A 56,952-nucleotide genomic window follows, 5' to 3' on the forward strand; every position below is an offset into this window, starting at 1 on the left:
AGCCGAGAAGCGCCCCGCGCGTGGACAGCCAGGGCGGCAGGGTCGGCATCACGGGCGGGCTCCGCGGCGCACGCGCGCGCCTCTACCCGCGGGCAACGCCGGCGGCCCCGGAAGGTGCCGGCCACGGCGCGGTTTCCGTCATGGATCGGTTTCTGTCACCGATAGGGGCGGGGGAGCGGCTTGTAAGAACCCGCCCGTCGCCCAGATCATGCGGCATCGGGCTCGAGGGAGAATCGGCGATGCGCGGACGGATCGGCACAGGACGTCACGTCACCCTGGCCGCAGCGGCACTCGCGTTGTTGCCGGCCGGGCGCGCATGGGCCGATGCGCCGCCGCTCCCCACCGGGCTGTGGAAGCTCGTCTCCTACGAGGTCGAGGTCCAGTCGAGCGGCGAGACGGACCCGGTGATGGGCGCGCACCCCACCGGCTACGCCTATTTCACCCCGGAGGGCCGGGTGTTCTTCCTGCTCACCGGCGAGGGCCGCAAGGCCGCCAAGGATGCCGAGGGCAAGGCCGCGCTCCTCGACACGCTGGTCTCCTACACCGGCACGGTCACCGTCGCGGGCGATCAATGGACCGCCAAGCTCGACACCGCCTGGAACCCCGAATGGGTCGGCACCGAGCAGACCCGCACGTTCAAGATCGAGGGCACGCGGCTGCGGGTGCTGACGCCGTGGCGGATCATGCCCAACTGGGCCAAGCAGGGCATGACCCGCAGCATCGTCACCTTCGAACGCGCCAGCGACCGGTAGGGGCGGACCGTTCAGTCCGGCAGCCCGAACACGGTGAGCTGGCCGCCGAGCGCGGTATAGCGCGACAGGGCCGCATAGCCGCCCACCGCGCCGGCCCCGTCATTGGGGTCGGTGAGGCCGGCGGCGAGGCCGATGCCGGCCCAGCCGCCGATGCCGGAGAGCACGGCGACGTATTGCCGGCCCTTGTGGGCATAGGTCATCACGTTGCCGACGATGCCCGACGGGGTCTTGAAGCGGTAGAGTTCGCGGCCGGTGCGGGCATCCACCGCCTTGAGGTAGCCTTCCAGGGTTCCGTAGAACACCACGTTGCCGGCGGTGGCGAGCACCCCGGACCACACCGAGAACGGCTCGGGGATGGTCCAGACCGGCGCGCCCTTCACCCCGTCCCAGGCGACGAGATTGCCGGTGTGGTCGCTGCCCGGCGGCGGCTCCAGGCTCAGGGTGGCGCCGACATAGGGCAGGCCCGCGGTGAAGGTCACCCGGAACGGCTCGTAGCTCATGCAGATGTGGTTGGTCGGCACGTAGAACAGCCGCGTGCGCGGCGAGTAGGCCGCCGGCTGTTGGTTCTTGGCGCCGATGGCGCCGGGGCAGATGCCGGTGGTGGTCTCGTCCTCGCCCTTGGTCTCCGGCGAGAAGGCCGGATCGACCAGCGGGCGACCGTAGGTTTTCGAGCCCGTGTCCAGGTCGATTCCGGAGGCCCAGTTCACCACCGGATCGAACTTGTTCGCGACCAAAAGCTCGCCCGTGGCGCGGTCGAGGGTGTAGGCGAAGCCGTTGCGGTCGAAATGCGTGAGGAGCGGGCGCTCCTTGCCGTCGACAGTCTGATCCGTGAGGATCATCTCGTTGACGCCGTCATAGTCCCACGCGTCGTGCGGGGTCATCTGGTAGACCCAGCGGGCGAGGCCGGTATCGGGGTTGCGGGCGAAGATCGTCATCGCCCATTTGTTGTCGCCGGGGCGCTGGCCGGGATTCCAGGTCGAGGGATTGCCGGTGCCGTAATAGATCAGGTCGCGTTCGGCATCGTAGGAGTACCAGCCCCAGGTGCAGCCGCCCCCGGTCTTCCACTGGTCGCCCTCCCAGCTCGCGAGCGACGAATCCGGGCCGATCGGCTTGCCGAGCGCCGTGGTCTTCTCCGGGTCGACCAGCATCTGCGCGTCGGTGCCCATCGAATAGCCGCGCCAGAGCCGGGCGCCGGTCTTGGAATCGTAGGCGGTGACGTGGCACTGCACCCCGAACTCGCCGCCCGAGATGCCGACGATGATCTTGTCCTTCACCGGCATCACCGTGGCGGTGTTGGTCTCGCCCCGCGCCGGGTCGCCGTTCTTCACCGACCAGTTGACCCGGCCGGTCCGGGCATCGAGGGAGACCAGGGTGGTGTCGGCCTGGTGCAGCAGGATCGCGCCGTCGGCATAGGCCAGACCGCGATTGACCGTGTCGCAGCACAGGAGCGGGATCACCGACGCGTCCTGCTGGGGCACGTAGCGCCACAGGATGCGGCCGTCGGCATTGAGGTCGAGGGCCGTGACGGTGTTGGGGAACGGGGTGTGGACGTACATCACGTCGCCCACCACGAGCGGCGCGCCCTCGTGGCCGCGCAGCACGCCGGTGGAGAAGGTCCAGGCCACCTGCAGCCGGGCGACGTTGCCGGTGTCGATCCGGTCGAGGCGCGAATAGCGGGTGTTGGCGTAATCCAGCGTCTGCAGCACCTGCTCGGCCGGGTTGGCGAGATGCGCGTCGATGTCTCCCGCCGCCGCAGGGACGGCCAGCAGGGCGAGGCAGAGGACGATCGGTGAACGCATGGGGCCCCGCGGCGTGGATCGGGACTGCCTTACCCCCGCCGGACCGGGCGACAACGCCCGCACAATGACGCGGGCGGCGTGAAGCCGCCCGCCATTCGGCGTGATCCGTCTAGAAGAACGGCAGGATCGGCGGCCGCGGCCGGTAATAGCCGTAACGCGGGCCGTAGAAGGGGCGCGGGCCGTAGAAGCGCGGCCGGCCGTAGCCGTAGCCGTAGGGCCGGTACATCGGCCGGCACTGGCCCCAGCGGTTGGGCACCCAGCCCGGACCGCAGCCATAGGCCACCGTCTCGATAGCACCCTGCGACACCAATCCGGCGGGGGCGACGGAGAGCGGCGCGGCCTGGGCGGTCGAAGCGGCGCCCGACGCGAGGGCGACGCCACAGGCGAGGGCAAGCGCCGTCGCAAGCGATGTCATGGACATGGAAAACGAGCCTCCTGCTGGTGTCCGATATCCGGCAAATCGGGGGCCGGACAGGAATCAGGATGGTCCCGGTTCGCTGAACGGTGGCTGAGCTTGGCGGTTACAGTGGGGATACGTTTTGGGCGACGCGCGGTGCGCGACTACGTCCCTACCGCATCAGCGGAAAATACCCCCGCACCGCCCGGTCGCTGCCCGCCGCGGACAGGTGTCCGTAATCGATGAACAGGTCGACGTTATCGGCGCGGTAGCGGCAGAGCGGGCCGTCGCAGGCGGTGGCGCGCGGGTCGACGAACCGTGCGCCGGCCGACAGGTGCGCCAGCGTCGCCGTGCCGGGGTGGCCGGCCTTGGCGTACCAGGCCGCGCTGCCATCCGGCCGCAGGCCGGCGTTGCGGGCGGCCAGCACCGCCACGTCGAAGGCGAAGACCGGAGAAGCGCCGATCACCACCACGGCGACGCCCTCGGCCTTCAGCCGCGCGATGGTGTCCGGCAGGGTGTCGAGGAGGCGCGCCGGCACGAGGTCCCAGCGGGCGGCCAGCACCACGGTGTCGATGCGATACGCGCGCACCACCGCGACGACGCGGGCGTTGAAATCCCGGCATCCGGGCTTGGCGTTGGAGGCATAGGCCAGCACCGGCGGGCAGCCGGCGAAGGTGTATTGCAGCACGTCGTGGCTGAGGTCCTTCGCGTTGGCGACCAGCCCCGGCACGTAATGCGCGGCGAAGGAATCGCCCCAGAGCAGGGCGCGCCCGCCCGCCCCGGTCGTGCGCCAGCAGGCGTCGCCGGCCCAGGCGGCGGCGGGCTGGTTCTCGAGGAAGCAGCGGCCGCCCATCCAGGCGTCGCGTTCGAGGGCGCCGAGACGCGCCTGGGTTCCGCCGGATTCGCGCCCGTTCCATCGGGCCGAGGCGAGGCCGAAGGCCATAAAGGCGGCCAGGATCGCCAGGGTGCGGGCGAACAGCCGGGCCTGCGGCAGCCGGTTCGCCGGATGGCGCAGCGGCGTCTCGATCCAGCGCCACGACGCGGTGGCGAGGGCGCCGCTCACCGCGACCACGCCGAGGATCTCGAGGCCGGCCGGGTCGCGCAACAACGCGTAGCGGGTGAACACGATCACCGGCCAATGCACCATGTAGAGCGAATACGAGATCAGCCCGATGGCGACGCAGGGCTTCATTCCGAGCAGCCGGCCGATGGCGGTCGGGCCCGCCTCGGGAGTGCGGCCCGACTGGATCAGCAGCGCCGCGCCGAGGCAGGGCGGCAGGGCGCCGAGGCCGGGAAACGGCGTCGCCTCGTCGTAGGCCAGCACTGCCCAGACGATGAGTCCGAGGCCCAGCACCGCCATCCCTTCGCGCAGCGGCCGCGCGGGGGTGGGCTTCAGGAACACCAGGACGGTGCCGGCGAGCAATTCCCAGGCGCGGGTCGGCAGCAGGTAGAAGCTGGTGGTCGGCGCGGTGGCGGTGAGCCCGATGCTGAGCGCCAGCGAGGCCGCGAGCCCGGCCAGTACCGCCCAGCCGGCGAAGCGGCGCGAGACGCGCAGGGCCAGCGGCAGCGTCAGGGGGATGAACAGGTAGAACTGCTCCTCCACCGCCAGCGACCAGGTGTGGAGCAGTGGCCGGGTCTGGGCCGCCACGTCGAAATAGCCCGAGCTCTTCCAGAAATAGAGGTTGGAGACGAAGCCGGCGCTGGCCGCCACCGACCGGGCGAAATCCACCCGCGCCTCCGGTTCGAGGAGGAGGCGGGCGAGGAGCGCGCAGGCGAGCAGGGTCGCCACCAGTACCGGCAGGATGCGGCGGATGCGCCGCTCGTAGAACCCCGCCACCGTGAACCGCCCGGCGGCGACATCCGCGACGATCCCGTTGCCGATGACGTAGCCGGAGATCACGAAGAACACGTCGACGCCGACGAAGCCGCCGCCGAGCGTCGCGACGCCCGCATGGAACAGCAGCACCACGAGGACGGCGAGCGCGCGCAGGCCGTCGATGTCGGGGCGGTAGGTCATGGCTGAGGTCAAGCCGAGGGCAGGGGGGCGCCCGCCCGCTCACCCGAGACGCGGGCGAGGATGCGCCGGCGCGCCGGCTCCTCCACCAGGAGATGCATCGCCGCCGCCGCGGCGAGCGCCAGCGCCGTAGCGCAGGACGCCGCGAGCCAGGGGGCAGCCCCGAGCCGTCCGCCGAGCGCGACCTTGTCGAGGGTGACGAGCAGTGCGTGGGCGGGCGTGTGCAGCAGGTAGAGCGCGAAGGAGATCTTTCCGAGGAAGAGCGCGGCGGGGGCCACCAGGGGGCCGGAGCGGATGGCCGCGCCGGCCAGAATCAGCGGCGCCCAAACCAGCACGGTGAGCCCGTTGTGCATCGGCGCGACCGGCAGGTGGGGGGCGGCCGACACTAGGGCGAGGGCGGCGAGGGCCGCGGTCCCCAATAGCCCGGCCACCGGAAGCCGGACCCGGGTCCAGACCACGTAGAGCAGGAGGCCGGCGACGAATTCCGGCAGGCGCAGCAGCGGGTTGTACTTGATGCCCTGTGCCAGGAGCTGCGCGCCGAGGCCCGCCCCCTCCGGGGCGATCAGCGAGACGCCGGGCGCCCAGCGGTTCCAGGCGAGGATGGCGAGCGCGGTCGCGGCGAGCCACAGGACGAGGGTCGCCGCGGCCGCGCGGCCGGGCGCGCGCAGCACCACGGGGAGCAGCGCCGGAAAGGCGAGATAGAAGAACGCCTCCGTCGAGATCGACCAGGACGGGCAATCGAGGGCGCAGGCCGCCCCCGGCACCCAGGCATGGAGGCCGAGCGGCGCCAGCACCGCGCTCGCGGCCATCAACCCCTGCAGCGGCGGGGGGGTCTTCACCACCCAGGCGGCGAGCCACGGCAGGGCGATGAGGAGCGACAGCAGGTAGACCGGATAGACCCGCGCCACCCGCGCCCAACGAAAGCGTGCGACGGTCTCGCGGGTCGAGAGGTCCGCCTGCCGATACGTGTAGGCCAGGATGAAGCCCGACAGGACGAAGAAGAACGTCACTCCCGAATAGCCGAGCCCGATGGCCTGCGGGATGCTGGCTGGGTCGAAGTAGAAGGCGGCGTAGTGGAAGACCAGCACGTAGGCCGCCGCCACGAAGCGCAGGCTGGTGAGGGCCGGCAGCGTCGGCACGCGCGGATGCGGGCCGCCGGTCACGCCCGCCCCGCGATCACCGGAGCGACGGCGCGGTAGCGCAGGCCCAGGGCCGAGACGGCGAGCAGGAAGAACAGCCCGTTGGTGGCCTGGTAGAACACCGATTCGAACACCGCGACCATCAGGCCGAACAGCCAGACCCGCAGGAACAGCATCGTGACCGGGTCGACGGCGGGGCTTCGCGCCTGGATCTGCAGGTCCGAGACCGGCCGCAGCACCAGCCACCACAGCGTGAGCGCGAGGCCGGGCAGGCCCGATTCCAGCGCGGTGTTGAGGTAGCCGTCATGGGCATCGGTGGCGCGGTTGACCCAGGTCGTGGCGTCGGCGCCGCCGCCGTAGAACACGCTCTCCCAGAACGCGCCGTAGCCGAAGCCGGTGAGCGGTTTCTTGGCGATGTTGTCGAGGGCGAACTCCCAGATCTCGGTGCGGCCGGTATAGGTCGGGTCCGCGGCGACCTGCGCGATGACGGCGCCGATCGTCGGCGACAGCACCGAGCCGAGTGTGGCGGCGAGCAGCAGGGCCAGGGGACCGAGCAGCACGAGCCGGCGCCACCACGCGGCGCCCGACAGGGTGCAGGCCCAGGTCAGGCCGAGCACGGCGGGGGCCATCACCGCCGAGGTCTTGGCGTTGGTGAAGACGAGGAACACGCTCGCCAGCACCACCACGGTGATGCCGAGGGCGCGCTGGCCCATCCGCGCCCAGAACAGGCCGACGATGATGAACAGGCCCATGGCCGCGCCGGCGCCGTTCTTGTGCGGGTAGACCCCGCGCCAGCTGCCCGCATGCTCGGGCTCGATCAGGTCGAGGGCGGTGTGCATGGCGCGCTCGGGTACGATCACCAGGCCGAGATAGGAGACGACGAGGACGGTGAGCACGGCGCCGCCCAGCGCGGTGGCGAACTGGCGGACGTCGCGGGCGAGCACCAGCACGCTCACGGCGCCGGAAAACATGATGACCAGCGACACCAGCCGCCGGGCCGAGACCGCCGGTTCGATGGACAGGGTGGTGGAGACGCAGAGCCACACCGCCATCGCGACGATCGGCACCGTCGCCAGCGGCCGCAGGGCCTCGCGCCCGCGCCACGCCAGCACGGCGGCGGAGGCCGCGCCCATGAACAGGAACAGGATCTGGTTGACCACATTGCCGCCGGCGCGCGAGGCGGCGTTCTCGGCCGCCGTCCCGTCGAGGAACGGGTCCGCACCCACCAGCATGATGAGCCAGAACGCCACCATGATCCCGATGCGGAGCGCATCGGGGAGGTCCGCCCGCGCCGTCGGCGCGCGGGCCGCCTCGGAGACGATGCCCGTCGTCATGGTCTGTCTCCCTGGCCCGGCGCGCCCACCGATCGTCGCGGGACATCGGCAGCCTAACGCCGTGCGCGCCCACCGCTATGCCGGCAGAATACTTTAAGAACCGGCAAAGGCCCGCGGGCCTGAAATCCCGACGTTGCTTCCGGACTTCGCCGTACGGCTACGGGAGGACGGGGAAAGCCCCCGACGTCCCCGACGCGGACACCCCGATCACTTCACCGTGTCTCCGTTCAGCCGGACCAAGGCAGAGACGGTTTCGGAGAGCACATGGCCGCGAACGCTGAGCAAGCCAAGGTTCAGAACGTAGGTGTCGGGGCGGCGGCGTCCGAGCCAGCCGTCACCACCCCGCACGAACAGGGCACGCGGCGGCGGAACGGCGGTTTTCAGATCCAGATGGGCCCGTGGGCCGTGCTTGTCGTGGACGATCCTGGCCGCGGCCACTGCGCTCCAGGGAAGGGTCAGGCCCGCCCGCCGGTCGGTGAAGCCCTGCGCTTCGAGGACCAAGGCCGGCCCGCGGCGAAGGAGGTCGGCGATCCCGAACAGGGTCTGCGGAAGCAGCGTAATGAGGGAGAACGACAGCATCGTCAGAAAGACGAGGGAGCCGACCGGGCGTTCTAGGATCCCCCGGCCGAGGGTCGCAACGCTCACGAGCCAGAGCGCGAGGAAAGGCACTGTGAAGCACACGCCGATCGCAGTTATTGCGCCGAGCCAGACCGTGCGGGCATGAGCCTGAAGAGGCAGTCGAACCTGCACCGGCGGGATGGCATAGGTTCGCGTGAACGTGATCTCGCCGGGGATTTCGATGATCATCGGAGTGCTTCTGCCGGTGGCCCGGTTCAGCCGTAGTTTGCAGGTCTTTCGATTGCGTGCCCGTGCGCCCGATCAACCGGGCGTTCCCCACGGACCGATCTGCGCCCCCGTGATGGTCCGCACGATCCGCTCGCGCTCGGTGCGCGAGGCCTGCAGGCGGGTGCGGGCGGCGGCCAGCACCGGCGGGCTCGCCCCGTCCGGGGTTCCGCTGCCGAAGGGCGGGGCGGGGGCGTATTCGAGGCCGAGCTGGATCGCCTCGGCCTCGGCCGGGTCCGTCAGTTCCGCGGCCAACGTCAGCGCGAAGTCGATCCCCGCCGTGACCCCGCCGCCGGTGATGAGGGCGCCATCGCGCACCACCCGTTCGGCCACCGGGACCGCCCCGAAGGCGGCGAGCAGGTCGAGGGCTGCCCAGTGGGTGGTGGCGCGCTTGCCGGCGAGCAGCCCGGCCGCGCCGAGCACCAGGGCGCCGGTGCATACGGAGGTGACGAAGCGGGCCGTGGCCGCCTGCCGGCGCACGAAGGCCAGCACGGTCTCGTCCTGCATCAGCGCGTTCACCCCGACTCCGCCGGGGATGCACAGCACGTCGAGGCGCGGACAATCGGCCATCCGCACCGTCGGCGTCAGCACGAGGCCGGTGGCGCTCGTCACCGGGGTGAGCCCCGCCGCCACGAGATGGACGCGGGCTTCGGGGATCATCGAAAACACCTCGTAGGGTGCGGTGAGGTCGAGCTGCTGCACGCCCGGGAAGGTGAGGAGGCCGATCTGGAGAGGCATGGCGTGTGAGCTCCTTGGGGGGCGGGACTTGACCTTAGAGGCGCATGCCGATGCTGGGTACCCGCGATGCCATCGGGCCGGCCGTCCACGGGGCGCGCATACGACGTCGCGAATTTGACATTCCGGGCCGCATCATCGACACCGCCGGCCGTCGGGGGATCGACCGAAGCACGAGGCCGGCTGCCGGTCCGGAGCCGCGCATGACCGCCTTCTCGTCCTCTTCGTCCCATTCCATCTTGTGGCAAGTCGCCTTCGCATGACCGCGCGCCAGGTCGCGCCGCGTCCGGCCCGTGGCGATGCGGGCGGATTCCTCGAATCCGTGTTGGCGGTGGCCTCCGCGAGCCATGCCCGCGCCTGCGCGCTGCTGCTCGCGCTCTGCCTCGTCTGTTTCCTGCCCGGGCTGGCCTCGCTCCAGCCGATGGACCGCGACGAGCCGCGCTTCGCCCAGGCCTCGAAGCAGATGCGGGAGACCGGCGACTACGTCGACATCCGCTTCCAGGGCGAGGCCCGCCACAAGAAGCCGGTGGGGATCTACTGGGCGCAGGCGGCCACGGTCGCCGCCGGCGAGGCGTTGGGTGTTCCCCACGCCCGCACCACCATCGGGCTCTACCGCATCCCGTCGCTGATCGGCGCGGTGGCCGCCGGCCTGCTGGCCTATTGGGCGGCCCTGGCCTTCCTGCCCCGGCGCGGCGCGCTCCTGGCCGCCGCCCTGTTCTCCTCCTGCCTGATGCTGGTGGCCGAGGCACATCTGGCCAAGACCGACGCGCTGCTCTGTGCCTGCACGGTGGCGAGCTTCGGCGGACTCGCCCGCGCCTGGCTCGGGCGCGGGCGGGCGCCCCTCGACACCGCGACGCTCATCGCGTTCTGGCTCGGCATGGCGATCGGCATCCTGGTCAAGGGGCCGATGGTGCCGCTGTTCTGCGGATTGGCCGCCCTCGTGCTCTCGGTCCGCGCCCGCTCCGGCGGCTGGCTCCTGGCGCTGCGCCCCGGCCTCGGCGCCGCCTTCACTCTTCTCATCGTGGCGCCGTGGTTCGCGGCCATCGCCTGGAAGAGCGGCGGCGCCTTCTACGGCGAGGCGGTGGGCCACGACATGCTGGGCAAGGTCGGCGGCGGCGCCGAGAAGCACTGGGCCCCGCCCGGCACCTACCTGCTGGTGTTCTTCGCCACGTTCTGGCCCGGCGCCGCCTTCGCGGCCTTGAGCGTTCCGTTCGCCTGGAGGCAGCGCGGCACCGATGCGGTGGCGTTCCTGCTCGCCTGGATCGTCCCCGCCTGGGCTTTGTTCGAGGCGGTGCCGACCAAGCTGCCGCATTACGTGCTGCCGCTGATGCCGGCGGTGGCGATCCTCACCATCCTGGCGCTGCAGCACGGATTTTTCGCAGGCCAGGAGGGGAAGCCGGGCCGTCCTCCGGTACCGCCGCTGCGCGCCCGCATCACCGTCGCTCTGGTGCCGCTGGTTCCGATGGCGTTGACGCTGGGCCTCGTCGGATTCGCCTGGAGCTTCGACCGGGTGGTGCCGTGGGCCGGCCTGCCGCTGCTCCTCGCCGCCTGCGCGCTGGCGGTCCTGGCCTTCGTCGCCTTCGGCCGTGGCGCCGTCGAGCGGGCGATGCTGCTCGGCATCGTCGCCGCTTCTCTGCTCGCGCCGGCGGTGCTCGGACTGACCCAACCGGCGCTCGCCGCCCTCAAGGTCTCGCCGCGTCTGGCCGCGATCCGCGACGGCCTGCCCTGCGCCGCCCCGATGGTGGCGAGCCTCGGCTATCGTGAGCCGAGCCTGGTTTTCCTGATCGGCACCGATCTCGCCACCCCCGGCACCGGGGCCGAAACCGTGGCGTTCCTCGGCGCCGGCGGCTGCCGCCTCGCCTTCGTGGAATCGCGCGCCGCCCCCGATTTCGCCGCGGCTTTGGCGCAATCCGGGTTGAATGCCCGGCCGGTCGGGCAGGTGTCCGGCTTCAACATCAACGGCGGCCGGCGGGTCGACCTCTCGGCCTATGCGGTGATCCCTTGAACGAGCAGACCCCAATTCCGCGCCTCTCCGTGGTGGTGCCGGTGAAGAACGAGGCCGGCAACATCGCGAGCCTCGTCGCCGAGATCGGCGCCGCCTGCGCCCCCCTCGGCCCGTTCGAGGTGATCTATGTCGACGACGGCTCCACCGACGGCACCGCCGCCGCCCTGGCGGCGGCCCGCACCGGCCGGCCCTGGCTGCGGATCCTGCGCCACGCCCGCAGCGGCGGCCAATCGGCGGCGGTGCGCAGCGGCGTCGGGATCGCGCGCGGCCCCGTGGTGGCGACCCTCGACGGCGACGGCCAGAACGACCCGGCCTTCCTGCCCGCCTTGTTCGCGGCCCTGGAGGCGGGCGGCCCCCGCACCGGCCTCGCGCAAGGCCAGCGGGTTGGGCGCAAGGACGGCCGGCTGAAGACCTGGCAGTCGCGCATCGCCAATCGCGTGCGCGGCGCCATCCTCAAGGATTCCACCCGCGACACCGGCTGCGGCCTCAAGGTGTTTCGCCGCGAGATGTACCTGGCGCTGCCGTATTTCGACGCGCTGCACCGGTTCATGCCGGCCCTGGTCGCCCGCGAGGGCTACGGCGTGGTCCATCGCGACGTGGTCGACCGGCCGCGTTTCACCGGGCACTCGAATTACGGGCTGTTCGACCGGCTCTGGGTCGGGCTCCTCGATCTCGCCGGCGTGTGGTGGCTGATCCGCCGCAAGCGGCCCGCGCCGGAGGCGACCGAGGTGGGCGCATGATCATCCAGCTCGCCGCGGACCTGCGCGGCTACGTCTACGACGTGTTCGTCACCCGCTTCGACGGGTGGCTGGTGTTCGGCATCCTGGCGCAGGCGGTGTTCGGCGCCCGCTTCATCCTGCAATGGCTGGCCTCCGAGCGGGCTGGCAAGAGCGTGATGCCGCTGTCGTTCTGGTTCCTGTCCATCGGCGGCGGGCTGATGACCCTGGTCTACGGCCTGGTGCGGCGCGAACCGGTCATCATCTTCGGGCAGGCGCTCTCCACCGGCATCTACCTGCGCAACGTCGCCCTGATCCTGCGCGAGCGCCGCGCGCCGCGCTCATGACCGTGTGCCCATGACTCCGCTGCCGGCCTTCTACGACGATCTCGACGCCAGTCTCGCCGAACTCTGGCGCCTGCTGGCGGAGGCGCCGGTCCTGCGCCGCAACGCCTTCCACATGCCGGCCCTCGCCACCGTCGATGCGTCCGGGCAGCCGCAGGTGCGCACGGTGGTCCTGCGCGAAGCCGACCCCGTCACCGGCACCCTGCGCTTCCACTGCGACCGCCGCTCGGAGAAGGCCGCCGCCATCGCCGCCTCGGGCCGGGCGGCCCTGCACGGCTACGATTCCGCCCTGAAGATCCAGATCCGGGTGACGGGGTCCGCCCGGCTCCACACCGACGATGCCCTGGCGGAGGCGGCCTGGACCGGATCGCGCCCGATGAGCCGGATCTGCTACGGGGTGACGCCCGCCCCCGGGACGGCGCTGCCGACGGGGGATGCCTACGCGCTGCCGGACGAGGCGGAGGTGGCGCTCGGCCGCCCGCATTTCTGCGCGACGGTGGTGACGGCGACGGCCCTCGACTTCCTGTTCCTCGACCGGCGCGGGCACCGCAGGGCCGGGTGGAGCCTGGTCGACGGGCAATGGGCGGGGCGCTGGCTGGCGCCCTAGGAAACCCGCTCCCGCAGACGGGAGCGGACGCGTCGGCTCACCCCACCGCGCGCAATCGCGAAAACCCGGCGTCGAGATCCGCCTGCAGGTCCGCCAGATCCTCCAGCCCGATATGGAAGCGCAGGCCCGGCCCCTCCGGATTCCAGCGCGTGGCGGTGCGGTAGGGCGCGCAGTCGAACGGGATGACGAGGCTCTCGAAGCCGCCCCAGGAAAAGCCCATCCCGAAGAGTTCGAGGCCGTCGAGCATCGCCGCCAGCGCTTTTTCGGAAGCGGGCTTCAGGATCACCCCGAACAGGCCCGAGGCGCCCGAAAAGTCGCGCTTCCAGAGGGCGTGGCCGGGGTCGTCGGGGAGCGCCGGGTAGAGCACGCGGGCCACCTCCGGCCGGGCCTGGAGCCATTGCGCCATGGCGAGTGCCTGGGTGCCGTGCTCGCGCAGGCGCAGGGCCATGGTCCGCAATCCCCGGAGGCCCAGAAAGACGTCCTCCGGGCCGGGACACATGGCGAAGTGTTCGAAGGTTCGGTGCAGGGCCGGCCAGTATTGGGCGTTGGCCGAGGTGAGCCCGAGGAGCAGGTCCGAGCCGCCGCTGAGGTATTTGGTGCCGGCCTCCACCGCGATGTCGACGCCGCGTGCATGGGGCGGGAACAGCAGCGGCGTCGCCCAGGTGTTGTCCATGATCACCGCCGCGCCCCGGGCGTGGACGATCTCGGCGATGGCCGGCACGTCCTGCATCTCGAAGCTCTGCGAGCCGGGTGCTTCCACCAGCACCGCCTTGGTGGTGTCGCGCATCAGCGCGGCGATGCCGGCGCCCACCAGGGGATCGTAGTACTCGACCGTCACGCCGAACCGCTTCAGCACCCCATCGCAAAAGATGCGGGTGGGGCGGTAGGCGGAATCGGTGACCAGCAGGTGGTCGCCCGCCGAGACCGTCGCCATCAGCGCCACGGTGAGCGCCGCGAGTCCCGAGGGGGTGAGCACGGTGCCGGCGGCCCCCGAGAGTTCGCTCCAGGCCTGGGTCAGCGAATCCGTCGTCGGGGTGCCGCTGGTGCCGTAATCGTAGCGGCCGCGCCGGTGCTTGAGGTCGTCGTAGGTCGGGAACAGCACCGTCGAGCCGCGATAGATCGGCGTGTTGACGAAGCCGTGCTGCGCCGAGGGATCGCGCCCGGCATGGACGAGGCGGGTGCTGGCGCCGAAGCGGGCGGGATCGCGGGGAGGTGTGTTCGACATCGGTCCCGGGGGGAGGGTGGGTGAGCGTGGCGAGACCACAGCCCGGTGGGTGGGCGCGCGTCAACTCACCCGGTCAGTCCGGGCTCGCCTGCGGCGCCCCGGAATGACGGGGTGATGGAGTCGACCCGTTCTCGCGCAACCGTCTCCAGCTTGACCGGCGCGTCCGATCCCCTGCAATGCGCACATGCGCATACCCTTCGCCCCGCTTCTCGGCGCTGCCGTCCTGACGGTCCTCACCCTCGCCGCGCCTCAGGCGCGCGCCGAGGGCACGCTGGCCCAGGTCAAGGCGCGCGGGCATCTCGTCTGCGGGGTCAGTGGCGGGGTCGCCGGCTTCAGCATGCCGGACGGGCAGGGGCGCTGGCGCGGGCTCGACGTGGATTTCTGCCGAGCGCTGGCCGCGGCGATCTTCGACGATCCCGAGCGGGTGCGGTTCATCCCGCAATCCTCGGCCGCGCGCTTCACCGCCCTGCAATCGGGCGAGATCGACGTGCTGGCCCGCAACACCACCTGGACCCTGTCGCGCGACACCGCCGCGATGAACTTCCCGGTGATCACCTTCTACGACGGGCAGGGCTTTCTGGTCCGGAAGGCCTTGGGCATCACCTCCGTGAAGCAGCTCGACCGGGCGACGGTCTGTCTGCAACAGGGCACCACCACGGAGCTCAACCTCGCCGACTGGTTCCGCACCCGCGGGCTGAGCTACCGGGTCGTCACCTTCGCCAACAGCGAGCAGGCGCTCGGCGCCTATGAATCCGGCCGCTGCGACGCGTATTCCACGGACAAATCCTCCCTCTACGGCGAGCGCCTGAAGACGGCGCGGCCCGACGACCACGTCATCCTCGACGAAGCGATCTCCAAGGAGCCGTTCGCCCCCGGCGTGCGCCAGGGCGACGACCAGTGGCGCGACCTCGTCGCCTGGACCCATTACGCGATGATCGATGCCGAAGAGGCCGGGATCACGCAGGCCAACGTCGTGGCGCTGCGCAAGGAGGGCCTGAGCCCGGACGTGCGCCGCATCCTCGGCCTCGAGGGCCGCTACGGCGAGGGCCTGGGACTGACCGTCGACTGGGCCGACCGGATCGTCCGCCACGTCGGCAATTACGGCGACGCCTTCGCACGCAACCTTGGGGAGGGGACGCCGCTCAAGATCCCGCGCGGGCTCAACGCGCTCTGGACCCAGGGCGGCTTGCAATACGGGCCGCCGATCCGGTGAGGCGGCCTGTCCGCAGGAGCCTCGTCCGGAGGCACCCCCGCGCCGTCGTGTCGGCTGGCGCCTTCGCTTGTCACGGGGACGACGGGCGATCCGTGGTTTCGGGGGCCGCCCATGGTTGAATCCCGGACGCCGCTGCGCTGGCGCGCCTGGGCGCTTCAGGCCCTCCTCGTCCTCGTCGTTGCGGCCCTCGTCTACGCGGCCGCCGCCAACGCCGCGCAGAAGCTCGCCAAACAGGGGATCGTGGCCGGGTTCGGCTTCCTCGGGCGCGGGGCCGGGTTCGATATCGGCCAGCACCTGATCCCCTATGCGGCGGCTACCGCGACCTATCTCGACGCGTTCTGGGTCGGGCTCCTCAACACCCTGCTGGTCTCCGCGCTGGCGATCGGGCTGGCGACCCTGATCGGGTTCACCCTCGGCATCGCCCGGCGCGCGCCGAACGTTCTCGCCCGCACCCTGGCGGCAACCTATGTCGAGACCATCCGCAATGTGCCGCTGCTGCTGCAATTGCTGGTCTGGTACGTGGCCGTGCGCAAGGCCCTGCCGGGACCCGCCGACCCGGCCCATCTTGGCTCGGGCGCCTTTCTCAGCCAGCGCGGGCTGTTCCTGCCGCGCCCGGACCTGTCGGGGTGGGGCTGGCTCGTGCCGGGGGCGGTGGGTGTCGGCATCCTCGCGACGCTCGTCCTCGTGCGCCTGCGCCGCCGGGCGGTGGAGGCCGGGCGGCGGCCGCTGCCGGTCCTGGTGCCGGGGATCGTGCTGGTGGTCGGCTCGGGGCCCCTCGTCGGGATCGGGCTGGCGCTGGCCGGTCATCCGGTGGCGATCGCGTGGCCGGCCCGCGGCCCCTACGATATCGAGGGCGGGCTCGCCATCCTGCCGGAATTCGCCGCCCTGCTGATCGGTCTCTCGGTCTATTCCGCCGCCTTCATCGCCGAGATCGTGCGCGCCGGCCTCGACAGCGTCGCGCGCGGGCAGGGGGAGGCGGCGGCCGCCCTGGCGCTCAGCCGGGGCCAGGCCCTGCGCCTCGTGATCCTGCCCCAGGCCCTGCGGGTGATCGTGCCGCCGCTCACCAGCCAGTATCTCAACATCACCAAGAACTCGTCGCTGGCGGTGCTGATCGGCTATCCCGACCTCGTCCATGTCTTCATGGGCACGGTGCTCAACCAGACCAACCAGGCGGTGGAGGTGGTGGCCCTGACCATGGCGGTCTACCTGACGATCAGCCTGGTCACCGCGTTCGCGATGAACCGCTACAATGCCCGCGTCGTGGGGCCGGCGCGATGAGGTTCGTGCGATGAGGTTCGTGCGCGACCACATCATCCCGCCGGCCCCGCCCCCGCGCCGCGCCGGCGGCCCCCTCGCCTGGATGCGAAACAACCTGTTTGCGGGGCCCGGCAACGTCGTGACGACGCTGCTGATCCTCGGTGCGCTGGCCTGGATCGGTCCGGCGCTCGCCCGCTTCCTCGTCCTCGACGCGGTCTGGACCGGGACCTCCGGCGATGCCTGCCGGCCGGAGGTGATCGGCCGGCCGGTGGGGGCCTGCTGGGCCTTCATCGGCGAAAAGATCAACTACCTCGCCTATGGCTCCTATCCGGCCGCCGAGCGTTGGCGCCCGAACCTGTTCTTCGGGCTCCTCGCCCTCGGGGCGGCCTGGATGCTGTGGCTCGGCGCGCCCCGGCGCGATCTCGGGGCGTGGTTCGTGTTCGCGATCCTGCCCGTCGCGTCCTGGCTGTTGCTGTCGGGGGCGCCCGCCCTCGGTCTGGCCTCCGTCGCCACCGCCCTGTGGGGCGGCATCCTCGTCACCCTGGTGGTGTCGGCGGTGGGGATCGTCGCGTCCCTGCCCCTCGGGATTCTGCTGGCGCTCGGGCGGCGCTCGGATCTGCCGGTGCTGCGCTTCGCCTGTATCGGCTTCATCGAGTTCTGGCGCGGCGTCCCGCTGATCACCGTTCTGTTCATGGCCAACGTGATGCTGCCGCTGTTCCTGCCGGGCGACGTCACCGTCGACCGTCTGCTGCGCCCGCTCATCGGCATCGCCCTGTTCGCTTCGGCCTACATGGCCGAAGTGGTGCGCGGCGGCCTGCAGGCGATTCCGGCCGGGCAGGGGCAGGCGGCTCTGGCGCTCGGCATGACCCGCGCCCAGGCGATGCGCTGCGTGGTGCTGCCCCAGGCGCTGAAGGTGGTGGTGCCGGGCATCGTCAACACGCTGATCGGCCTGTTCAAGGACACCACCCTGGTGGCCATCGTCGGCATCGCCGATTTCGTGCGCGTCCTGGAGGCGGCCCGGGCCGACCCGCGCTGGTCGGCCCCCGCCATCCCCGCCACGGCCTATGCCTTCGCGGCCCTGTTCTATCTGGCGGTGTGCTTCTCCATGGCGCGCTATGCCGGCTTCATCGCGCGTCGCCTCGCGGCCGGGGACCGGCGATGACCGAACCCGCCCTCGCCCTGACCGGCGTCAACAAGTGGTTCGGCACCACCCACGTCCTGCGCGGGATCGATCTCGTGGTCGCCCAATCCGAGACCGTGGTGATCTGCGGTCCGTCGGGCTCGGGCAAGTCGACGCTGATCCGCTGCATCAACGGACTCGAGCCGCACCAGGGCGGCCGCATCCGGGTGAACGGGCACGCCCTCACCGACGATCCGGCCACCCTCCGTGCGGTGCGGCGCGGCGTCGGCATGGTGTTCCAGAGCTTCAACCTGTTCTCTCACCTCACGGTTCTGGAGAACTGCACCCTGGCGCCGATGCACGCGAACGGGCTGTCCCGGCGCGCCGCCGAGGCGCGGGCGATGGCGGAACTCGACCGGGTCCGGATCGCCGAGCACGCCCGGGCCCGGCCCGAGACGCTCTCCGGCGGGCAGCAGCAGCGGGCGGCCATCGCCCGTGCGTTGTGCATGGACCCCGCCGTCCTGCTGTTCGACGAGCCGACCTCGGCCCTCGACCCCGAGATGGTGCAGGAGGTGCTCGACGCCATGACGGCCCTGGCCGAGACCGGCACCACCCTGGTCTGCGTCACCCACGAGATGGGGTTCGCCCGCCGGGTCGCCGACCGGGTGGTGTTCATGGACGAGGGCCAGATCGTCGAGATCGCCCCGCCGGACGCGTTCTTCGACAGTCCCCGCCACCCGCGGACGCAGGCGTTTTTGGCGCGGGTACTGGGTTGACCCCCTCGATCGGCGGGACCGGGCCGGTCACCTATTCCGCCGCGAACAGCCCCGGCATCTCCGGGGCCTCGGCGGGGGAGGCGCCCGGGAGCGGAGCCTTCGGGTCGCCGGGGGCGGTCTCGCACTGGAGCACCGGCAGGGCGATGACGCGGTTGCCGCGATAATCCGTGCGGCAGACGATGGTGCCGCGGGTCTCCACATAGGCGAGCAGGCGCCGGGCGCGGCCGGGGGAGCGGCTGCCGATGGCGCGGGCCAGGGCCTCGTCGCCGGGGCAGGGCTCGCCGGCGAGCGCGGCCTTGGCCAGCATCAGGAACAGGCCCTGGACCTCGTCCGGGAGTGCGGCGGCGGCGCTCTGGGCCGCGTCCCAGCGCCCGTCGGCCTCGGCCGGAATCGGATCGGCCCCGTCGAGACCCGCGCGGGCGACACCGAGGCGGCGCCGGAAGCTGGCGAGCGTGAGGGTCTCGCCGTCGAGGCCGCGCATGCGGCACCGGACCAGAAAGTCCTGATAGACCACCGCCACCGGCTGTCCGGCGGCATCCGGATCGGCGGCGATGCCGCGCAGGACCGTATCGAGCCCGGCGCGGATCTCGGCCTCGCTCATCGGTTCGGGGGCCTCCACCGGCTCGGGGCGGTAGGCGCTCAATTCGCGCATGAGGTCGGCCGGGGTGGCGCGCGGCACCGGCGGCGTGCGGGGGGCGGCGGCCCAGGACGCCCCGCCCTCCTCCGCCGACCGTGTGAGGATGAGGGCGCGCAGATCCGCATCCGCCGGGGCGGGCAGCGGCACCAGCTTGGGCGAGCCCGAGCGCGCCGAGGTCGAGACCGGGCCGATGCGCAGGGCGAGCGGCCGGCGGCTCAAAGCCGGGCCGAGAGCCACGAACTCGCCCCGCGACAGGTCGCGAAACCGCTCGGCGCCGCGCCGGTCGAGGCCGAGCAGATCGGCGGCACGGGCCATGTCGATGTCGAGGAAGGTGCGGCCCATCAGGAAGTTGGTGGCCTCGGCCGCGACGTTCTTGGCGAGCTTGGCGAGGCGCTGCGTGGCGATGATGCCGGCGAGCCCGCGCTTGCGCCCGCGGCACATCAGGTTGGTCATCGCTCCGAGCGAGGCTTTGCGCGCTTCGTCGGAGACGTCGCCGGCCGCCGCCGGCGCGAAGATCTGCGCCTCGTCGACGACGATCAGCGCCGGGTGCCAATGGGTCCGCTCGGCCTCGAACAGCCCGCCGAGGAAGGCGGCGGCGGCGCGCATCTGCGCCTCCATGTCGAGGCTCTCCAGGGTGAGCACCACCGAGACCCGGTGCGCCCGCACCCGCGCGGCGATGGCCTGGAGGTCGGCCTCCCCGTGCGCGCCGTCCACCACCACGTGGCCGAAGGCCTCCGCCAGGGTGACGAAATCGCCCTCGGGGTCGATCACCACCTGCTGCACCGACCCGGCGCTCTGTTCGAGCAGGCGCCGCAGGAGGTGCGACTTGCCCGAGCCGGAATTGCCCTGGACCAGGAGACGGGTGGCCAGCAGTTCCTCGAGGTCGAGCCGGGCCGGCTCTTCCCCCGGCCCCATGCTCAGGCCCATCTCGATGGCGACGCTCATGCCCGCTCCGCTTCCCGCGCCCGGGACCGTCCCGGCGCCCCTGGCTCTCGCACGACACCCTTAACACGCCGGAAGCGCCACCGGGCCGCGTCGCGCCGGGAGCATCCACAAGCTTGTCCCAGTCTGTTCTCCTTCTGTTTCGATGCCGCAGCAACGCCAGCATGAATATAGATATAAAATCCTAGGATTAAAAAAGCAGGATTATGAGCCTACCACTGAACCGTACTCCGAACCTCCCTCGCGATGCGGACAAAATAGAAACAGAAAGGGATCATTCGGGATTTCGGGCCTTTCGCCGCTCGGGTGAGGCGTGAAATGGCACTATCGTGCTGAATCGGCTTCTCGCGGTGTGACACACTTGCAGGATCAGTCGGTCCGACCCTTGCCGTGTCCGCGGCGCGGTCTAGGTGGATGGCGATGAACCCAGTCCTCGTCGTCGCCCTCATCTGCGCCTCCACGGTCCAGGCCCCGGACTGCTCGCGGGAAACGGCCCTCGACGTGATCACCGGGCCGGCCCATACCCTGCAGGAATGCCTGATGCAGGGGCCGGTGCTGGCGGCCAATGCCGGCCACGGCAACGACAAGGACACCTACCTGAAGACGCGCTGCGAGCCGCGGCGCTGATCCTCCAGCCGATAGATTGCCGAGCCCGCCGATGGACGACGTCGATCCCGAACGCGCCGTGATGATCCGCCTGCGCGCCCGCCTCGCGGTGGTGGAGCGCGCGGCCTGGTTCGGCTTCGCCCACGCCATGCGGACGCAGCCGGCCGAGACCGAGGCCTACATCGCCGCCGAGCGGGCCAAATGCGCCGAGGGGTTCGGCAGCCGCGGCTGGGCCGCCGACCTGACCACGGCCGAGCGGGCGATGCTCGGGGCCGAGGTCGATGCCGGGCTGGCGCAGCTCATCGAGGACGGACAGGCCGAGGCCGGCTGAGGGATCGCCGACGCGTCGGTTCGCTGCGAAAGGCGAGGCCGCTTTTCGCCAGGACGGCTCAGCACCACTCTCCGAAGCACTCCCCCCAGGTCGGTGGCATCCGGTCGAGGCCCGGCAAGGATGTCGCGGCATGGACCCCGATCGCCACGGCGCGCGCCAGGGTCCGGGCGGCGGCATCGCCGAGGCGGGCGAGGTCGAAGACCGGATCGGCGAGGGGCACCCGGCCGGTGGCGATCGCAAAGACCACGTCGCCGTCGAGCGGGGTGTGGACCGGGTGGATCGCCCGCGCCAGGCCGTCCTGGGCCATCACCGCGAGGCGGCGCGCCTGCGCCTTGGTGAGACGCGCATCGGTGGCGACCACCGCCAGGGTGGTGTTGGCGCCAGCCAGTCCTTTGCGCGGCCAGTCGAACGCATCCTCGGGGATCCGGCCCGGGAAGCCGAGCCCGCCGAATTCCGCATCGATCTCGTAGGGGCCGGCCCAGAAACAGGGCCCGTCGCCCACGGTGACCCGGCCGAAGGCGTTGACGGCGGCCAGTGCGCCGATGCTGGCCATGATCCCTTCGACCCGGGCCGAGGCCGAGCCGAGGCCGCCCTTGAGGTTGGCGGTGGTGGCCCCCGTCGCCGCGCCCACCGATCCGAGGGCGAAATCGGCCGCCGCCGCGCAGGCCGCCGCATAACCGAGATCGCGATAGGGCGAAAACCGGCCCCACGCCTTGTTGCCGCCGTTGAGGAGATCGAACAGCACGGCGCCGGGGACGATCGGTACGCGGGCCGGTCCCACCGCGTAGCCGCGCCCGGCCTCGGCGAGGGCCGCCATCACGCCCGCCCCCGCATCGAGGCCGAAGGCCGATCCGCCGGACAGGAAAAGGGCATCGATGCGCTCCACGGTGCGCTCGGGATCGAGGAGGTCGGTCTCGCGGGTGCCGGGCCCGCCGCCGCGGACGTCGACGGCGGCCACCACGGGGTCGTCGAAGATCAGCGCGGTGACGCCGCTGCCCAGCCGCAGGTCCTGGGCATGGCCGACACGGATGCCGGGAATGTCGGTGATGCGGTTGGCGCTCATGCGGTGGCCTCCTGGCGGAAAGGGTCGCATGGGCGGGTGCCGGGGGCCAGTCGTCCCAGGTTTCCCGAGTTTCTCAGGCGGAGGCGCGTGCCCGCCGTGCGGCCCGGAACGCATCCGCCGCGTAGACCGCCAGGGCCACCCAGATCAGGCCGAAGAGCAGCGCCCGGTGCGGCTCCAGCCGCTCGCCGTAGACGAGCACGCTCAGGGCCAGCAGGCAGGTCGGTGCGAGGTATTGCATCAGCCCGAGGGTCGCCAGGGTCAGGCGCTGGGCGGCGGCCGCGTACCAGATCAGCGGCAGGGCGGTGGTGATGCCGGTGAGCAGGAGCAGGCCGGCGCGGGCGGCATCGCCCTGCACCACCGGGGGCGCCACGAGCAGGAGGTAGCCGAGGGCCACGGGGAGCAGCACCAGGGTCTCGGCGGCGAATCCGATCATGGCGTCGACCCCCACCATCTTGCGCACCAGCCCGTAGAGCGAGAACGAGGCGGCGAGACTCAGCGACACCCATGGCAGCGCGCCGGCGAATACGACGGCGAGCAGCACCGCGAGCGCCGCGATGCCCACCGCCGCCACCTGGACGGCCCGCATCCGCTCGCCGAGGACTACGGCGCCGAGGCAGACGCTCATCAGCGGATTGATGAAGTAGCCGAGACTGGCGTCGAGCATGTGGCCGGTTTGAATTGCGCGCAGGTAGAGCAGCCAGTTGACGCCGATGAGCCCGGCCGAGAGCACCAGGAGCCCGTGGCGGGGCCGCAGCGGGAACGGATTGCGCAGACGCCTCCGCAGGAGCGCCAGCAACCCGGCCACGAGCACGGCCGACCAGACGATGCGATGGGCGAGGATGCTGGAGGCCGGCACGCCGTCGAGCAGCCGGAAATGCACCGGGACCACGAGGCCCCAGCTCAGATAGGCGCCGAGCGCGTAGATCAGACCCACTGCGTCGCTCCGCGCCGCTTCTCTCGCAGGCGCTTTACCGCACCGGGGGGCTCCGCCAAGCGTGCAACCGCACTTTTGAGGTGTTTTCCGGCGCAGGGGGGGGCGCCGGCTCGCATGACGACAAAGCACTCGCGCTAGGAGAAAGAGCCGTCTGCGTGGCTCCAGGGATCGCGGAAGCGGCTCTGATAGTCGAAATCCGTCGGAGGATACCCGAGCTTGGACGTTTGAGATGGGTAAATTTTTTTGGTCAAAATTTGAGGACGGGGCTGAGAATGCGAACGCTCCACGTTTAGCGAGATCTGGCCAAAAATCTAACGCGTTGCTCTCAGGTCGTACGCTTTGAGATCATGTCGTTTAGCGACATTGGTCTCGAAACCGACTGCGTAATAGGCAGTGGGATTTTGCATCCACGTCGCATGTGCTTCCTCGTAAATTCGGTCGCAACCGCCTCGTACAAGCGCAAAAAAGCGGCGCGATTAAGCAGCCAGCGCCTGCGCATTATCATTGGTTTGTCAGAACGCCGATCGGACACCTCCGAAAGCGGGAAAACAAATTAAAGTTGCATGTGCCGCAAACGCCAAGCTACCTTCCCCGCTAATAAGCCGGCGGATCAAGGAGCGGAAAGCTGTGAAGCTCGAACGAGTTTATATCTCAAATTTTAAAGGTCTAAAGGCGGTAGAAGTAAGATTCGATAGCTTTGATTGCCTCGTTGGGGAAAATAACTCGGGCAAATCATCTGTACTACAAGGTGTAGTTTGGGCGCTTGGTCGGTCTGGAACATTACCACTAGCTTTATATTATGATCAGGCTGAAAACGTCCAATTTAAGCTTACATTTACAGAAATTGAAAACCATGATTTACTTAGGCTATCCCCTGAACAAAGAGAAAAAATTCAAGATATCGTATTTAGTGGCCAGCTTCAACTAATTGTAAAATTCCCTCCTAACGAAAAATGCGAGACGCTAGCTCTTCGTAGAACAGCACGAGAAGAACGGTTGCGCGAGCCGTCAATTGCAGAAGCATTGCAAGGAAAACGAGGGCCTGCTATTACATTGTCAGTGCGAGAAAACTATCCAGAGTTTGCGGATAGGCTACCTGAGAATGCCACAATCACCGTTGCAAAGGAATTTCTCAAAGCGAGCATCTTGGCCTTGCCTGATGATCAGCATGTTTTGATAGAAAGTCCACTTCCGACAGGAATTGGACCTTCGATAACTAATCTTCTGCCCGAAGCTATATATATTCCGGCAGTAAAGAATCTTATTGACGACTTAAAGACAACGCAATCTACGCCCTTCGGGCGGTTGATGGGCCTTTTGCTAGAAGGGCTTGGCTCCGAACTTGCGAACATCCAAGAGTCACTTGCTTCGCTTAATCGCCTTTTGAATCGTGTAGATGTTGGAGGCGAGACTGTCGATGGACGTCATGACAACGTAAAAAAGCTCGAAGAGACCATTGAAGGATTTTTACAGGATAATTTTCCTTCCATCAAATTAGAACTCAATGTGCCACCACCAGAGCTTAAAACTATATTGAGCGCCGCACAAATATACGTTGACGATGGATCGAGAGACCTTATCGATAATAAGGGAGACGGTATCAAGCGATCTCTAACTTTTGCGCTGCTGCAGACTTATGTTCAGAACCGAGATCAACAGGCAACGACGCAGTTAGAAATTCATGAAATCGTTGCATCCCGTCGCCCGTTAATATTTCTTTTCGAGGAGCCAGAACTTTATCTGCACCCTCGTTCTCAACGAGTTCTATTTAATACTCTTGCGAAAATAAGCGCTAGCAATCAGGTCGTAGTTACAACTCACTCTCCTCTTTTCTTTGAACCTGGCGTAACTGCTAGCTTCATAAGGGTATCGAAAGAAGCAACTTTACCGAAACCGGTAGGCCGACTGTATCCTATTAGCTTAAATCTTGATCAAGATAATACTGAAGTGTTTCGTCTTACGAAATTTGAAAATACAGATGCTGCTTTCTTTAGCCGTGGTATCGTTCTATTTGAAGGTGAGTCAGACGATTTTTACTGCAAACACACTGCACAGTGTTGAATGAAGATTGGTGTTTTGATAGCAAGTCTATTTCATTAGTAAGAGTGTCCGGCAAAGGAAATTTCGCGAAATTTCGTCGATTTTTCGAAGCGTTTGGTTTGCCAGTTAAGATTGTTGCCGATCTCGACGCATTGTTTGAAGGCTACCAACATCTTGGCGCACCTAAAGAACTCAACGATGTTAGAGCGAAGGCAATCGCGAGCATTGATGCCCGCGTAAAGGAACTTGGTGTTATTGCCGAGCCTAGCGCACGTAAGATAAAAGATAAAATTCATAGTGCGAGTTTTAAAGAAAAATATAATAAAGCAAAAAATATACTTCGCGATTTCCAGCAGAAAGGTAAAATAGATGCTGAGGGCATCAAGATTTTTGACGGACTTTTTACATGGGAGGATGACATAGCGCGGATAAAAGTATGTCACGAAGATGAAACAGCAAGAAAATATCTTGTGCCACTCTTGGACGGTCTCCGGTCCGTAGGCATCTGTGTATTGTCCCGTGGTGCAATCGAAGACTACTATCCCGTGGGCGCGGAGCATGGGCAGAAGCCACAGCGAGCGTTATTAGCTATCAGCCTGATCAAGACCAGAGAAGACATTGTTGCAATTAGTAAGCCCTTGGATGAGGGGCGCAATTGTGAGCTAACTGAAATCTTCGACGAGTTGTTTCGACATCGTGAAGCTATTTACTGAGGTAATGCTTTGTTCAAGACGAGCTCATTGCTGTCAGAATGACGGCAGGATGAATGAGATTTTCTGTGTTCAAACATCAGCGTTTACGAACTGTGAAATCGTGTAAAAATCGGACGCGACCAAAGGCTGCCAAGCGTCCGATTTCCTCCCCCCGTTACCGCGCGCGGGCGAGGGTGACGGTGGGGTCGCCGCGCATGAGGGCGTTGAGGCGCTCGGTGTCGAAGCCGTCGGTGGCCTTGGGCTTGGCCGCCTCGGGCTTCAGCGGGGCGGGCTTGGCGGAGGCGACCGCGGCGCGGGCCGGATCGACCAGCGGCGCGAGGGTGCCGGTGGCGGTGGGATCGTAGGGAGCGGCCCGCGCCATGGCGGGGATCGGCGCCGGCACCGGATGGGTCAGGCGATCGACGCAGACGAAGCCGATTGCCAGGAGGCTCGAGCCGAAGACGCTGCCGATGGCGAGGGAACGCAGGATACGCACGCGACGGATACTCACGAAAACGCTGTGGACGCCATCACCGTACCCCGAGCCCGTTAACGAACCGGCGCGACGGCCGCCTCACCCGATCCGGCGGGGCGAGGCGCGCTCACCCCGTCACGATGCGTCCGTCGAGCCCGATGACCCGGGCGAGCCCCCGGAGCCGGTTGAGGATACGGTCGCCGGGCAGCGATTCCGCTTCCGGCGGCAGGGTCAGCGTCACCCGGCCGTCCTGCACCACCACCGGCAGGCTGCCGAGCGCGCCCGCCATGCCGGCCGAGAGCGGGAAGGCGAGGCGCAGTAGGCCGCCGAGCAGGCGGGCGCGGTCGAACAGGCGGGGGCCGGCGAGGCCGCGCAGCATCGGGCTCGCCTTCTCGGGGGCGACGCCGGCATGGCGAAACGCGATCGCCAGGGCGAGATAGGCCCGGCCCGGATGGTCGATCCCGACGAAGGCCGCATGGGTGATGACGTTGACGCTCTGCTCGCCGCGATAATCGGGATGCGCCCGCCAGCCGATGTCGGAGAGCAGACAGCCCGCATGGCGCAGGCGCCGCTCGTCCGCGGTCTCGGGGGCGTCCAGGCTCGCGATGAAGTGGTCGGTCCAGGCGATGAGGTCCTGCGCGTGGCCCGGCGAGCGGGCGCGCAGGGTGTTGAGTTCGCCCGCCGCCGCCAGAAGCGGGTCGGCGAGCCGGGCGTCGCGGTCGAGCTGCTCGTAGAGCAGGCCCTCGCGCACGCCGCTGGCCGAGATCGCGAGCTCGCGCGGGCGCCCGACCCGGATGATCTCTTCCAGCACCACCGCGCCGTAGGCGAGGAGTGGCCGGCGCGCCTCCGAGACGCTCTCCACGTCCTGCAGCAGGGCGGCGTCGGTGCGCTCCACCACTTCGAGGAAGCTCAGCTCGTCCGAGGGCTCGACGCTGTAGCCGTGCATCACGTGGAGCGGGTAGCCGCGGGCGGCCTGATGCAGGCGCGCCAGCGCCCGCCAGGTGCCCCCCACCGCGTAGAAGCTGCGCCCGCGCAGGGTATCGAGCTGGGGTGCGGCCTTCTTCAGGTTTTCGCGGGCGATCTTGAGCGCCTTCTTGAGCGAACCGCCCGACAGGTCCTGCAGGGCGAGGCCGCCGAGCGGCATGGTCACGCCGGTGCCGACGGTGGCGCCGCGGACATCGACGAGTTCGAGGGAGCCGCCGCCGAGGTCGCCGACCACGCCGTCCGGCGCGTGGAACCCCGAAATGACGCCGAGCGCCGACAATTCGGCCTCGCGCCGGCCCGACAGGAGCTCGATCCGGTGGCCGCAGGCGGTCTCGGCCGCGGCGAGGAATTCGGGGCCGTTCTCCGCGTCGCGCGCGGCGGCGGTGGCCAGCACGAACACGCGTGCGATCTGCATGGTCTCGCACAGCACCCGGAAGCGGGCGAGGGCGGTCAGCGCCCGGCGCACCGCCTCGTCGTTGAGACGACCCGTGGTGAGGACGTTGCGGCCGAGGCCGCACAGCACCTTCTCGTTGTAGAGCGACGTCGGCGCCCGGCTCAGCGCGTCGTAGGCGACGAGGCGCACCGAGTTCGAGCCGATATCGATGATCGCCACGGGCGCGCCGAGCCCGGCCGATCTGCGGTCTGGCGCCGCGTCCGGATGGTCGGACGCGAAGGCGGCGCGGGGGAGGCCCATGCAGGCTCCTTGACTCGGTCTATCAGGGGCGCTGGGCCCGACGGCTCAGCGCGCGCGGACTCGACTTCTTCGACGACTTGCCGCGCCCGGACAGGCTCGGATTCGTCATGAAGTACTTATGGGCATTGAACGGTTCCTCGCCCTCGGCCGGCTGGACCCGCTCGCTCGCGCCAGACGCCAGTACACGCCAGCTCTGGCGGTTGTCGAGGAGGTTGGCGAGCATGATCTGGTCGAGCACCTGCTGGTGCACCGTCGCGGTGGTGATCGGCAGCATGGCTTCCACCCGGCGGTCGAGATTGCGGCTCATCAGGTCGGCCGAGGCGATGTAGACGGTGGCCTTGGGGTGGGGCAGCCCGACGCCGTTGCCGAAGGCGTAGATGCGGCCGTGCTCGAGGAAGCGCCCGACGATGGACTTGACCCGGATCGTCTCCGACAGGCCGGGAATGCCGGGCCTGAGGCAGCAGATGCCGCGCACCACGCAGTCGATCTGCACGCCGGCCGTGCTCGCGTCGTAGAGCGCGTCGATGATCTGCTGGTCGACCAGCGAGTTGCATTTGATCCAGATCGCCGCCGGGCGCCCGGCCTTGGCGTGGGCGATCTCCTGCTCGATGTTCTCGAGCAGGCGCGGCTTCAGGGTCAGCGGCGAGACCGCCATGCGCTCCAGCCCGGCGGGCTCGGCGTAGCCGGTGATGTAGTTGAAGATCCGGCTGACGTCGCGGGCCACCACCGGGTCGGCGGTGAAGAACGACAGGTCGGTGTAGATGCGCGCGGTGATCGGATGATAATTGCCGGTGCCGACGTGGCAGTAGGTCACGAGCTTGTCGCCCTCGCGCCGCACCACCATCGACAGCTTGGCGTGGGTCTTCAGCTCGATGAAGCCGAACACCACCTGGGCGCCGGCCTTCTCCAGGTCGCGCGCCCAGCGGATGTTGGCCTCCTCGTCGAAGCGGGCCTTGAGTTCGACCAGCGCGGTCACCGACTTGCCGAGTTCGGCCGCCTCGGCGAGGGCCGCCACGATCGGCGAGTTCGACGAGGTGCGGTAGAGCGTCTGCTTGATCGCCACCACGTTGGGGTCGCGGGCGGCCTGGGCCAGGAACTGCACCACCGAATCGAAGGATTCGTAAGGGTGATGGACGATGAAGTCCTTCTGCCGGATCGCCGCGAACACGTCGCCGCCGCTCTCGCGGATGCGCTCGGGGAAGCGCGGGTTGTACGACTTGAACTTGAGCTCGGGGCGGTCGATCCCGACGATCTGCGAAAGCTCGTTGAGGGCCAGCATCCCCTCCACCAGGAACACCGCGTCGAGGCCGATCTCGAGCTCGTCGGCGACGAAGGCGCGCAGATCCTCCGACATGCCCGACTCGACTTCGAGGCGGATGACGATGCCGCGCCGGCGTTGCTTGAGCGCCGTCTCGAAATGCAGGACGAGGTCCTCGGCCTCCTCCTCGATTTCGAGATCGGAATCCCGGATCACCCGGAACGCCCCATGTCCGCGCAGGGAGTAGCCCGGGAACAGCCGCCCGGTGAACATCACGATCACCTGCTCGATGGCGATGAAGCGGGCGGTGGACTCGGTGTCGGCATCGGGAAGGCGCACGAAGCGATCGACCACCGACGGCAGGCGGATCAGGGCGCGCAGCACTCGGCCGTCGCGCGGGCGCATCAGCATCAGGGCGATGGTGGAGCCGAGATTCGGGATGAACGGGAACGGATGCGCCGGATCGATGGCGAGCGGCGTCAGCACCGGGAAGACGTGGCTGAGGAAGTACTCCTCGAGCCAGGCCTTGTGCTCGGGGCTCAGGGAGGCCGGCTCGGTGAGTTCGATGCCGACGCCGTGCAACTCGGCCCGCAATTCGCGCCAGCGCTGCTGCTGGTCCAGCGCCAGGCGCGAGACGCTGGTGCCGATGCGGGCGAGCTGCTCGGACGGGGTCAGGCCGTCCTGCGAGGGCAGGACCAAGCCGGCGCGGACCTGATCGTGCAGGCCGGCGACCCGCACCATGAAGAACTCGTCGAGGTTGTTGGCCGAGATCGAGAGAAAGCGCAGCTGCTCCAGCAGCGGGTGGTTCGGGTTGGAGGCCTCCTCCAGCACCCGGCGGTTGAACTGCAGCCACGACAATTCGCGGTTGACGAAGCGCTCGGGCGAGTGGCGCAGGGCCTGGCCGGCCTCCAGCACCAAATCGCGGGCATCCGCCTCGGCGGTCGGAAGCTCCGACGCGGCGGCGTCCGCTACGGGCTTGGGCGGCGTCGGCAGCTCCATCAGTGGCCCGTCCGCGAGCGGCAGGTCGACGTCAGGCAAGCGTACATCCGGCAGGTCGACGTCCGGTCCTGCTTTTACGGCGAGGGGGCCCGGCGCCACGGCGGGCGCGGCCGCTCTGGCCGCAGCGGCGGGGGCGCGTCTCGGCGCGGAGCGCGCGGCCCGGGGCCGGGCAGTTTTTGGAGGGACAGTCTTTGGAGGGGCAGTTTTGGAAAGCGCAGCCTTCACGCTGGCCGCCTTGACGTCGGTCGCTTTCACGCCGGTCGCCTCGGGCCCGGTCTCCGATGCGGCTGTACCCCCATCCGCCGAGTCCCTGTTCGGCCCGTGATCCGACGCGTGATCCGCCAAGTGTCGCTCTCCTCAATCTGGGGGGCGGCTTCCTAGCACGGGGAAGGCCGCGGTTTTTGACAGTTTGATGACAATCGCCGGACGGCGACTGTCACGGCGCTACGTCGTCGGGGTCCATCTCGTCGTCCGGGTCGGTCTCGTCGTCGCTCTCCCCGCTGCCGAGTCCGAGCCGCGCCAGCACCGCCAGCGCCAGCGGCTTGGTGATGCGCCGGCCCCGGCCGAGGGCGTCGCGGTCGAGTTCCGCCACCACCTGCCGGGCGCGGCCGAGCGAGCGGTCGATGCGCAAGGCCAAAGCCTCGACCACGGCGAGGTCGACCACGAGCTGGCGGTCCACGAACAGCTTGACGATGACCGCGCGCAGGAGCGCGTCGTCGGGGGGGAGGATCTGGGCGCCCGGCGCCAGCCGCAGGCGCGAGCGCAGATCCGCCGTCACCAGCCCGAGTGTGTCCACCGCCACCGAGGAGGTGAGCAGCACCGGGCAGGCCCGCTCGCGGGCGAGGTTGAGCAGATGGAACAGGGCGGCCTCGTCGCGGTCCTGTCCTCGGTCGATGTCCTCGATCACCACGGCGCCGTTGGAGACGAGATGGGGCACCTGCGCCGCCCCGATCTCGGCCGCCGGGGCGGTCCAGGCATGGGCCCGCGTCGCCCAGATCGAGGCGAGGTGGCTCTTGCCGCTGCCGGGCGGGCCGGTGAGAAGGCACACGGTGTCCGGCCAGTTCGGCCACGCTTCGACCATGCCGTAGGCCGCCGCGTTGGCCGGCCCCACCAGGAAGTCCTCGCGGCCGTAGCGCGGGTCCGCCGGCAGGTCGAAGGTGAGCTGGCGTGGGGGGGCGTTGTCGCGGGTCGCCATCAGGTCTCCCGGTGCGGCAGCAGCACCGGCCCATCGGCATGATAGAGCGGGCTCTGCAGGTAGCGGCCGAGCGCGAAACGCACCAGCACGCCGAGGGAGGCGGCCACCGGCACCGCGAGAAGCAAGCCGAGGAAGCCGAACAGGGAGCCGAAGGCGAGGAGCGCGAACATCAGCCAGACCGGATGCAGGCCCACCGATTCGCCCACGAGCTTGGGCGAGATGATGTTGCCCTCGAGGAACTGGCCGACCACGAACACCCCGATGGTGAGCCCGATATGCAGCCAGTCGGAATCCGGCCAGAACTGCGCCAGGGCCACGCCGGCCGAGAGCAGGAATCCGGTGAGCGTGCCGACATAGGGAATGAAGGTGAGGAAGCCCGCGATGAGGCCGATCAGCACCCCGAAATTCAGCCCGACGCAGAACAGCCCCACCGCATAGAACGTGCCGAGGATGAGGCAGACCAGCGTCTGGCCGCGCACGAAGCCGGTGACCGCCTGGTTGATCTCGCGCCCGAGGCGCCGCACCACCGGACGGTGCCGCGGGGGCACCCAGCCGTCGAGTGCGGCGATCATCCGGTCCCAGTCCACCAGCAGGTAGAACGCCACCACCGGCGTCACCACCAGCAGCGAGGCGATGGAGACCAGGGCCTGGCTCCCCGACCACAGCGATTTGAGGAACGACAGGAACCAGGTGCCGCCCTGGCCCACCAGGGTGCCGACGGAGGATTGCAGCTCGCCGAGCACATCCGCCCCGCCGACGCGCTGGAGCAGAGGGCCGGCCTTCTCGGCCAGAATCCCCTGCAGCCGCGAGACCATGCCGGGGAGGGTGCCCACCAGCGCCGAGACCTGATTGGCGGCCAGCGGCACGACGATGAGCAGGGCCAGCACGAGGGCGACCACGAACGTCGCCAGGATCAGCAGGGAGGCGGAAAGCCGCCCGAGCCCGAGCCGCTCCAGTCGGTCGGCGAGCGGATCGAGCAGGTAGGCCAGCCCGAGGCCGGCCACGAACGGCAGCATCACGTCGGAGAGGAGATAGAGCAGCAGGACGACGCCCCCCAGCGCCAGACATCCGATCACCGCCCTGCCGCGCATCGGCCGTCTCCTCGCACCCGTCGCTCGTTCGCGCACGAGAGTGGGAACGCCGCGGGTCACGGTCAAGCCGGCGCGGCACCGGCGGGAGCCATCCGGGCAGAAGACGCGCGGCAGAAGAGCAGAAGACTCGCGAAGGCGCGCCGGAATGGTTAGAGGTGGCCCAACGGCGGATCGAAGAAAGCGGCGCGGAATGACGGCTGAGCCCAAACCCGGAATGACCTACGCGGAAGCGGGCGTCGACATCGATGCCGGCAATGCCATGGTCGAGACCATCAAGCCGCTGGTGCGGGCCACGCGCCGGCCGGGGGCGGATGCCGAGATCGGCGGCTTCGGCGGCCTGTTCGACCTCAAGGCCGCCGGTTTCCGGGATCCGATCCTGGTGGCGGCCAATGACGGCGTCGGCACCAAGGTAAAGATCGCCATCGAGACCGGGCGTCACGACACCATCGGCATCGACCTCGTGGCGATGTGCGTGAACGACATCATCGTCCAGGGCGCCGAGCCCCTGTTCTTCCTCGATTACTTCGCCACGGCCAAGCTGGTGCCGGGGGTGGGCGCCGACATCGTGCGCGGCATCGCGGCGGGCTGCCGGATCGCCGGCTGCGCGCTCATCGGCGGCGAGACCGCCGAGATGCCGGGCCTGTACAACGGCGCGGATTACGATCTGGCCGGCTTCAGCGTCGGGGCGGCCGAGCGCGGCACCCTGCTGCCGCGCGGCAACATCGTGCCCGGCGACGTGGTTTTGGGCCTGCCCTCCTCGGGCGTGCATTCCAACGGCTTCTCGCTGGTGCGCCGCATCGTCGAGAAGAGCGGCCTGTCCTATGACGATCCGGCTCCGTTCGAGCCCACCCGGACCCTGGGCGAGGCACTGCTGGAGCCGACCCAGATCTACGTGAAGCCGCTGCTGGCGGCGCTCCGGAGCACCGACGGGATCAAGGCGCTCGCCCACATCACCGGTGGCGGCTTTCCCGACAACCTCCCGCGCGTGCTGCCCGATGGGGTCGGCATCCGCATCGACCTCGACGCGATCATCCCGCCGCCGGTCTTCGGCTGGCTCTCGGAGGTGGGCGGCGTCGCCGAATCCGAGATGCTGCGCACCTTCAACTGCGGCATCGGCATGGTGGTGGTGGTCTCGCCGGAGCGCGTCAGTGCGGTGTCGAAGGCCCTCGACCTCGGCGGGGCTTCGCCGGTGCGCCTCGGTCGCATCACCGCGCGCGGCGCCGAGCCGGTGACCTTCGAAGGCCGGCTCGCCTTCCGATGACGTCACCCCGGAAGTGTCGGGTCGCGATCCTGATCTCGGGGCGCGGCTCGAACATGGCCTCGCTGATCGCGGCGGCGCGGGCGCCGGACTATCCGGCCGAGATCGTGCTCGTGGCCTCCAACCGGCCGGAGGCCGGGGGGCTCGCCGCGGCGGCGCAGGCCGGCATCGCCACCCGGGCGCTCGACCACAAGGCCCATGCGAGCCGGGCCGCCTTCGACGCGGCCCTGCAGCTCGAGCTCGTCGCCGCCGGGATCGACCTCGTGGTGCTCGCCGGCTTCATGCGGATCTTTTCCGACGGCTTCGTCGAGGCCTGGGCGGGCCGCATGATCAACATCCACCCCTCGCTGCTGCCGCTGTTCAAGGGCGTCCACACCCACGACCAGGCGCTTGCTGCCGGGGTCCGCCTGCACGGCTGCACCGTGCATTACGTGGTGCCCGAACTCGATGCCGGCCCGATCATCGCCCAGGCCGCCGTGCCGGTTCATCCCGGCGACGATGCCGATGCGCTCGCCGCCCGCATCCTGGTGCAGGAGCACCGCCTCTATCCGGCAGCCCTCGCGCTGGTGGCCGGCGGCCAAGTGCGGCTGGAGGAGGGGCGGGTGACGTTCTCGGCGGATGTGGCCGGTGGCGCGGGCGCGCTGCTGAGCCTGTGAAGCCTGGCCAGCGACCCGATCGACAGGGGCAGGCCCAGGACGCGCCGATAGAGGTCGAGGCGGCGCAAGGTCCGGCGTTTCGCATCGGGCGAGAGCGTCGCGGATGCGTGCCCGGCCGCGGTGAGCACGATATCGGCGTCGCGTGGCGCCAACGCCGCCAGGGCGCGAAGCGGCGGGAGGGGGAAAGAAGCATCGTCCATGGCCGCTGCTACGGTGCCGGCGGCGGCTTCGGGTTCACGCGCCGCGACCAAATCCGCCGGCATGATTGACGCGCGGTTAGCGGGGTGTCCGACCGGGCGGGGTTCGACGGGCAACGGGCACCCCGATCACGCGTTCGGCAGGTGGGACGCGGCCGGGCGAATCGCCCCCACTGTCGGTCTTCAATCTATTGAAATAGACTTTTGTTGACCTGGAATTTTCGATTGACTAGATCATTATAGGATAAATAATTTGATGATTGGAGTAATAAATTGGAAAAAATTACTCTTGCAAACATATTTGAACCGAGACGAAGTCGTGTAGTCGAAGATTTCCGTATCTCGCTCGCCGGATCGAGAGTTTGTTTAGTAAATTTCGCGACTGGAACTATATTTGAAGAAGGGCAGCGACTTCAAAATAGCTCGGCGGCCTTGTCGGGTGAATTCGATTTCATCCGCGCGTGGTCGAAGCCGCGCTTGATGGAAACGGAATTTTATCAAGAAAACAAAGATATTCTTGAATTGCCTCGCGGTGCCGGATGCTGGCTTTGGAAGCCGTATATCATCGGCGATGCGATCTCTTTCCTTAAGGATGGAGATTTTGTCATTTACTGCGATACGGGCCTAGATGCCACGCGATCGATCGATCATTCTATATTCCCGCTCTGTGCGTGGCTCGCCGAGAAACCCAACCGGATCGGTGTCACGCATCTTTCAGGCTACAAAAACTTAGCGTGGACGAAACGTGACTGCTTTTTCTATATGGACTGCAACGAACCTGGGTATTGGGAGGTTGACCAGATACAGGCGTCGTATGTCGCTTTGCAGATCAATCCCTACACGCGTTCTCTGGTAAAGTATTGGGTCGAGGCCAGCCGAGATAGGCGGATCATCACTGACGATACCAACGTGTGCGGCCTAGACGACCATCCCGAATTTATTGAGCATCGGCATGATCAAAGTATTCTCACAAATCTTATTTTGAAATATGGATTTGAGTTTCCGCGCAACGATTCCGCGCTCGCCCTGAAAAAGAATATCAACGATTTGCTCCACAAGAAGCTAAATAGGGCTGCGGCCGTTGCAAAAGGCTTCAGAGTTACTGAATGTCGAGCAGAGAAAAGCTCACTTTCGTTTTGGTCTCCTCATCGGAATGGAGCATCTCTCGCTTTAGACGTACAGCATCCTCACGCCTATGCCTTTCACACTGATCGAGAGCATGCTCCCTGGTGGATGGCACGATTCAAAGAATGCAAGCTCTCCGAAATTCAGATCCGCAACCGGGTCGATGCCGAACACGCTCGTGCTGCCTCACTGTGTGTGGAGGTGGAGACCGCGCCGGATCAATGGGTTGAGGTCTTCGATGCAAAATTTATGCAGTGGAATTTGAAGTCACCAATTATATTGGAACTATCCGGTATCAAGGCACAAGGTGTTCGCGTATCATTGCGCGCTGAAGAATTTCTGCATTTACATTCAGTCGGTATCTTCAGTTCAGAGCCGCACATCCCTAGGGTGGAAAGTGTGGACCTAATGCAGGAAGTACAAACCGTATCGAATGATCTCACTGATTGAAGATGCATTCGATCGAGGTGCATCCTGTGTCTTTTCACAAGGCGCCAGGACCTAATTTTAAGAATCACGCGTTCGGCAGATGCGTCGCCAGCGCTTCCAGCACCGCCATGCGCACGGCGACGCCCATCTCCACCTGTTCGCGGATGAGCGATTGCGCGCCATCGGCCACTTCCGAGGAAATCTCGACGCCGCGGTTCATCGGGCCCGGATGCATCACCAGGGCGTCGGGGGCGGCCAGGCGCAGTTTGTCGGCGTCGAGGCCGAAATAGCGGAAATACTCCTTCACCGAGGGCACGAACGAGCCGTTCATGCGCTCGCGCTGGAGGCGCAGCATCATGACGATGTCGCAGCCAGCCAACCCTTTGCGCATATCGGTGAAGACCGTGACGCCGAAGCGCTCGATGCCGGTGGGGAGCAGCGTCGAGGGGCCGATGACCCGGACCTGGGCGCCGAGCGCCTGCAACAGGATGATGTTGGAACGGGCGACCCGGCTGTGGAGCACGTCGCCGCAGATCGCCACAGTCAGGCCCTCGATCCGGCCCTTGTTGCGGCGGATGGTCAGCGCGTCGAGGAGGGCCTGCGTCGGGTGCTCGTGGGCGCCGTCGCCGGCATTGACCACGGCGCAATCGACCTTGCGGGCGAGGAGATGCACGGCGCCCGCCGCATGGTGGCGCACCACGATGATGTCGGGGCGCATGGCGTTGAGGGTCGCCGCGGTGTCGATGAGGGTCTCGCCCTTCTTCACCGAGGACGAGGCCACCGACATGTTCATCACGTCGGCGCCGAGGCGCTTGCCGGCGAGTTCGAACGAGGATTGCGTCCGGGTCGAGGGCTCGAAGAACAGGTTGATCTGGGTGCGTCCGCGCAAGGTGGTGCGCTTCTTCTCCACCTGCCGCGACAGGGCCACGGCGTCGTCGGCGCGCGCCAGCAGGGCCTCGATGTCGGGGCGCGACAGCCCCTCGATGCCGAGGAGATGGCGGTGCGGGAAGCCGGGTGCGGACGGAGCGTTTGTCATCACCGGGCCAGCGCTACAGCGGGCGCGCGAAGGCCGCAAGACAGAGACTCGCGACAACGGGGCGCCGGCCCGGACCATCGCGCACGTCCCGCGCCCGGACGGCGCGGCCCGACGGAGCCCGATCCCGCCTCCATTTGACATCGCCCCGACGTTAACCCACTTCATGCCCCGCGAAAGGCCCCCTCCGAGGGCGCCACGCCTCCCGCACCGTCCCGAGCGTGCGCCCTTTGCGCATCCGGCCGCTGTCGCGGGCAGGCCCTGACGAGAGGCTAGAATCCGTCCATGAAAGTCGTCGTCGTCGAGTCGCCGGCCAAGGCCAAGACGATCAACAAGTACCTCGGCCGCGACTACGAGGTGCTCGCCTCGTTCGGCCATATTCGCGACCTGCCCGCCAAGGACGGCTCCGTCGACCCGGAGGCCGATTTCCACATGCTGTGGGAGCTGGACGAACGCGGCTCAAAGCGCGTCTCCGACATCGTCAAGGCGCTCAAGGGCGCCGACGGCCTGATCCTGGCGACCGATCCGGATCGCGAGGGCGAGGCGATCTCGTGGCACGTGGTCGAGGCGTTGACCGCCCGGCGCGCCCTCAAGGGCATGCCGGTGGAGCGGGTGACCTTCAACGCCATCACCAAGTCGGCGGTGGACACCGCCATGCGCAATCCGCGCCAGATCGACCAGGCCCTGGTCGACGCTTATCTGGCCCGGCGCGCCCTCGACTACCTCGTCGGCTTCAACCTCTCTCCGGTCCTGTGGCGCAAGCTTCCTGGGGCCCGCTCGGCCGGCCGCGTGCAATCGGTGGCCTTGCGCCTCGTCTGCGAGCGCGAGCGCGAGATCGAGGTCTTCAAGCCGCGCGAGTACTGGTCGCTGGTGGCGACCCTGGTGACCGAAACCGGCGCGGTGTTCGAGGCCCGGCTCACCGGTGCCGACGGCAAGAAGATCCAGCGCCTCGACATCGGCAACGGCGCGGATGCGGCTGCGTTCAAGCGCGACCTCGAACTCGCCACCTTCTCGGTCGCCAGCGTCGAGGCCAAGCCCGCCAAGCGCCACCCGGCGCCGCCCTTCACCACCTCGACGCTGCAGCAGGAAGCCTCGCGTAAGCTCGGGATGGCCCCGGCCCAGACCATGCGGGCCGCGCAGAAACTGTACGAAGGCGTCGAGATCGGCGGCGAGACCGTGGGCCTCATCACCTACATGCGGACCGACGGCGTCGACATGGCGCCGGAGGCCATCGCCGATGCGCGCCGCGTCATCGCCAAGGAATACGGCGAGCGCTACCTGCCGGCGGCCCCGCGCAAGTACAGCACCAAGGCCAAGAACGCGCAGGAGGCCCACGAAGCCGTGCGCCCCACCGACATGGGCCGGCTGCCGAAGACGGTGGCCCGCACGGTGGATGCCGAGCAGGCCAAGCTCTACGAGTTGATCTGGACCCGCACGGTGGCGAGCCAGATGGAATCGGCCGAGCTGGAGCGCACCACCGTCGACGTGACCGCGGCGGTGGGGCCGCGCAAGCTGGAGCTGCGCGCCACCGGCCAGGTGGTGAAGTTCGATGGCTTCCTCACCCTCTACCAGGAGGGCAAGGACGACGAGGAGGACGAGGACGGCAAGCGCCTGCCGCCGATGAAGGCCGGCGACGCCCTGAAGCGCGAGCGCATCGCCTCGACCCAGCACTTCACCGAGCCGCCGCCGCGCTACTCCGAGGCCAGCCTCGTCAAGCGCATGGAAGAGCTCGGCATCGGGCGGCCCTCGACCTACGCGGCGATCCTGCAGACGCTGCGCGACAGAGAATATGTGAAGATCGAGAAGAAGCGGCTCGTGGCCGAGGACAAGGGCCGCCTCGTCACCGGCTTCCTCGAGAGCTTCTTCAAGCGCTACGTCGAGTACGACTTCACGGCCGAACTGGAGGGCCAGCTCGACCGCGTCTCCAATGCCGAGATCGACTGGCGCGAGGTGCTGCGTGAGTTCTGGAAGGATTTCTCCGCCGCCATCGCCGGCACCAAGGAGCTGCGCGTCACGGAAGTACTCGATGCGCTCAACGATCTTCTGGGCGCGCACATCTTTCCCGAAAAGGCCGACGGCTCGAATCCGCGCACCTGCCCGACCTGCGGCTCGGGCCAGCTCTCGCTGAAGCTCGGCAAGTTCGGCGCCTTCGTCGGCTGCTCGAACTACCCGGAGTGCAAGTACACCCGCCAACTCGCCGCCACCGGCGTCGAGGGGGATGGCGACGGCAGCTCGGAGAATGGCGGACAGCCCGGCACCCGCGTGCTCGGCACCGACCCGGTCTCGGGCCTGGCGGTCACCGTGCGCGACGGCCGCTTCGGCCCGTTCGTGCAGCTCGGTGAGGCTTCCACCGACAAGGAGGCGGCCAAGCCCAAGCGCTCCTCGATCCCCAAGGGCCTCAGCCCCTCGGCGGTGGATCTGGAGAAGGCCCTGAAGTTGCTGTCGCTGCCGCGCGAGGTCGCCAAGCATCCGGAGACCGGCGAGCCGATCCTGGCCAATCTCGGCCGCTTCGGACCCTACGTCCAGCACGGCAAGATGTACGCGAATCTCGGCCGCGACGACGACGTTCTGGAGATCGGCGCGAACCGCGCCATCGACATCATCGTCGCCAAGGAGCAGGGCGGCGGCCGGCGCGGTCCCGCCGCCGATCCCGGCCGACCGCTCGGCGCGCACCCGGAGAGCGGCAAGCCGATCGTGGTCAAATCGGGCAAGTACGGCCCCTACGTCACCGACGGCACCACCAACGCGACGCTGCCCAAGACCCTGGCGTCCGAGGACATCGCGCTGCCCCAGGCCCTGGAACTGATCGCCGCCCGCGAGGCGGCGGGGGGCTCCAAGAAGAAGGCTCCGGCCCGGAAGGCGGCAGGTGCCAAGACTGCCGGGACCAAGGCGCCGGCCAAGAAGGCCGCTGCGAAGAAGGCCGCGCCCCCTGAGGGTGACGCGACGCCCAAGGCCGCCGCCAAGAAGGCGCCGGCCAAAGCCGCTGCCAAGACGAGTGCTTCCAAGACGAGTGCTGCCAAACCCGCGGCGAAGACCGCCGTTCGCAAGAAGGCCTGACCCGGAAAAAGACCCTCCCCCTCTGCGGGGGAGGGTACCGGCAGAGCAGGAAGGAACACCGGCCGCCGAGCGTCATCGCCCTGCCATCGACGCCGGCTATGGGCGACGCTCGCCAAGATGCAGAGCCCGGAGCCGATGATGACGCAGCCGACGCGAACCCGCTCGCAGGCGGCGGAAGCCGCCGAGGATGCCGGCTCGAATCCGAGCCCCAACGCCACCTTCGGCGACGTGGTCGCCGCGCGCTTCGACCGGCGCGATCTCCTGCGCGGACTGCTCGGAGTCGGCGCCATCGCCGCCGTGGTGACGCCGCGCGCGCTCGCCGCCGGGAGCGCGCAGGCCGCCGAAACGCCGACGCGCTTTCCCTTCGCGGAAATCGAGGCGGGCTCGGACACGCACCACCATGTCGCGGCTGGCCACGATGCCGAGATCCTGATCCGCTGGGGCGACCCGGTCCTGCCCGGCGCTCCGGCCTTCGATCCGTACAACCAGTCGGCGGCGGCGCAGGCCCAGCAATTCGGCTACAACAACGACTTCGTCGGCTACTTCCCGATGCCGGGGGCGGCCGATCCGGCGGGCCACGGCCTGCTGGTGATCAACCACGAATACACCAACGAGGAACTGATGTTCCCGGGCCTGGGGCGCCAGGACATCAAGTCGGTCGCCTTCGCGGGCATGACGCAGGCCCTCGTCGACATCGAGATGGCGGCCCATGGCGGTTCGGTGATCGAGATCAAGCGGACCGCCGGACGCTGGGCGGTGGTGCCGGATTCGCGCTACGCCCGCCGCATCACCGTGGAGACGCCGATGGTGCTGTCGGGTCCGGCCGCCGGCGCCGAACGGCTCAGGACCGCCGCCGACCCCACCGGCCGCGCGGTCCACGGCATGATCAACAACTGCGCCGGCGGCACGACCCCGTGGGGCACGTGGCTCACCTGCGAGGAGAACATCAACTACTACTTTTCGGGAGCGCTCCCGCCGGATTCGCCGGAAGCCGCCAACCACAAGCGCTTCAATCTCCCCAACAGCGCCTATGCCTGGGGCCGCTTCCACGAACGCTTCGACATCTCGAAAACCCCGCACGAGCCCAACCGCTTCGGCTGGGTGGTGGAGATCGATCCGTTCGATCCGACCGCGACCCCGAAGAAGCGCACCGCCATGGGCCGGTTCAAGCACGAGGGCGCCGCCGGGATCATCGCGAAAACCGGTCAGTACGTCGTCTACCAGGGCGACGACGAGCGCTTCGACTACATCTACAAGTTCGTCACCACCGGCCGGGCGGAGAGCGGCGACCGCGACCTCCTCGATTCCGGCACGTTGCACGTCGCCCGCTTCGACACGGACGGGCGCGGTGCGTGGATGCCGCTGGTGTTCGGCCAGGGTCCGCTGACCCCGCAGAACGGCTTCCACTCCCAGGCCGACGTGCTGATCGGGACGCGACTCGCCGCCGATCTCCTCGGCGCCACCAAGATGGACCGTCCCGAGGACGTCGAGGCGAACCCGAAGACCGGCAAGGTCTACGTGATGCTCACCAACAACGGAAAGCGCACACCCGACCAGGTCGACGCCGTGAACCCGCGCGCCGACAACCGCTTCGGCCACATCGTCGAACTCACCCCCGATGCCGACGACCACGCCGCCTTGGGGTTCGGCTGGGAGATCCTGGTGCGTTGCGGCGACCCGGCGATCGCGGCGGTGGGCGCCACCTTCTCGTCGGCCACCACCCGGAACGGCTGGTTCGGCATGCCGGACAATTGCGCGGTGGACGGCCAGGGCCGGCTCTGGGTCGCCACCGACGGCAACTCGCCCGCGCGCACCGGCCGCGCCGACGGGATCTGGGCCCTGGAGACGGACGGGCAGGGCCGCGGCACCGGCAAGCACTTCTTCCGGGTGCCGTGCGGCGCCGAGATGTGCGGGCCATATTTCACCCCCGACGACACCACCTTCTTCGTCGCCGTCCAGCATCCGGGCGAGGCCGACGAGGACGACCCCAAGGCTGTGCCCGCCACCTTCGAGGCGCCCTCCACCCGCTGGCCGGATTTCGACCCCGCCCTGCCGCCGCGCCCGGCGGTGCTGACGATCACCCGGCGCGGCGGCGGGCGCGTCGGCACCTGAGCGCTTCTGGGACAGCGTTAACGGAATCGGTGCACAGTCCAGGCAGAACGCCGGACTGGCGCGGGCCTTGCGGTACCGCAGCCATTCCCGTTTCCGTTTCGTTCTGGTAGGGTCGCGATCATGAAGCACCGCGAGACCCCCCGCGAGGCCGCCCCGGCGACGAGCCGTGGGCGGTCCACCGACCTGTTCGCCGGCGGCCCCGCCGCTCGACCGCTGCCGCCCGCCCATGACCGCAAGGCCGTGGCCCCCCCGGTGGACGCCGCCGAGGAGAGCTATGACGCCTCGTCGATCGGGGTGCTGGAGGGGCTGGAGCCGGTGCGCAAGCGCCCCGGCATGTATATCGGCGGCACCGACGAGCGGGCCCTGCACCACCTCTTCGCCGAGGTGGTGGACAATTCGATGGACGAGGCGGTGGCGGGCCATGCCAGCTTCATCGAGGTGGAGCTGGAGGAGAGCGGCTACCTCGTCGTGACCGATAACGGCCGTGGCATTCCGGTGGACCCGCACCCGAAATTTCCGGGAAAATCCGCCCTCGAAGTCATCATGACCGTCCTGCATGCGGGCGGTAAGTTCGATTCGAAGGTCTACCAGACCTCCGGCGGCCTGCACGGCGTCGGCATCTCCGTGGTCAATGCCCTTTCGGACGACCTCGAAGTCGAGGTCGCGCGCGCGCAGACTCTCTACCGCCAACGGTTTTCGCGCGGCCACGCCCAGGGCCCGCTCGAGGTCGTGGGCCGGGTGCAGAACCGACGCGGCACGCGGGTGCGCTTCCACCCCGATGCCGAGATCTTCGGCGCGCACAAGTTCGACCCGCGCCGCCTGTTCCGCATGGCGCGCTCCAAGGCCTACCTGTTCGGCGGCGTCGAGATCCGCTGGCGTTGCGCCCCCGCCCTGCTGGAGGGCATCGACGACATCCCGGCCGAGACCGTGCACCGCTTCCCCGGCGGGCTTCGCGATTATCTCACCCGCGATCTCGAGGGCAAGGAACTCGTCACCGACGCGATCTTCTCGGGCAAGATCACCAAGCCGGGCGGGCACGGCTCGCTCGAATGGGCGGTGGCCTGGATGGTGATCGAGGACGGGGTCTCGGCCTCCTACTGCAACACGATTCCCACCGCCGAGGGCGGCACCCACGAGAGCGGCCTGCGCGTGGCGCTTTTGCGGGCCCTGCGCGAGCATGCCGAGCGCGTCGGCCAGGCCAAGCGGATGACGTCGGTGACCACCGACGACGTGATGGCGACCTGCGCCTCGATGCTGTCGGTGTTCATCCGCGAGCCCGAATTCCAGGGCCAGACCAAGGATAAGCTCGCCACGGTGGAGGCCTCGCGCATCGTCGAGACCGCGATCCGCGATGCGTTCGACCATTGGCTCGCCGCCTCGCCGGCCCAGGCCAACAAGCTCCTCGACTGGGTGATCGACCGGGCCGAGGAACGCCTGCGCCGGCGCCAGGAGAAGGAGGTCGCGCGCAAATCCGCCACCCGCAAGCTGCGGCTGCCCGGCAAGCTCGCCGATTGCTCGAAGGCCGGCATGGCCGGCTCCGAGATCTTCATCGTCGAGGGCGATTCTGCCGGCGGCTCGGCCAAGCAGGCGCGCGACCGCGCCAGCCAGGCGATCCTGCCGTTGCGCGGAAAGATCCTCAACGTCGCCTCGGCGAGCCGGGACAAGATGGTCGCCAACCAGCTCATCTCCGACCTAACCCAGGCCCTCGGCTGCGGCACCGGCTCGGGCTATCGCGGCGAGGACCTGCGTTACGAGAAGGTCATCATCATGACCGACGCCGACGTCGACGGCGCCCACATCGCCTCGCTGCTGATCACCTTCTTTTACCGGCAGATGCCCAAGCTCATCGACAAGGGCCACCTCTACCTGGCGATTCCGCCACTCTACCGGCTGACCCACGGCGCCAAGACCGTCTATGCCCGCGACGACGCCGACAAGGAGCGGGTGATCAAGTCCGTGTTCAAGGGCGCCAAGGTCGAAATCGGCCGCTTCAAGGGCCTCGGCGAGATGATGCCGGCGCAGCTGAAGGAGACCACCATGGACCCCAAGAAGCGCACGCTCCTGCGCGTCGCGGTGCTGGAGGAGGCCCGCGCCTCCACCGGCGACGCGGTGGAACGCCTGATGGGCAACAAGCCCGAAGCACGCTTCGCCTTCATCTCCGAGCGGGCGGCGTTCGCGGACGGGGCCGAGCTGGATATCTGAGACCGGGCCGAGCCGCGTTACTTCGGCGGCGCGGTCTGGCCGGCCGTCCAGTCGATGGCCGCGTCGAACAGGGCCGCCCCGGCCGGCGTCAGGTTGCCGAAGGTCTCGTTGTCGAGGAACACCATCGTGCGGCGCGCCGGCGCGATGGCGTCGTAATCCATCGTCGCCCCCCTCTCGTAGCCGAAGATCACGGCATGGTCGGGCTCGCCCTGCACCGTGGCGATGATGGACGCCCCGAGGCCGGGCTTGCCCCAGTTCATCGGGGCGTCCTTCCCATAGACGGTGTTGACCCCGGCGGGCAGGCCCGCCGCCAGCGGATGGGGGGCGTTCACGAGCCAGACGAAATGCTCGGCCGGATCCTTGCCGAAATCCCGTCCGAGCTTGCGCCCGGTCATGGCCATGTCGTCGAGGAGGTCGCTCTCCCAGGTGAGCACCGGCACCGGAACGGTACGGTAGGCACCGAGCAGGTCGCGGCTCCGGATGTTCGAGGACAGGACCACTAGGTCGTAGCCGTCCGCCTGGGCGACGGGGTCGTACTGACTGCCCAGCGTGACGCTGTAGCCCCGCGTCTCGAGATGCGCCTTGATCGCCCGATCGGCCTGGACCCGCGGATTGTCCGGCTTGACGATGATCAGCACCTTTCGCGGCCCCGCGGCCCCGCGGCGGCGCAAGCGGCCGTGGTGAGCGCCGCGAGGAGGAGGGCGCCGAGTGCGGTGCGGAGGGGGTGGGGCATGGCGGATATTTCCGGTATTATGCAGCAACCTAACCTAAAAGCGTTGAGGTGATCGAATGCAATCATTTACTGAATGAATTACGCCCAGCCCCGATGAGCCTTCTACGTAATTTCCAGCGCGGGAATGGCAGAACACCCGAAAGGCCGATGCAACATCACCGAAAAACGCTGAGGTGATCGCGTATAGAATTCGGATTTCGTTCTAAGATTCCGCCCATGGCTCAGTGCTTTGGCTCTTGAACGAGAGACATCAAATCGCCAGTTTGTGACTTCAAAGACGCAGCATTCGGTGCCGCCAGAGAAACTTTTCGGGGCGGGTTCCGTTTAAGAGTGACTTGACATACTGTCATCGCTTGCGCCACACGCGCATCACGAAATCAAAATAAGAATGCAGCCGCTAGGTGGCGACCTAAGCGGCTTTGCCATATCCAGGAGAGTATGATGTCTGAGCAAGCGAGAGGGCCAGTGTCGGTCAATCGTCCGGCTCTGTTTATCGAGGGGTATCTTGATAGCCGCTTCAAGGCTGGCGACCGGCCGACTTATGGCTATCCTAAGAACCACCTTCCGGATGCTGGCAATCAGGAGATGCGGGTCGTTACGAGCTTTGCTGGCGCCCGCAAGGCCAAGTAGCTACAACTAACGCCGCCGCTTGTAAGATCATCTTATATATAACGCAGAACAAAAACGGTCGTTAAGATGCTTATCAATGCGGGCCGGCTTCAAGCCATTGAAGCCGACGAGAATGATTTCGTCGGCTTCTATAGTGAGTACTCCGAAAATATCCTTCATCTAGCTCGGCTTTTCCCTCGCCTTTCCCGCCCTCGCATCATTGAGGCTCACGGGGCTTGGACGAAAGACCTTGAGCGCGTGGGTTCTCACGAAAACAAGCTCTACGAGGGTTTGGACCACTTCAAGCGCGCCGGGCATTTAGCTTTTTGGCTCCGCCGCATGAGTCCAATAGTTGAGTTCGTTGATGAAACTATGAATATCGCAGATGGTGGCGAGTACACTCTTGACGAATCTGAATTGAAGTTTCGAGACCTGATCGCAGGCCATGCAAATGAGTACATGGCTTTCGACATTGGTTTTCAATATTGCAAGTTCTACGAGCTTTCCGTTGGATCAAAGATCGCCGGAACTCTCGATCTTTCTGAGGATTACATCAGAACTACTTGTCATTTTATGAAGTACAAGCAGTGCTCACCGCATTCACTTTTCATGGTTTATAAGTCTTTGTTCTATTCTGTTGCCTAAATAGGTAGATACCAAAGGCGGACGCTTTTCGTCTTTCCTGCGTCCCCGATCCTGCATTGCACACACGCCCGCGTTAGAGACTGAATAAGTCGGTAGGCTACAGCCTTCCGCAGCATTCTGTCGCTCTCATTCCACCTCTTCGCTCGAATAACGGCAAGCGCGATCTCACGTGTCGACCGCGGCTTCCCTGCCTCCCCTATGGCCCGCTTGCACAGCTCAAACATCTCTCCGTAGACAAACAGCCGATTGAGATGGGCGTAAGCCGGGAAATGCGACTGCGTCGTCGGCGACGGCTCGTAAAGCGCGAGAACCGCTGTCACGCTGGATAGGTCGCTTTGGCCTGCTGCCGGTGGCGGCATCCGGCGCACTTGAGAGCTTGCGGGTGGCGATGAAGGAGTGCTTGAGGCAGCCACAGCGGGGGCAGAACGGGGCGCCTTCGGTGGCCTCTCACCGGATAGCTTTGAACGTGAACCAAGCCTCGTCGTCCGACATGCGGGCGACTTTGGAGAGGTTGAGGGTGCGGGCAGCTTTGGAGAGAAGGAAGTGCTGGGCTACGGGACACCTAAACGTTTTGTGTTGAGGTGAGTTCTATGGGTTAAAACGAATTAGATCAACGCTTTAAATTGCCATTGACGCAAAAAGACGCGGGCCTTAGCTCTTAACGGCAATGAGCCCTGAGCAATGCCGCGCCGCCCGAGCTTGGTTGAACTGGTCGCAACCCGACCTCTCCAAGCGTGCCAGTATTGGGCTGAGCACGATTCGTCAGTTCGAAAACGGGCTGAGAAAGCCCATCGCCAACAATCTGTCGGCGATGCGCAGAGCGTTTGAAGGGGCGGGCGTGTCGTTCTCAGCCGAGCCGGCCGGAATCGCCGTGGTGGGCGATCCCGGCGCAACGGATCAGAACGGAAGCGGGCTAGCTCCATAGTGGGCGAGGCCGCGCACGATCTTGGAGACCGTGCCGCTGTTCACACAGAAGTAGAAGGCCGCCTGATCCTGCTTCCAGCGGAGCACCTTGACGGCGTGGAGGATGTGGCAGGCGGTGAGATGGTCGCAAGAGTACATGGTCGTGATCGGTCCTTGACGCCATTCAGGCGAATTGGAGAGGACCGGCTTGAAGATGACGACCAAAGATGCGACTTAAGGAACTGTTGGGCCTGCGCAGTCTGATCGTTCTTCGAGCCGGAAAGCGTTTGGTTGTGGAGGTTCTGGAACGGGCCGGTGTTGACGCATCGGCCCGTTCCATCATCCTCTTCTAAGAGCATGGTGGCCAACCATGACGTTCTCCTTCGTTTGCGCCGGGTAGGACGCGGGGTGGAATAAACCTCAGTTTTTAGCTGAGGCGGCATCTGAGACCGTCGATGCGCCCGCATCTGCGGTCTCATTCGTTTTAGGGTCCGCCCGGTAGGGGAGCATCGGCTGCTTAGCCATGATTGCTCGACCCTTATCCGTCAGGACCCAAACTGAATTCTTTTGCTCAACCTCCTCGGATTGACTCATCCGGCTCAGCTGCGGGCTGAAGCTTGTCCGCTCCAACTTTCCTTCGAAATAGCGTCCGCTAAGCGCAGCAAGCAGATCTGCTGAGTCCAGCCCGGAAGGGAAGGCATCAAGAGTTAGACGAGCGGCTTGCTTGATTGTGACAGATCCAAGTGGGTAGCTATCCGTTAGAAGCGGCTCTCCATTTTTATTGACCTTAGGCATGTCTGGGTCAAAGCCCATCTTCGTAGCGGTATCAACGACCAGATCGTATTCACGCTTAGCTTCCTCAAGCTCGGACTCCAGAGCCTTGAGGTCATACGTCATCTGCTGACGACGCTGCTCAAGCTCTTGTAACCGCCTTTTTACTGGAGGCCATGCGGCCCTGATGATGTCCTCTAAGCTGGCCATTTGTCCCGCCATGATCGGCACAACGCCGCCACTGACTCTTAATAGACTGCTGGACTCCAATCCACAAGAGCCCACAGGAAGTCGACAACACTTTTACGCGCGTCCGCCTCTCTTTGCGCTTGGTTTGCGAGTCGTTAACGGACTCGATGGCTCCTGTCCCAGTTTGAGCAGAGTCAAGACGGCTTGGCAGCGCATGCTCGCCAGCAACAGGATGGGAAATCCGAAATTTAGAAGAAGCGGCTATCGACAGCAGGCCTTTGACGCGCTTCGCGCACGCGCGAAAACCCTTTGGATAAGGCCAAGTTTGGCAAGCCGCCTGATTTTGGAAGATTGTTCTAAAATGCTCGTTGTAAAAACCGGAATCTTCCTACGGTTCCCTCAAAGCTTACCTCAACGATTTTAGGTGAGATTGCTGCATAACACTGGATGTTTCGCGTGGTGGATTCGGGGATGCGGCCGGTCGGGCAGGGCGAGAGCGGCCCTCTCACATCCGCGCGGTGATCGACGCCAGGATCGAGAGCGGGGCGCCGGGGGCGTTGTTGAACTGGTTGTAGGGCTGCTCGATGTAGCGCGCGTTGGTGAGGTTGCGCAGGTTCACGGCGAAGCGATAGCGCGCGTCGATGTCGTAGAACACCGTCGCGTCGAAGCGCGCGTAGCCCGCCACCGTGTAGCTGTTGTTGAGGTCGCCGGTGCGGCGCCCGACCAGGACCACGCCGCCGCCGAAGCCCCAGCCGCGGAACTCGCCGCCCTGGACCTGGTAGGTCGACCACAGGCTGCCGCTGAAGCTCGGCACGCCCACCAGCCGGTTGCCCACCGTGAAGGTCGTGTCCTTGGTGATCCGCGCGTCGAGATAGCCGGCGCTGGCGATCATCTTCCAGCCGGGCAGGATCTCGCCGGCCAGATCCGTTTCGACTCCGTCCGCCCGCTGCTCGCCGGTGACGACGGAGAAGCCGGTATTGGCCGGATCGGAGGCGGCGACGTTGGCGCGGGTGATCGAGAACGCCGCCCCGCTCAGGGTGAGCTTCTCGGGGATCAGATCGAGACGCGCGCCGACCTCGTATTGCACGCCCGTCTCGGGTGCCGGGTTGACGGCGCCGAGGATGTTGGCGGTCTGCGGCTTGAACGAGTTCGCGTAGCTCGCATAGAGCGTCAGCGGCTCGATCGGCCGGTAGATCAGGCCGATCCGCGGGGTCGCCCCGAACAGATCCTGCTCCGGCGGGATCGTGCGTGAGGCCGGCAGGCGGTTGAAGTAGAACTGCGTGCCGAAATCGAAGCGGGCGCCGACCACGAGTTGCAGGCCGAGGCCGAGGTCGATCTGGTCCTGCAGGTAGACGCCGTGCAACTCGTTCTTCTGCTTGAGGTCGCCCTGCAGGGAGAGCGCGCCCGGGATCGCCCCGAACATCGGGTTGAGGAAGCTCACCGAGCCGATGAGGCCTTGCGTGGTGTAGGAGTGCCGGTAGCCGTTGGTGTATTCGTAGCCGAGCAGCGCCGTGTGCTGGACGCCGAAGAGGCCGAACTTGGCCACGATCTCGCTCTGCGAATCCACCGCCGCGTAGGTCGAATCCGTCGCGGTATCGCGGCGCTGAACCAGGGTCCCGGCGGCGTTGACGCCGGTGGCCCGCACCACGAACTGGTCGAACGCGCCCCACTGGACGTTCAGTACCTGCCGCAGGGTGATGTTGGCGTTGACGTCGTGCTCGATGCGCAGGGTCGTGAAGTTCGACGTGGCGTTGTAGCGCGCGAAGGGCTCGCCGTAATAACGCGAGAGGTTGTCGAGCGGCACCCGGCCGTTCCGCGCGATCAGTCCCTCGTCGTACTGGCTGTCCTGGCGGGTGAATTCGCCGAGGAAAGAAATCCGCGTGTCGGGGGTCGGCACGTAGGTGAAGGCCGGGGCGACGAAGAACCGTGAATTGTCGCGGCCACCGTAATTGCGGAAGGTCGGATCGGTCTGGGCCGCGAAGCTGAGGCGGCCGGCGAGCCCGTCGATGCTCGGGATCGCGCTCGACACCGAACCCTGAACGCGCCGGAAGCCGAAGCTGCCGCCCTGGAGCGTCGCATCGCCCGACGGGATCAGGGTGGGCTGGCGGGTGACGATGTTGATGAGGCCGCCGGGATCGCCGCGCCCGAACAGGACCGAGGCCGGCCCCTTCAGCACCTCGACGCGCTCCACGTCGGCGAGGTCGCGGGTGGTGGTGAAGAAGTTGCTGGACTGGTTCAGGAGCACGCCATCGACGGCACCCGTCTGGGTGTTGAAGCCACGGATGTTGTAGGTCTCGGTCCGCCCCTGGAGGGTGCCGGCCGCCTGCACGTTGCTGACGTTGGTGAGCGCATCCGCGAGGCGGATGTCCTGCTGATCGACGAGAACCTCCCGCGGCATGACCTGAACCGATTGCGGCGCATCCCGCAGGGCCGTGTCGGTTCGCGTCCCCGTGCCCGAGCGCGTGGCACGGTAGCCGACCACCGGACCGTTCGCGCGCTCGACCCCGAGGCCGGTTCCCGCGACGCTCAGTTCATCGAGGGCGACGGTGCCGCTCCCGGACACCTCCGGCTGTGCGGCGACGGGGAGCGGTGCCAGGCCGCTCAAACCGCCGAGGAGGGAGACCGAGACGCCGCCGAGAAAATGTCTGGCGGCGGACGATCTCGTCTTGCAACGCAAAGTCATGATTTAGAAGCATTCTCATATAGCAGCCGCCCTGAAGCAGCCTATGAGATGCGCTACCCGATGGATGGCGACGCTTACAATGCAAGATCAGCAAAAAATGTGGCATAGATCCGCTGTCGCCTGTCGATGTCACGGACATGCAACATCTTATATTTGTAACAGTTATAAGATGGGAAAAATCCCGCAGTAAAATACCGGGTAGAATGATAGAACGCGGCGCGCTGTGGTCGGAGTCGATCCGACGACCGCGTCGTCCTCCGTCTCACGGATCGGAATCCAAAAGGCCCCCCCGGAAACGGGGGCCGGGGGGGGCCTCGTCGAGACCCGGTATTACACCGCTCGCATCGGAAAGATCGCCTTCTTCACGATGGCGTGGACGCCCCAGTTGCCGTCCACCACCTGGGTGATTCCGAAATCCACCGCGATGGACATCAGCGAGATCGCTTCGTCCTCGGTGAGCCCGTGCCCGTGCATCAGGAACTGGCGCATCTTGCGGAAGGCGTCGCGCATGGCGAGGTCGATGGAGGATTTGGCGAAGATCGCGCTCTGCGCGTCGGGGCCGAGATCGGCGAGGTAGTTCGGGTAGCTGAAGCCCGACAGCACCCATTCGTCGCCGGTCTCGATCATCGGGAAGTCGAGGGTCTCCAGGGCGGTGCCGGCCAGATCACCCTTCTTGTGCAGGATGAACTGGAAGGTCCCCGTGAGCGAACATTCGATGGCGGTGCCGCACAATTCGGAATCGCCCTGGCTCGCATGCGGATCACCCACCGAGAACAGGGCGCCGGGCACGGCCACCGGAAAGTACAGGGTCGCGCCCTTGCCGATGCGCCAATTGTCGATGTTGCCGCCGGTGTAGCTCGGGGGAATCGAGTTCACCATCTCGGCCTCCTTGGGCGCGAGGCCCATCGTGCCGAAATGCGGGCGGATGGGTACGCGAAATCCCTTGAGGACGTCGAAGTTGCGCGTGGTTTTGGTGTGGTCCACCGGCAGGCCCGGATAGTCGATGGTCGGGTGCGCGACGCCGTAGGGGTCGGTCACGCCCGGCCAGCGGAAATTGTAGACCGCCTGCGCCCAGTCGCGGCCACCGGTGGCGTCGACCTCGTAGATCGTCACCACCTCCCGCGGCCGGTCGCCGGTGATCATGTCCTTGTAATGGTAGCCCCAATTGGCCGCCGCGTTGCTGCCGAAGGTCCGTCCGCGAAAGGCCGGGTTGGCGCAGGGGCGGGGTGCCACGTCGAGGATGCGGACCTCCAGCACGTCGCCGGGCTCGGCGCCGCGGATCGCCACCGGGCCGGTGCAGATGTGGACGCCGAGGCCACCACCGGGACCGAACTTCGCATCTTCCGGACCGGCGCCGCGCCGGGGCACGCCCTTCTTGTCCTTTGTCCAGAGAAACACACTCTCGGCGCCGGTATCCCCCGTCACCATGCGCTCGGCATCGTCGTTGGCATGGTGGGTCAGGGTTTCGATGGTGACGTAGTCGCCGGATTCGATCTCGACCTGCGGTTTCAGGCTGCGGCTGAAATAGCCCCAATGCACCGTCTCGGCCGTGGCCGGCAGGTTGTGATGCGCCGTCTGCTTGAGCGCGCCTTTGGCGCTCGCCTGCGCGGCCGCCGGGCCGGCCAGGCTGAAGCCGCCCGCGGCAAGCGCCGCCGCGCCGCCGGTCGCAACGAAGCCGCTCTTGAGAAAGGCGCGCCGCTCGGGCGCCAGGTCGCTCAGGAATCGGCGGCGGTGTTCCGCGAAGCCGGCGCAATTCGGATCGTCCCCGCGGCACATGCCGTGTCTCCCTGAGGCTGTTTCTCAGGGCATCGTGTATGCAAGGCTGCGGCCATGCTTGAGCATGCAGCGCCGCATGACGCGCCGGCTCCCGGCCCCACCGGATCGTGGGAGTCCTCGATGTGCGTGATCCGGATCGCGCGCGACCATCGCATCGCCGCAGGGCCAGCCGCGGACACCGTCCACACGGACGGACAGGTCTGTCCGTAGCCCGGCTTTTCCGGTCGATTGGTCGAAAAACACCAGAACAATTCGTGGCATCGGACGTTGATGGGCGCTGTCCCGACCGATCGGTCGGGACATGGTCCCCGGTCAGGCATCTTGGCACGACGTTTCCGCGATCTCCGGAAGCTCTGTTCGTGCGGCCTCGGACGGGCGCCCACCCCAATCCTTTGTCCGAAACACGACATCGCTCTCATCAGGAGTTCGTTCTTGGCCACCTCGTCCAAACCCACGTCCATCGCTGCGGCGACCCCTACCGTCGAAGCCCGCACGGTTCTGCTGAACCAGGTCTCCTGGGGCGCCATCTTCGCCGGTGCCGTCGCCGCGCTCGTGGCCCAGATGATCCTCAACCTGATCGGGCTCGGCATCGGTCTCTCGACGCTCAATCCCACCGGCAACGACACGCCCACCGCCGCCACCCTGTCCAGCGGCGCCGGCATCTGGTTCGTCGTCTCCGGCATCGTCGCCTCGCTGCTCGGCGGCTTCCTCGCCGGCCGGCTCTCGGGCAAGCCCGCCGCTGGCACCAGCGGCTATCACGGTCTCGTCTCCTGGGCCGTGACCACCCTCGTCATCGTCTACCTGCTGACCTCGGCTGTCGGCGGTATCCTCGGCGGCGCCTTCGGCGGTCTCACCAGCGTTCTCGGCGGTGCCGGTTCGGCGGTCGGCGGGACGGTCCAGACGGCGGCGCAGGCTGCGGCACCGTCGCTGACCAAGCTCTCGAACCCCCTCGACGGGATCGAAAGCCAGGTCCGCCAAGCCAGCGGCGGCCAGGACCCGGCAGCCCTGCGTGACGCGGCCGGCCAGGCCGTGCGCGCCTACCTCTCGGGCGACGCCGCGCAGCAGGCCCAGGCCGAGCAGCGTGCCACCGATGCCCTCGCCAAGGCGCAGGGCATCTCGCCGGATCAGGCCAAGGCCCAGATCCAGGACTACCGCAAGCAGTACGAGCAGACCGTGGCCGAGGCCAAGAAGAAGGCCATCGCCGCCGCCGAGGCGACCCGCAGCGCCGCGACCCAGGGCGCCCTCTACGCCTCGCTCGCCCTGCTCCTCGGTGCTCTGGCCGCGTTCCTCGGCGGTCGCTTCGGCGCCGTCGACCCCGCGCTGGCCTACGGTGAGCGTCGCTACTGAGTGTTTCCCTCCCCGCAAGGGGAGGGATCGAGGCCTCACCGACCCGCCCTACGAGAAAGGCCCCCGGAGCGATCCGGGGGCCTTTCTCATGGTCCGTACTGCGTGAACGGTCAGGCGGAGGTCGGTGCCGCGCCCGGTTCGGCGAGGGCGGTGATGGCGGCGACTTCGCTGGCCTGCGCCTCCACCACTGCGGCGGCGGTGACGTTGACGATGCCGCGGGCCGTCACCGAGGGCGACAGGATGTGGGCGGGTTTGGCCGGACCGATCAGCAGCGGGCCGACGGGGAGGGCGTCGGCCAGCACCTTGGCGAACTGGAACGCGATGTTGGCCGCATCGAGGTTCGGCATGATCAGCACGTTGGCCGCGCCCTTGAGGTGCGAACTCGGCATCACCCGGTCGCGGATCATCTCCGAGAGGGCGGTGTCGGCCTGCATCTCGCCGTCGACCTGCAGGCTCGGCTCGCGGGCCTGGATCAGGCCGAGCGCCGAGCGCATCTTGACGGACGAACGCGAATCCGACTGGCCGAAATCCGAATGGCTGAGCAGCGCGATCTTCGGGGTGAGACCGAAGCGGCGGACGTGCTCGGCGCAGGCGACCGCCACGTCGGCGATCTCCTCGGCGGTCGGGTCGGGCCGGACATGGGTGTCGGCGAGGAAGTACGCGCCTTCCTTCGTGACGATGAGGCTCATGGCGGCGAAGTCGAGGATGCCGGGCGCGAGGCCGATCACGTCGCGGATCACCCGCAGGCGCGTCTCGAACCGGCCCTCGAGGCCGCAGATCAGGGCATCGGCCTCGCCACGGCGCACGGCGATGGCGCCGATCACCGTGGAGTTGGTGCGCACCAGGGTGCGGGCGGCGTCGGGCGTGATCCCGCGGCGGCCGGCGGCCTCCAGGTAGGTGGCGACGTATTCGCGGTAGCGCGGATCGTCCTCGGGGTCGATCAGGTCGAAATCCACGCCCTGCCTGATCGAGAGGCCGAAGCGCTTGATCCGGGTCTCGATCACCCGCGGTCGGCCGACCAGGATCGGCTTGGCCACACCGTCCTCGACGATGGCCTGCGCCGCGCGCAGCACGCGCTCGTCCTCGCCCTCGGCGTAGATGACGCGCTTGGGGTTCTCCTTCGCCTTGGTGAAGATCGGCTTCATGATGAAGCCGGAGCGGTGGACGAAGCGGTCGAGGCTGTCGGTATAGGCCTGGATGTTCTCGAGCGCCCGGCCGGCGACGCCGGAATCCATCGCCGCCTGCGCCACCGCGGGCGCGATCCTCAGGATCAGGCGCGGATCGAACGGGCTCGGGATCAGCGAGCGCGGGCCGAACGGCCGGGCCTCGCCACCATAGGCGCGGGCGACCACGTCGGAGGGGGTCTCGCGGGCGAGCGCCGCGATCGCCTTCACGGCGGCCTTCTTCATCTCCTCGTTGATCGAGGTGGCGCCGACATCGAGCGCGCCCCGGAAAATGTAGGGGAAACACAGGACGTTGTTGACCTGGTTGGGAAAGTCCGACCGGCCGGTACAGATCATCGCGTCGGGGCGCTTCTCCTGCGCCAGATCGGGCATGATCTCCGGGTAGGGGTTGGCGAGCGCCATGATGAGCGGGTTCGCCGCCATCTTCTCGAGGTATTCGGGCTTGAGCACGCCGCCGGCCGAGAGGCCGATGAACACGTCGGCGCCGGGGATGACTTCGGCGAGCGTCCGGGCTTCGGTCTCCTGCGCGTAGATGTCTTTCCAGCGGTCCATCAGCTCGGGCCGGCCCTTGTAGACCACGCCCTTGATGTCGGTGACGGTGATGTTCTCCACCCGCGCGCCGAGGGAGACCAGCAGGTTGAGGCAGGCCAACGCCGCCGCCCCGGCGCCCGAGGTGACGATGCGGACGTCGGAGAGCTGCTTGCCGGAGAGTTCCAGCGCGTTGAGGACGGCGGCCGCCACGATGATCGCGGTGCCGTGCTGGTCGTCATGGAAGACCGGGATGGTCATCCGCGCCCGGCACTGCTCCTCGACCTCGAAGCATTCGGGGGCCTTGATGTCCTCGAGGTTGATGCCGCCGAAGGTCGGCTCCAGGGCGCAGACCACGTCGACGAGCTTGGACACGTCGTTCTGGTCGACCTCGATGTCGAACACGTCGATGCCGGCGAACTTCTTGAAGAGGACTGCCTTGCCCTCCATCACCGGCTTGGAGGCCAGGGGGCCGATATTGCCGAGGCCCAGCACCGCGGTGCCGTTGGTGAGCACGGCGACGAGGTTCTGCCGGATGGTGAGGGTGGCGGCTTCCTGCGGGTCCTCGTGGATCGCCATGCAGGCGGCGGCCACGCCCGGCGAATAGGCAAGCGCGAGGTCGCGCTGGTTGCCGAGCGGCTTGGTGGCCTGGATCTCGAGCTTTCCGGGACGCGGAAGGCGGTGGTAGACGAGCGCCCCGGACTTGAGATCGTCGGACATGTTATCGCCCATGGGCCTCACTCCCTGGAAACTGCGCTGCACGCGCTCTGGAACACCTGTCCGGTGGAGACCGGGGTGCGTCGGTTGAAGACCCTGTTGCACCGCCTGCGGAGTGGGCGCAACCCGAACAACGAGACCCGGATCCACCTGGGGCCCCTCGCCAAAACCCATGGTTTCACCATCGGCGCCTATTCCTATGGCCGTCCGAAGGTGCGGTTTGCCGAGTCGGGGCGGATGCTGACGATCGGCCGGTTTTGTTCCATCGCCGACAAGGTCGAGATCCTGCTCGGCGGCGACCACCGGCTCGACTGGGCCTCAACCTACCCGTTCGCGGCGATGCGCGGCCTGTGGCCCGGTGCCGAGGCGCCGGCCGATTACCACGCCTCGCGCGGCGACGTGACCATCGGCTCCGACGTCTGGCTCGGGTCGGGCTGCCTGATCCTGTCCGGCGTCACCCTCGGCCACGGGGCGGTGGTGGCGGCCCACGCGGTGGTGACCCGGGACGTGCCACCCTACGCGGTGGTCGCCGGAAATCCGGCCCGGCTGGTGCGCCACCGCTTCGATGCCGACACCGTCGC

At 67.5% G+C, this 56,952-nt stretch carries 47 protein-coding genes (2 of these 47 only partly in view); 23 read left to right on the forward strand and 24 right to left on the reverse strand.

Annotated features, from left to right (window positions below; genetic code table 11):
• Positions 1–49, reverse strand: the beginning of a protein-coding gene (locus G3T14_RS03880) for a TAXI family TRAP transporter solute-binding subunit (protein WP_163640482.1). It extends 1,367 nt beyond the left edge of the window; only the first 49 of its 1,416 coding nucleotides appear in the window; its start codon is at positions 47–49; its stop codon lies beyond the left edge, outside the window.
• Between the two features lie 190 nt (positions 50–239).
• Here G3T14_RS03880 and G3T14_RS03885 point away from each other — a divergent pair, with 190 nt between their 5' ends.
• Entirely contained in the window at positions 240–752 is a 513-nt protein-coding gene (locus G3T14_RS03885) for a lipocalin-like domain-containing protein (RefSeq protein WP_163640242.1), read from the forward strand.
• Between the two features lie 11 nt (positions 753–763).
• On the opposite strand, the gene G3T14_RS03890 is transcribed toward G3T14_RS03885, so the two are convergent.
• The 7 genes from G3T14_RS03890 to G3T14_RS03920 all read right to left on the reverse strand — a co-directional run bounded on the left by G3T14_RS03890 (position 764) and on the right by G3T14_RS03920 (position 9,016).
• Complete coding sequence (locus tag G3T14_RS03890) at positions 764–2,551, reverse strand: methanol/ethanol family PQQ-dependent dehydrogenase (RefSeq protein WP_163640244.1); 1,788 nt, start codon at positions 2,549–2,551, stop codon at positions 764–766.
• A 109-nt stretch (positions 2,552–2,660) separates the two neighbouring features.
• The gene (locus G3T14_RS03895; RefSeq protein WP_163640484.1) at positions 2,661–2,966 is read right to left on the reverse strand and encodes a hypothetical protein; all 306 of its coding nucleotides are present in this window, start codon (positions 2,964–2,966) and stop codon (positions 2,661–2,663) included.
• Positions 2,967–3,120: 154 nt separating this feature from the next.
• Complete coding sequence (locus G3T14_RS03900; RefSeq protein ID WP_163640246.1) at positions 3,121–4,965, reverse strand: acyltransferase family protein; 1,845 nt, start codon at positions 4,963–4,965, stop codon at positions 3,121–3,123.
• A gap of 8 nt (positions 4,966–4,973) precedes the next feature.
• The gene (locus tag G3T14_RS03905; protein WP_163640248.1) at positions 4,974–6,125 is read right to left on the reverse strand and encodes an acyltransferase; all 1,152 of its coding nucleotides are present in this window, start codon (positions 6,123–6,125) and stop codon (positions 4,974–4,976) included.
• A complete protein-coding gene (locus G3T14_RS03910; protein WP_163640250.1) occupies positions 6,122–7,435 on the reverse strand; it encodes an O-antigen ligase in 1,314 nt (437 codons plus the stop codon). The genes G3T14_RS03905 and G3T14_RS03910 overlap by 4 nt, the downstream gene beginning before the upstream one ends.
• A gap of 207 nt (positions 7,436–7,642) precedes the next feature.
• Positions 7,643–8,242, reverse strand: coding sequence for a hypothetical protein (locus G3T14_RS03915; protein ID WP_163640252.1), 600 nt, complete (start codon positions 8,240–8,242; stop codon positions 7,643–7,645).
• A gap of 72 nt (positions 8,243–8,314) precedes the next feature.
• A complete protein-coding gene (locus G3T14_RS03920) occupies positions 8,315–9,016 on the reverse strand; it encodes a DJ-1/PfpI family protein (protein WP_163640254.1) in 702 nt (233 codons plus the stop codon).
• 256 nt (positions 9,017–9,272) lie between these two features.
• Between G3T14_RS03920 and G3T14_RS03925 the strand changes: the two genes are divergently transcribed.
• The 4 genes from G3T14_RS03925 to G3T14_RS03940 are packed head-to-tail and all read left to right on the forward strand — an operon-like array spanning position 9,273 to position 12,685.
• Complete coding sequence (locus tag G3T14_RS03925; RefSeq protein ID WP_163640256.1) at positions 9,273–11,018, forward strand: glycosyltransferase family 39 protein; 1,746 nt, start codon at positions 9,273–9,275, stop codon at positions 11,016–11,018.
• Positions 11,015–11,758 (forward strand): glycosyltransferase family 2 protein, encoded by a 744-nt coding sequence (locus tag G3T14_RS03930; protein WP_163640258.1) that lies wholly within the window; start codon positions 11,015–11,017, stop codon positions 11,756–11,758. The genes G3T14_RS03925 and G3T14_RS03930 overlap by 4 nt, the downstream gene beginning before the upstream one ends.
• Complete coding sequence (locus tag G3T14_RS03935) at positions 11,755–12,081, forward strand: lipid-A-disaccharide synthase N-terminal domain-containing protein (protein ID WP_163640260.1); 327 nt, start codon at positions 11,755–11,757, stop codon at positions 12,079–12,081. The genes G3T14_RS03930 and G3T14_RS03935 overlap by 4 nt, the downstream gene beginning before the upstream one ends.
• A 10-nt stretch (positions 12,082–12,091) precedes the next feature.
• Positions 12,092–12,685 (forward strand): pyridoxamine 5'-phosphate oxidase family protein, encoded by a 594-nt coding sequence (locus G3T14_RS03940; protein ID WP_163640261.1) that lies wholly within the window; start codon positions 12,092–12,094, stop codon positions 12,683–12,685.
• 37 nt (positions 12,686–12,722) lie between these two features.
• Here G3T14_RS03940 and metC read toward each other — a convergent pair whose 3' ends face one another.
• Entirely contained in the window at positions 12,723–13,910 is a 1,188-nt protein-coding gene (metC, locus tag G3T14_RS03945) for a cystathionine beta-lyase (RefSeq protein ID WP_163640263.1), read from the reverse strand.
• A gap of 184 nt (positions 13,911–14,094) precedes the next feature.
• On the opposite strand from metC, the gene G3T14_RS03950 reads away from it, so the two are divergent.
• The 4 genes from G3T14_RS03950 to G3T14_RS03965 all read left to right on the forward strand — a co-directional run bounded on the left by G3T14_RS03950 (position 14,095) and on the right by G3T14_RS03965 (position 18,276).
• Positions 14,095–15,123, forward strand: coding sequence for an amino acid ABC transporter substrate-binding protein (locus tag G3T14_RS03950; protein WP_163640265.1), 1,029 nt, complete (start codon positions 14,095–14,097; stop codon positions 15,121–15,123).
• 111 nt (positions 15,124–15,234) lie between these two features.
• Positions 15,235–16,401 (forward strand): ABC transporter permease subunit, encoded by a 1,167-nt coding sequence (locus tag G3T14_RS03955; RefSeq protein ID WP_163640267.1) that lies wholly within the window; start codon positions 15,235–15,237, stop codon positions 16,399–16,401.
• A 10-nt stretch (positions 16,402–16,411) separates the two neighbouring features.
• Positions 16,412–17,542 carry an amino acid ABC transporter permease gene (locus G3T14_RS03960; protein WP_163640269.1) on the forward strand — a complete coding sequence of 377 codons (1,131 nt, stop codon included), beginning with the start codon at positions 16,412–16,414 and terminating at the stop codon, positions 17,540–17,542.
• The gene (locus tag G3T14_RS03965) at positions 17,539–18,276 is read left to right on the forward strand and encodes an amino acid ABC transporter ATP-binding protein (RefSeq protein ID WP_163640271.1); all 738 of its coding nucleotides are present in this window, start codon (positions 17,539–17,541) and stop codon (positions 18,274–18,276) included. Before G3T14_RS03960 ends, G3T14_RS03965 begins: the two co-directional genes overlap by 4 nt.
• Positions 18,277–18,307: 31 nt before the next feature.
• Here G3T14_RS03965 and G3T14_RS03970 read toward each other — a convergent pair whose 3' ends face one another.
• Positions 18,308–19,858, reverse strand: coding sequence for an ATP-binding protein (locus G3T14_RS03970; RefSeq protein ID WP_163640273.1), 1,551 nt, complete (start codon positions 19,856–19,858; stop codon positions 18,308–18,310).
• A 417-nt stretch (positions 19,859–20,275) separates the two neighbouring features.
• Between G3T14_RS03970 and G3T14_RS03975 the strand changes: the two genes are divergently transcribed.
• Both G3T14_RS03975 and G3T14_RS03980 read left to right on the forward strand, forming a co-directional pair.
• On the forward strand, positions 20,276–20,482 hold the full coding sequence (locus G3T14_RS03975) for a hypothetical protein (protein WP_163640275.1): 207 nt from the start codon (positions 20,276–20,278) through the stop codon (positions 20,480–20,482).
• Between the two features lie 31 nt (positions 20,483–20,513).
• A complete protein-coding gene (locus tag G3T14_RS03980) occupies positions 20,514–20,792 on the forward strand; it encodes a hypothetical protein (RefSeq protein ID WP_163640277.1) in 279 nt (92 codons plus the stop codon).
• A gap of 58 nt (positions 20,793–20,850) precedes the next feature.
• Here G3T14_RS03980 and G3T14_RS03985 read toward each other — a convergent pair whose 3' ends face one another.
• Complete coding sequence (locus G3T14_RS03985) at positions 20,851–21,855, reverse strand: P1 family peptidase (protein WP_163640279.1); 1,005 nt, start codon at positions 21,853–21,855, stop codon at positions 20,851–20,853.
• A 73-nt stretch (positions 21,856–21,928) separates the two neighbouring features.
• Positions 21,929–22,789 (reverse strand): EamA family transporter RarD, encoded by an 861-nt coding sequence (gene rarD, locus G3T14_RS03990; protein WP_163640281.1) that lies wholly within the window; start codon positions 22,787–22,789, stop codon positions 21,929–21,931.
• A 627-nt stretch (positions 22,790–23,416) separates the two neighbouring features.
• Here rarD and G3T14_RS03995 point away from each other — a divergent pair.
• Together G3T14_RS03995 and G3T14_RS24615 are read left to right on the forward strand one after the other, a co-directional pair.
• Complete coding sequence (locus G3T14_RS03995) at positions 23,417–24,850, forward strand: AAA family ATPase (protein ID WP_204262616.1); 1,434 nt, start codon at positions 23,417–23,419, stop codon at positions 24,848–24,850.
• A complete protein-coding gene (locus G3T14_RS24615) occupies positions 24,844–25,542 on the forward strand; it encodes a TOPRIM nucleotidyl transferase/hydrolase domain-containing protein (RefSeq protein WP_204262617.1) in 699 nt (232 codons plus the stop codon). The genes G3T14_RS03995 and G3T14_RS24615 overlap by 7 nt, the downstream gene beginning before the upstream one ends.
• Positions 25,543–25,696: 154 nt before the next feature.
• Here the strand turns inward: G3T14_RS24615 and G3T14_RS04000 are convergent, their stop codons facing one another.
• From G3T14_RS04000 to G3T14_RS04020, 5 genes are all read right to left on the reverse strand, one after another.
• A complete protein-coding gene (locus G3T14_RS04000) occupies positions 25,697–26,017 on the reverse strand; it encodes a hypothetical protein (RefSeq protein ID WP_163640282.1) in 321 nt (106 codons plus the stop codon).
• Positions 26,018–26,123: 106 nt separating this feature from the next.
• The gene (ppx, locus tag G3T14_RS04005; RefSeq protein WP_163640283.1) at positions 26,124–27,674 is read right to left on the reverse strand and encodes an exopolyphosphatase; all 1,551 of its coding nucleotides are present in this window, start codon (positions 27,672–27,674) and stop codon (positions 26,124–26,126) included.
• A gap of 22 nt (positions 27,675–27,696) precedes the next feature.
• Positions 27,697–29,931, reverse strand: coding sequence for an RNA degradosome polyphosphate kinase (locus G3T14_RS04010; protein WP_246732909.1), 2,235 nt, complete (start codon positions 29,929–29,931; stop codon positions 27,697–27,699).
• Between the two features lie 436 nt (positions 29,932–30,367).
• On the reverse strand, positions 30,368–31,126 hold the full coding sequence (locus tag G3T14_RS04015; protein ID WP_163640284.1) for a hypothetical protein: 759 nt from the start codon (positions 31,124–31,126) through the stop codon (positions 30,368–30,370).
• A complete protein-coding gene (locus G3T14_RS04020) occupies positions 31,126–32,217 on the reverse strand; it encodes an AI-2E family transporter (protein ID WP_163640285.1) in 1,092 nt (363 codons plus the stop codon). The genes G3T14_RS04015 and G3T14_RS04020 overlap by 1 nt, the downstream gene beginning before the upstream one ends.
• A 190-nt stretch (positions 32,218–32,407) precedes the next feature.
• On the opposite strand from G3T14_RS04020, the gene purM reads away from it, so the two are divergent.
• The 3 genes from purM to G3T14_RS04035 all read left to right on the forward strand — a co-directional run bounded on the left by purM (position 32,408) and on the right by G3T14_RS04035 (position 35,903).
• On the forward strand, positions 32,408–33,478 hold the full coding sequence (gene purM / locus G3T14_RS04025; RefSeq protein ID WP_163640286.1) for a phosphoribosylformylglycinamidine cyclo-ligase: 1,071 nt from the start codon (positions 32,408–32,410) through the stop codon (positions 33,476–33,478).
• A complete protein-coding gene (gene purN, locus G3T14_RS04030) occupies positions 33,475–34,131 on the forward strand; it encodes a phosphoribosylglycinamide formyltransferase (RefSeq protein ID WP_163640287.1) in 657 nt (218 codons plus the stop codon). The genes purM and purN overlap by 4 nt, the downstream gene beginning before the upstream one ends.
• A 470-nt stretch (positions 34,132–34,601) precedes the next feature.
• Positions 34,602–35,903: a hypothetical protein gene (locus G3T14_RS04035; RefSeq protein ID WP_163640289.1), complete on the forward strand. Its 1,302-nt coding sequence runs from the start codon at positions 34,602–34,604 to the stop codon at positions 35,901–35,903.
• 64 nt (positions 35,904–35,967) lie between these two features.
• Here the strand turns inward: G3T14_RS04035 and G3T14_RS04040 are convergent, their stop codons facing one another.
• Positions 35,968–36,918, reverse strand: a complete 951-nt coding sequence (locus G3T14_RS04040; protein WP_163640291.1) for an aspartate carbamoyltransferase catalytic subunit — start codon at positions 36,916–36,918, stop codon at positions 35,968–35,970.
• A 282-nt stretch (positions 36,919–37,200) separates the two neighbouring features.
• Here G3T14_RS04040 and topA point away from each other — a divergent pair, with 282 nt between their 5' ends.
• From topA to parE, 3 genes are all read left to right on the forward strand, one after another.
• Entirely contained in the window at positions 37,201–39,972 is a 2,772-nt protein-coding gene (topA, locus tag G3T14_RS04045) for a type I DNA topoisomerase (protein WP_163640293.1), read from the forward strand.
• A 138-nt stretch (positions 39,973–40,110) separates the two neighbouring features.
• A complete protein-coding gene (locus tag G3T14_RS04050) occupies positions 40,111–42,084 on the forward strand; it encodes a PhoX family phosphatase (RefSeq protein WP_163640486.1) in 1,974 nt (657 codons plus the stop codon).
• Between the two features lie 120 nt (positions 42,085–42,204).
• Entirely contained in the window at positions 42,205–44,286 is a 2,082-nt protein-coding gene (gene parE / locus G3T14_RS04055) for a DNA topoisomerase IV subunit B (RefSeq protein ID WP_163640295.1), read from the forward strand.
• 17 nt (positions 44,287–44,303) lie between these two features.
• On the opposite strand, the gene G3T14_RS04060 is transcribed toward parE, so the two are convergent.
• Complete coding sequence (locus G3T14_RS04060; RefSeq protein ID WP_163640296.1) at positions 44,304–44,924, reverse strand: hypothetical protein; 621 nt, start codon at positions 44,922–44,924, stop codon at positions 44,304–44,306.
• A gap of 791 nt (positions 44,925–45,715) precedes the next feature.
• On the opposite strand from G3T14_RS04060, the gene G3T14_RS04065 reads away from it, so the two are divergent.
• Together G3T14_RS04065 and G3T14_RS04070 are read left to right on the forward strand one after the other, a co-directional pair.
• Entirely contained in the window at positions 45,716–46,273 is a 558-nt protein-coding gene (locus G3T14_RS04065; protein ID WP_163640298.1) for a hypothetical protein, read from the forward strand.
• 667 nt (positions 46,274–46,940) lie between these two features.
• A complete protein-coding gene (locus G3T14_RS04070) occupies positions 46,941–47,198 on the forward strand; it encodes a helix-turn-helix transcriptional regulator (protein WP_163640300.1) in 258 nt (85 codons plus the stop codon).
• Here G3T14_RS04070 and G3T14_RS04075 read toward each other — a convergent pair.
• The 4 genes from G3T14_RS04075 to G3T14_RS04090 form a co-directional block, all read right to left on the reverse strand.
• On the reverse strand, positions 47,171–47,335 hold the full coding sequence (locus G3T14_RS04075; RefSeq protein WP_163640302.1) for a hypothetical protein: 165 nt from the start codon (positions 47,333–47,335) through the stop codon (positions 47,171–47,173). The genes G3T14_RS04070 and G3T14_RS04075 overlap by 28 nt on opposite strands.
• A gap of 261 nt (positions 47,336–47,596) precedes the next feature.
• Positions 47,597–48,169, reverse strand: coding sequence for a hypothetical protein (locus G3T14_RS04080; RefSeq protein ID WP_204262618.1), 573 nt, complete (start codon positions 48,167–48,169; stop codon positions 47,597–47,599).
• 472 nt (positions 48,170–48,641) lie between these two features.
• Positions 48,642–50,819: a TonB-dependent siderophore receptor gene (locus tag G3T14_RS04085; RefSeq protein WP_163640306.1), complete on the reverse strand. Its 2,178-nt coding sequence runs from the start codon at positions 50,817–50,819 to the stop codon at positions 48,642–48,644.
• A 330-nt stretch (positions 50,820–51,149) separates the two neighbouring features.
• Positions 51,150–52,595 (reverse strand): acetamidase/formamidase family protein, encoded by a 1,446-nt coding sequence (locus G3T14_RS04090; RefSeq protein WP_163640308.1) that lies wholly within the window; start codon positions 52,593–52,595, stop codon positions 51,150–51,152.
• 432 nt (positions 52,596–53,027) lie between these two features.
• Here G3T14_RS04090 and G3T14_RS04095 point away from each other — a divergent pair, with 432 nt between their 5' ends.
• Positions 53,028–53,942, forward strand: a complete 915-nt coding sequence (locus G3T14_RS04095) for a PhnA-like protein (RefSeq protein ID WP_204262619.1) — start codon at positions 53,028–53,030, stop codon at positions 53,940–53,942.
• A gap of 110 nt (positions 53,943–54,052) precedes the next feature.
• On the opposite strand, the gene G3T14_RS04100 is transcribed toward G3T14_RS04095, so the two are convergent.
• Positions 54,053–56,386, reverse strand: coding sequence for an NADP-dependent malic enzyme (locus G3T14_RS04100; RefSeq protein ID WP_163640310.1), 2,334 nt, complete (start codon positions 56,384–56,386; stop codon positions 54,053–54,055).
• An 84-nt stretch (positions 56,387–56,470) separates the two neighbouring features.
• On the opposite strand from G3T14_RS04100, the gene G3T14_RS04105 reads away from it, so the two are divergent.
• Positions 56,471–56,952, forward strand: partial view of a CatB-related O-acetyltransferase gene (locus tag G3T14_RS04105; RefSeq protein ID WP_163640490.1) — the 5' portion only. The gene runs 142 nt beyond the window's last position; only the first 482 of its 624 coding nucleotides appear in the window; its start codon is at positions 56,471–56,473; the stop codon falls past the right edge of the window.

The organism is Methylobacterium sp. BTF04 (genome assembly GCF_010692745.1).
In the GTDB taxonomy this organism is placed as follows: domain Bacteria; phylum Pseudomonadota; class Alphaproteobacteria; order Rhizobiales; family Beijerinckiaceae; genus Methylobacterium.

Excerpts from the sequence above, each read along its gene's own strand:
- G3T14_RS03885 (WP_163640242.1), top strand. The coding sequence starts at position 240 with ATGCGCGGACGGATCGGCACAGGACGTCACGTCACCCTGGCCGCAGCG.
- G3T14_RS03890 (WP_163640244.1), bottom strand. The coding sequence starts at position 2,551 with ATGCGTTCACCGATCGTCCTCTGCCTCGCCCTGCTGGCCGTCCCTGCG.
- G3T14_RS03895 (WP_163640484.1), bottom strand. The coding sequence starts at position 2,966 with ATGACATCGCTTGCGACGGCGCTTGCCCTCGCCTGTGGCGTCGCCCTC.
- G3T14_RS03900 (WP_163640246.1), bottom strand. The coding sequence starts at position 4,965 with ATGACCTACCGCCCCGACATCGACGGCCTGCGCGCGCTCGCCGTCCTC.
- G3T14_RS03910 (WP_163640250.1), bottom strand. The coding sequence starts at position 7,435 with ATGACGACGGGCATCGTCTCCGAGGCGGCCCGCGCGCCGACGGCGCGG.
- G3T14_RS03915 (WP_163640252.1), bottom strand. The coding sequence starts at position 8,242 with ATGATCATCGAAATCCCCGGCGAGATCACGTTCACGCGAACCTATGCC.
- G3T14_RS03920 (WP_163640254.1), bottom strand. The coding sequence starts at position 9,016 with ATGCCTCTCCAGATCGGCCTCCTCACCTTCCCGGGCGTGCAGCAGCTC.
- G3T14_RS03925 (WP_163640256.1), top strand. The coding sequence starts at position 9,273 with ATGACCGCGCGCCAGGTCGCGCCGCGTCCGGCCCGTGGCGATGCGGGC.
- G3T14_RS03935 (WP_163640260.1), top strand. The coding sequence starts at position 11,755 with ATGATCATCCAGCTCGCCGCGGACCTGCGCGGCTACGTCTACGACGTG.
- G3T14_RS03940 (WP_163640261.1), top strand. The coding sequence starts at position 12,092 with ATGACTCCGCTGCCGGCCTTCTACGACGATCTCGACGCCAGTCTCGCC.
- metC (WP_163640263.1), bottom strand. The coding sequence starts at position 13,910 with ATGTCGAACACACCTCCCCGCGATCCCGCCCGCTTCGGCGCCAGCACC.
- G3T14_RS03950 (WP_163640265.1), top strand. The coding sequence starts at position 14,095 with ATGCGCATACCCTTCGCCCCGCTTCTCGGCGCTGCCGTCCTGACGGTC.
- G3T14_RS03955 (WP_163640267.1), top strand. The coding sequence starts at position 15,235 with ATGGTTGAATCCCGGACGCCGCTGCGCTGGCGCGCCTGGGCGCTTCAG.
- G3T14_RS03960 (WP_163640269.1), top strand. The coding sequence starts at position 16,412 with ATGAGGTTCGTGCGCGACCACATCATCCCGCCGGCCCCGCCCCCGCGC.
- G3T14_RS03965 (WP_163640271.1), top strand. The coding sequence starts at position 17,539 with ATGACCGAACCCGCCCTCGCCCTGACCGGCGTCAACAAGTGGTTCGGC.
- G3T14_RS03970 (WP_163640273.1), bottom strand. The coding sequence starts at position 19,858 with ATGAGCGTCGCCATCGAGATGGGCCTGAGCATGGGGCCGGGGGAAGAG.
- G3T14_RS03975 (WP_163640275.1), top strand. The coding sequence starts at position 20,276 with ATGAACCCAGTCCTCGTCGTCGCCCTCATCTGCGCCTCCACGGTCCAG.
- G3T14_RS03980 (WP_163640277.1), top strand. The coding sequence starts at position 20,514 with ATGGACGACGTCGATCCCGAACGCGCCGTGATGATCCGCCTGCGCGCC.
- G3T14_RS03985 (WP_163640279.1), bottom strand. The coding sequence starts at position 21,855 with ATGAGCGCCAACCGCATCACCGACATTCCCGGCATCCGTGTCGGCCAT.
- ppx (WP_163640283.1), bottom strand. The coding sequence starts at position 27,674 with ATGGGCCTCCCCCGCGCCGCCTTCGCGTCCGACCATCCGGACGCGGCG.
- G3T14_RS04010 (WP_246732909.1), bottom strand. The coding sequence starts at position 29,931 with ATGGAGCTGCCGACGCCGCCCAAGCCCGTAGCGGACGCCGCCGCGTCG.
- G3T14_RS04015 (WP_163640284.1), bottom strand. The coding sequence starts at position 31,126 with ATGGCGACCCGCGACAACGCCCCCCCACGCCAGCTCACCTTCGACCTG.
- G3T14_RS04020 (WP_163640285.1), bottom strand. The coding sequence starts at position 32,217 with ATGCGCGGCAGGGCGGTGATCGGATGTCTGGCGCTGGGGGGCGTCGTC.
- purM (WP_163640286.1), top strand. The coding sequence starts at position 32,408 with ATGACGGCTGAGCCCAAACCCGGAATGACCTACGCGGAAGCGGGCGTC.
- purN (WP_163640287.1), top strand. The coding sequence starts at position 33,475 with ATGACGTCACCCCGGAAGTGTCGGGTCGCGATCCTGATCTCGGGGCGC.
- G3T14_RS04040 (WP_163640291.1), bottom strand. The coding sequence starts at position 36,918 with ATGACAAACGCTCCGTCCGCACCCGGCTTCCCGCACCGCCATCTCCTC.
- topA (WP_163640293.1), top strand. The coding sequence starts at position 37,201 with ATGAAAGTCGTCGTCGTCGAGTCGCCGGCCAAGGCCAAGACGATCAAC.
- G3T14_RS04050 (WP_163640486.1), top strand. The coding sequence starts at position 40,111 with ATGACGCAGCCGACGCGAACCCGCTCGCAGGCGGCGGAAGCCGCCGAG.
- parE (WP_163640295.1), top strand. The coding sequence starts at position 42,205 with ATGAAGCACCGCGAGACCCCCCGCGAGGCCGCCCCGGCGACGAGCCGT.
- G3T14_RS04065 (WP_163640298.1), top strand. The coding sequence starts at position 45,716 with ATGCTTATCAATGCGGGCCGGCTTCAAGCCATTGAAGCCGACGAGAAT.
- G3T14_RS04070 (WP_163640300.1), top strand. The coding sequence starts at position 46,941 with ATGAGCCCTGAGCAATGCCGCGCCGCCCGAGCTTGGTTGAACTGGTCG.
- G3T14_RS04075 (WP_163640302.1), bottom strand. The coding sequence starts at position 47,335 with ATGTACTCTTGCGACCATCTCACCGCCTGCCACATCCTCCACGCCGTC.
- G3T14_RS04080 (WP_204262618.1), bottom strand. The coding sequence starts at position 48,169 with ATGGCGGGACAAATGGCCAGCTTAGAGGACATCATCAGGGCCGCATGG.
- G3T14_RS04085 (WP_163640306.1), bottom strand. The coding sequence starts at position 50,819 with ATGACTTTGCGTTGCAAGACGAGATCGTCCGCCGCCAGACATTTTCTC.
- G3T14_RS04090 (WP_163640308.1), bottom strand. The coding sequence starts at position 52,595 with ATGTGCCGCGGGGACGATCCGAATTGCGCCGGCTTCGCGGAACACCGC.
- G3T14_RS04100 (WP_163640310.1), bottom strand. The coding sequence starts at position 56,386 with ATGGGCGATAACATGTCCGACGATCTCAAGTCCGGGGCGCTCGTCTAC.